General features: G+C 65.7%; 50 protein-coding genes. 27 read left to right on the forward strand and 23 right to left on the reverse strand.

What is annotated here, in order from left to right; genetic code table 11:
- Positions 1-49: 49 nt before the first annotated feature.
- The 4 genes from AB0H61_RS26050 to AB0H61_RS26065 form a co-directional block, all read right to left on the reverse strand.
- The gene (locus AB0H61_RS26050; RefSeq protein WP_357309282.1) at positions 50-1,600 is read right to left on the reverse strand and encodes an aldehyde dehydrogenase family protein; all 1,551 of its coding nucleotides are present in this window, start codon (positions 1,598-1,600) and stop codon (positions 50-52) included.
- The gene (locus AB0H61_RS26055; RefSeq protein WP_357309285.1) at positions 1,597-2,679 is read right to left on the reverse strand and encodes an alpha-hydroxy acid oxidase; all 1,083 of its coding nucleotides are present in this window, start codon (positions 2,677-2,679) and stop codon (positions 1,597-1,599) included. Before AB0H61_RS26055 ends, AB0H61_RS26050 begins: the two co-directional genes overlap by 4 nt.
- Positions 2,676-3,845: a radical SAM protein gene (locus tag AB0H61_RS26060; protein WP_357309288.1), complete on the reverse strand. Its 1,170-nt coding sequence runs from the start codon at positions 3,843-3,845 to the stop codon at positions 2,676-2,678. The genes AB0H61_RS26055 and AB0H61_RS26060 overlap by 4 nt, the downstream gene beginning before the upstream one ends.
- A gap of 152 nt (positions 3,846-3,997) precedes the next feature.
- Complete coding sequence (locus tag AB0H61_RS26065) at positions 3,998-4,435, reverse strand: hypothetical protein (RefSeq protein WP_357309290.1); 438 nt, start codon at positions 4,433-4,435, stop codon at positions 3,998-4,000.
- Positions 4,436-4,649: 214 nt separating this feature from the next.
- Here AB0H61_RS26065 and AB0H61_RS26070 point away from each other — a divergent pair, with 214 nt between their 5' ends.
- Positions 4,650-5,405 carry a GntR family transcriptional regulator gene (locus tag AB0H61_RS26070; RefSeq protein WP_357309293.1) on the forward strand — a complete coding sequence of 252 codons (756 nt, stop codon included), beginning with the start codon at positions 4,650-4,652 and terminating at the stop codon, positions 5,403-5,405.
- Between the two features lie 11 nt (positions 5,406-5,416).
- On the forward strand, positions 5,417-6,115 hold the full coding sequence (pyrF, locus tag AB0H61_RS26075) for an orotidine-5'-phosphate decarboxylase (RefSeq protein WP_357309296.1): 699 nt from the start codon (positions 5,417-5,419) through the stop codon (positions 6,113-6,115).
- A 644-nt stretch (positions 6,116-6,759) separates the two neighbouring features.
- On the opposite strand, the gene AB0H61_RS26080 is transcribed toward pyrF, so the two are convergent.
- On the reverse strand, positions 6,760-7,962 hold the full coding sequence (locus tag AB0H61_RS26080) for an ATP-binding protein (protein ID WP_357309299.1): 1,203 nt from the start codon (positions 7,960-7,962) through the stop codon (positions 6,760-6,762).
- A 1,337-nt stretch (positions 7,963-9,299) separates the two neighbouring features.
- Between AB0H61_RS26080 and AB0H61_RS26085 the strand changes: the two genes are divergently transcribed.
- The 3 genes from AB0H61_RS26085 (at position 9,300) to AB0H61_RS26095 (ending at position 14,037) form a co-directional block, all read left to right on the forward strand.
- Positions 9,300-10,553: a hypothetical protein gene (locus AB0H61_RS26085; protein ID WP_357309302.1), complete on the forward strand. Its 1,254-nt coding sequence runs from the start codon at positions 9,300-9,302 to the stop codon at positions 10,551-10,553.
- Between the two features lie 720 nt (positions 10,554-11,273).
- Positions 11,274-12,341, forward strand: coding sequence for a hypothetical protein (locus AB0H61_RS26090; protein ID WP_357309304.1), 1,068 nt, complete (start codon positions 11,274-11,276; stop codon positions 12,339-12,341).
- Positions 12,342-13,242: 901 nt separating this feature from the next.
- Positions 13,243-14,037: a maleylpyruvate isomerase N-terminal domain-containing protein gene (locus AB0H61_RS26095; protein WP_357309306.1), complete on the forward strand. Its 795-nt coding sequence runs from the start codon at positions 13,243-13,245 to the stop codon at positions 14,035-14,037.
- 744 nt (positions 14,038-14,781) lie between these two features.
- Here the strand turns inward: AB0H61_RS26095 and AB0H61_RS26100 are convergent.
- The 7 genes from AB0H61_RS26100 to AB0H61_RS26130 form a co-directional block, all read right to left on the reverse strand.
- The gene (locus AB0H61_RS26100) at positions 14,782-15,174 is read right to left on the reverse strand and encodes a helix-turn-helix transcriptional regulator (protein ID WP_357309309.1); all 393 of its coding nucleotides are present in this window, start codon (positions 15,172-15,174) and stop codon (positions 14,782-14,784) included.
- 920 nt (positions 15,175-16,094) lie between these two features.
- Complete coding sequence (locus tag AB0H61_RS26105; RefSeq protein ID WP_357309310.1) at positions 16,095-16,604, reverse strand: hypothetical protein; 510 nt, start codon at positions 16,602-16,604, stop codon at positions 16,095-16,097.
- Positions 16,605-17,942: 1,338 nt separating this feature from the next.
- Positions 17,943-18,755: a hypothetical protein gene (locus tag AB0H61_RS26110; protein WP_357309313.1), complete on the reverse strand. Its 813-nt coding sequence runs from the start codon at positions 18,753-18,755 to the stop codon at positions 17,943-17,945.
- A gap of 2 nt (positions 18,756-18,757) precedes the next feature.
- Positions 18,758-19,891 (reverse strand): ParA family protein, encoded by a 1,134-nt coding sequence (locus AB0H61_RS26115; protein ID WP_357309315.1) that lies wholly within the window; start codon positions 19,889-19,891, stop codon positions 18,758-18,760.
- A 1,351-nt stretch (positions 19,892-21,242) separates the two neighbouring features.
- Positions 21,243-21,686, reverse strand: coding sequence for a hypothetical protein (locus tag AB0H61_RS26120; protein ID WP_357309318.1), 444 nt, complete (start codon positions 21,684-21,686; stop codon positions 21,243-21,245).
- Complete coding sequence (locus AB0H61_RS26125; RefSeq protein WP_357309320.1) at positions 21,659-21,946, reverse strand: hypothetical protein; 288 nt, start codon at positions 21,944-21,946, stop codon at positions 21,659-21,661. The genes AB0H61_RS26120 and AB0H61_RS26125 overlap by 28 nt, the downstream gene beginning before the upstream one ends.
- A complete protein-coding gene (locus tag AB0H61_RS26130; RefSeq protein WP_357309323.1) occupies positions 21,943-22,908 on the reverse strand; it encodes a DUF6602 domain-containing protein in 966 nt (321 codons plus the stop codon). The genes AB0H61_RS26125 and AB0H61_RS26130 overlap by 4 nt, the downstream gene beginning before the upstream one ends.
- A 416-nt stretch (positions 22,909-23,324) precedes the next feature.
- Between AB0H61_RS26130 and AB0H61_RS26135 the strand changes: the two genes are divergently transcribed.
- The 8 genes from AB0H61_RS26135 to AB0H61_RS26170 all read left to right on the forward strand — a co-directional run bounded on the left by AB0H61_RS26135 (position 23,325) and on the right by AB0H61_RS26170 (position 31,944).
- Positions 23,325-24,140: a hypothetical protein gene (locus tag AB0H61_RS26135; RefSeq protein WP_357309326.1), complete on the forward strand. Its 816-nt coding sequence runs from the start codon at positions 23,325-23,327 to the stop codon at positions 24,138-24,140.
- A 210-nt stretch (positions 24,141-24,350) separates the two neighbouring features.
- Positions 24,351-24,611 (forward strand): hypothetical protein, encoded by a 261-nt coding sequence (locus AB0H61_RS26140; RefSeq protein ID WP_357309329.1) that lies wholly within the window; start codon positions 24,351-24,353, stop codon positions 24,609-24,611.
- Between the two features lie 103 nt (positions 24,612-24,714).
- Positions 24,715-25,284 (forward strand): hypothetical protein, encoded by a 570-nt coding sequence (locus AB0H61_RS26145; RefSeq protein WP_357309331.1) that lies wholly within the window; start codon positions 24,715-24,717, stop codon positions 25,282-25,284.
- A 650-nt stretch (positions 25,285-25,934) separates the two neighbouring features.
- Positions 25,935-27,833 (forward strand): hypothetical protein, encoded by a 1,899-nt coding sequence (locus tag AB0H61_RS26150; protein WP_357309334.1) that lies wholly within the window; start codon positions 25,935-25,937, stop codon positions 27,831-27,833.
- Between the two features lie 774 nt (positions 27,834-28,607).
- Entirely contained in the window at positions 28,608-28,832 is a 225-nt protein-coding gene (locus AB0H61_RS26155) for a hypothetical protein (RefSeq protein ID WP_357309337.1), read from the forward strand.
- A gap of 489 nt (positions 28,833-29,321) precedes the next feature.
- Complete coding sequence (locus AB0H61_RS26160; RefSeq protein ID WP_357309339.1) at positions 29,322-29,576, forward strand: hypothetical protein; 255 nt, start codon at positions 29,322-29,324, stop codon at positions 29,574-29,576.
- Positions 29,573-30,868: a hypothetical protein gene (locus tag AB0H61_RS26165; RefSeq protein ID WP_357309342.1), complete on the forward strand. Its 1,296-nt coding sequence runs from the start codon at positions 29,573-29,575 to the stop codon at positions 30,866-30,868. Before AB0H61_RS26160 ends, AB0H61_RS26165 begins: the two co-directional genes overlap by 4 nt.
- Positions 30,865-31,944 carry a hypothetical protein gene (locus AB0H61_RS26170; protein WP_357309345.1) on the forward strand — a complete coding sequence of 360 codons (1,080 nt, stop codon included), beginning with the start codon at positions 30,865-30,867 and terminating at the stop codon, positions 31,942-31,944. The genes AB0H61_RS26165 and AB0H61_RS26170 overlap by 4 nt, the downstream gene beginning before the upstream one ends.
- A gap of 383 nt (positions 31,945-32,327) precedes the next feature.
- Here AB0H61_RS26170 and AB0H61_RS26175 read toward each other — a convergent pair whose 3' ends face one another.
- Positions 32,328-32,555, reverse strand: a complete 228-nt coding sequence (locus AB0H61_RS26175; protein ID WP_357309347.1) for a hypothetical protein — start codon at positions 32,553-32,555, stop codon at positions 32,328-32,330.
- 79 nt (positions 32,556-32,634) lie between these two features.
- On the opposite strand from AB0H61_RS26175, the gene AB0H61_RS26180 reads away from it, so the two are divergent.
- Positions 32,635-32,901, forward strand: coding sequence for a hypothetical protein (locus tag AB0H61_RS26180; protein WP_357309350.1), 267 nt, complete (start codon positions 32,635-32,637; stop codon positions 32,899-32,901).
- 68 nt (positions 32,902-32,969) lie between these two features.
- Here AB0H61_RS26180 and AB0H61_RS26185 read toward each other — a convergent pair whose 3' ends face one another.
- A complete protein-coding gene (locus tag AB0H61_RS26185; RefSeq protein WP_357309352.1) occupies positions 32,970-33,302 on the reverse strand; it encodes a helix-turn-helix transcriptional regulator in 333 nt (110 codons plus the stop codon).
- A 116-nt stretch (positions 33,303-33,418) separates the two neighbouring features.
- On the opposite strand from AB0H61_RS26185, the gene AB0H61_RS26190 reads away from it, so the two are divergent.
- The 5 genes from AB0H61_RS26190 (at position 33,419) to AB0H61_RS26210 (ending at position 39,165) form a co-directional block, all read left to right on the forward strand.
- Positions 33,419-34,636: a recombinase family protein gene (locus AB0H61_RS26190; protein ID WP_357309355.1), complete on the forward strand. Its 1,218-nt coding sequence runs from the start codon at positions 33,419-33,421 to the stop codon at positions 34,634-34,636.
- Positions 34,633-35,142: a hypothetical protein gene (locus AB0H61_RS26195; protein ID WP_357309357.1), complete on the forward strand. Its 510-nt coding sequence runs from the start codon at positions 34,633-34,635 to the stop codon at positions 35,140-35,142. Before AB0H61_RS26190 ends, AB0H61_RS26195 begins: the two co-directional genes overlap by 4 nt.
- Before the next feature lie 734 nt (positions 35,143-35,876).
- The gene (locus AB0H61_RS26200; protein ID WP_357309360.1) at positions 35,877-36,095 is read left to right on the forward strand and encodes a hypothetical protein; all 219 of its coding nucleotides are present in this window, start codon (positions 35,877-35,879) and stop codon (positions 36,093-36,095) included.
- 1,002 nt (positions 36,096-37,097) lie between these two features.
- Positions 37,098-37,280: a hypothetical protein gene (locus AB0H61_RS26205; RefSeq protein WP_357309362.1), complete on the forward strand. Its 183-nt coding sequence runs from the start codon at positions 37,098-37,100 to the stop codon at positions 37,278-37,280.
- 430 nt (positions 37,281-37,710) lie between these two features.
- The gene (locus AB0H61_RS26210; RefSeq protein ID WP_357309365.1) at positions 37,711-39,165 is read left to right on the forward strand and encodes a hypothetical protein; all 1,455 of its coding nucleotides are present in this window, start codon (positions 37,711-37,713) and stop codon (positions 39,163-39,165) included.
- A 287-nt stretch (positions 39,166-39,452) separates the two neighbouring features.
- On the opposite strand, the gene AB0H61_RS26215 is transcribed toward AB0H61_RS26210, so the two are convergent.
- On the reverse strand, positions 39,453-40,010 hold the full coding sequence (locus AB0H61_RS26215; protein WP_357309368.1) for an ATP-binding protein: 558 nt from the start codon (positions 40,008-40,010) through the stop codon (positions 39,453-39,455).
- Positions 40,011-40,282: 272 nt separating this feature from the next.
- Here AB0H61_RS26215 and AB0H61_RS26220 point away from each other — a divergent pair, with 272 nt between their 5' ends.
- The 3 genes from AB0H61_RS26220 to AB0H61_RS26230 are packed head-to-tail and all read left to right on the forward strand — an operon-like array spanning position 40,283 to position 42,511.
- A complete protein-coding gene (locus AB0H61_RS26220) occupies positions 40,283-40,426 on the forward strand; it encodes a hypothetical protein (protein WP_357309370.1) in 144 nt (47 codons plus the stop codon).
- Positions 40,423-41,592: a hypothetical protein gene (locus AB0H61_RS26225; protein ID WP_357309373.1), complete on the forward strand. Its 1,170-nt coding sequence runs from the start codon at positions 40,423-40,425 to the stop codon at positions 41,590-41,592. The genes AB0H61_RS26220 and AB0H61_RS26225 overlap by 4 nt, the downstream gene beginning before the upstream one ends.
- Entirely contained in the window at positions 41,585-42,511 is a 927-nt protein-coding gene (locus AB0H61_RS26230; RefSeq protein WP_357309375.1) for a site-specific integrase, read from the forward strand. Before AB0H61_RS26225 ends, AB0H61_RS26230 begins: the two co-directional genes overlap by 8 nt.
- Before the next feature lie 55 nt (positions 42,512-42,566).
- Here AB0H61_RS26230 and AB0H61_RS26235 read toward each other — a convergent pair whose 3' ends face one another.
- Positions 42,567-43,067, reverse strand: a complete 501-nt coding sequence (locus AB0H61_RS26235) for a hypothetical protein (RefSeq protein ID WP_357309378.1) — start codon at positions 43,065-43,067, stop codon at positions 42,567-42,569.
- Between the two features lie 50 nt (positions 43,068-43,117).
- Here AB0H61_RS26235 and AB0H61_RS26240 point away from each other — a divergent pair, with 50 nt between their 5' ends.
- Positions 43,118-43,357, forward strand: coding sequence for a hypothetical protein (locus AB0H61_RS26240; RefSeq protein WP_357309380.1), 240 nt, complete (start codon positions 43,118-43,120; stop codon positions 43,355-43,357).
- A gap of 154 nt (positions 43,358-43,511) precedes the next feature.
- Here AB0H61_RS26240 and AB0H61_RS26245 read toward each other — a convergent pair whose 3' ends face one another.
- A complete protein-coding gene (locus tag AB0H61_RS26245) occupies positions 43,512-44,363 on the reverse strand; it encodes a DUF4253 domain-containing protein (RefSeq protein ID WP_357309383.1) in 852 nt (283 codons plus the stop codon).
- Between the two features lie 409 nt (positions 44,364-44,772).
- Entirely contained in the window at positions 44,773-45,330 is a 558-nt protein-coding gene (locus AB0H61_RS26250; RefSeq protein WP_357309386.1) for a hypothetical protein, read from the reverse strand.
- A gap of 630 nt (positions 45,331-45,960) precedes the next feature.
- On the opposite strand from AB0H61_RS26250, the gene AB0H61_RS26255 reads away from it, so the two are divergent.
- Positions 45,961-47,505, forward strand: coding sequence for a hypothetical protein (locus tag AB0H61_RS26255; RefSeq protein ID WP_357309389.1), 1,545 nt, complete (start codon positions 45,961-45,963; stop codon positions 47,503-47,505).
- Positions 47,506-47,841: 336 nt separating this feature from the next.
- On the opposite strand, the gene AB0H61_RS26260 is transcribed toward AB0H61_RS26255, so the two are convergent.
- Positions 47,842-48,480 carry a hypothetical protein gene (locus AB0H61_RS26260; protein ID WP_357309391.1) on the reverse strand — a complete coding sequence of 213 codons (639 nt, stop codon included), beginning with the start codon at positions 48,478-48,480 and terminating at the stop codon, positions 47,842-47,844.
- A gap of 763 nt (positions 48,481-49,243) precedes the next feature.
- On the opposite strand from AB0H61_RS26260, the gene AB0H61_RS26265 reads away from it, so the two are divergent.
- Positions 49,244-50,488, forward strand: coding sequence for a DUF1173 family protein (locus AB0H61_RS26265; RefSeq protein ID WP_357309394.1), 1,245 nt, complete (start codon positions 49,244-49,246; stop codon positions 50,486-50,488).
- A gap of 709 nt (positions 50,489-51,197) precedes the next feature.
- Positions 51,198-51,365, forward strand: a complete 168-nt coding sequence (locus tag AB0H61_RS26270; RefSeq protein ID WP_357309396.1) for a hypothetical protein — start codon at positions 51,198-51,200, stop codon at positions 51,363-51,365.
- Positions 51,366-51,667: 302 nt separating this feature from the next.
- On the opposite strand, the gene AB0H61_RS26275 is transcribed toward AB0H61_RS26270, so the two are convergent.
- From AB0H61_RS26275 to AB0H61_RS26285, 3 genes are all read right to left on the reverse strand, one after another.
- Complete coding sequence (locus AB0H61_RS26275) at positions 51,668-53,059, reverse strand: IS3 family transposase (protein ID WP_357309399.1); 1,392 nt, start codon at positions 53,057-53,059, stop codon at positions 51,668-51,670.
- Entirely contained in the window at positions 53,056-53,406 is a 351-nt protein-coding gene (locus AB0H61_RS26280; RefSeq protein WP_357309402.1) for a hypothetical protein, read from the reverse strand. Before AB0H61_RS26280 ends, AB0H61_RS26275 begins: the two co-directional genes overlap by 4 nt.
- A 353-nt stretch (positions 53,407-53,759) precedes the next feature.
- Positions 53,760-54,434, reverse strand: a complete 675-nt coding sequence (locus AB0H61_RS26285) for a hypothetical protein (RefSeq protein ID WP_357309405.1) — start codon at positions 54,432-54,434, stop codon at positions 53,760-53,762.
- Positions 54,435-54,929: 495 nt separating this feature from the next.
- Between AB0H61_RS26285 and AB0H61_RS26290 the strand changes: the two genes are divergently transcribed.
- Positions 54,930-56,429 carry a hypothetical protein gene (locus AB0H61_RS26290; protein WP_357309408.1) on the forward strand — a complete coding sequence of 500 codons (1,500 nt, stop codon included), beginning with the start codon at positions 54,930-54,932 and terminating at the stop codon, positions 56,427-56,429.
- Positions 56,430-56,607: 178 nt separating this feature from the next.
- On the opposite strand, the gene AB0H61_RS26295 is transcribed toward AB0H61_RS26290, so the two are convergent.
- A complete protein-coding gene (locus AB0H61_RS26295; RefSeq protein ID WP_357309411.1) occupies positions 56,608-57,489 on the reverse strand; it encodes an MBL fold metallo-hydrolase in 882 nt (293 codons plus the stop codon).
- Positions 57,490-57,671 lie beyond the last annotated feature (182 nt).

The following is a 57,671-nucleotide window of genomic DNA, read 5'->3' on the forward strand; positions in this document are numbered from 1 at the left end:
AGGGGGTTTTTTTCCGCGCGCGCCTCCGGTCTGGTGGCGGATGGGGGGGTCACCGTGCGCGCACGGTGACCCACGTCGTTTTCCAGCGACTGTATTTGTCCAGGACAGCAAGGCCTTTCGAGTGCCCGGACCCGCCGCGGCCGAGGTCGCCGACCGGCACGGTCAGGTCGTCGGCCTCGAAGTCGTTCACCCACACGGTGCCGACCTTGAGCCGTCCCGCCACGCTCAGCGCGGTGTCGAGGCTGGCGGTCCACACCGAGGCGGCGATGCCGGTGCCGAAACCCGCTGCCGCCGCAACGGCTTCGTCCGGGCCGCCGACGGCGATGAGTGAGCTGACCGGCCCGAACACTTCATCGACGACGATCGGCATGGTCGCGGTGACGGCGGTAAGCAGGGCCGGGGTGAGGTAGGCGCCGCCGCGGGTCGGTGGCGTGGTGAGCGGGCCGCCGCGCCGCAGAACTGCACCGTCGGCGCGGGCCCGGTCGATCGCGCTGACGACGGCGACGGCGGCTTCGGTGGTGATCATCGGGCCGACGTCGGTGTCCCAGTCGCGGGGGTCCCCGATCACCAGCCGGTCGAGGGCAGTCTCCAGTTCGGCGGTCAGGTCGTCCGCGATCGTGCGGTCGGCGAGGATGCGGGTGACGCCGGTGCACATTTGCCCGGCGTTGAATGTCATGCCCCACACCAGTTTCCGCGCCACCTGCTCGAGGTCGGGGGTGTCGGCGCACACGATGGCGGTCGACTTCCCGCCCAGTTCGCACCACACCTGAGCGCCTGTTCCGGCCGCGTACCGGCGGAACGCTCGCCCGGTCAGCGCGGACCCGATCACCATGATCACGTCGACGTCGGCGTGACGGCCCAGCGCGGCGCCGGTGCTGGGCCCGCCGGGCAGCACCGCCAGCGCCCCGCCCGGGACACCGGACTGGTGCGCGAGTTCGGCCGCGCGCAGCACCGCGTACGGGGCGTGCTCGGACGGTTTGACCAGCACCGCGTTGCCCAGCGACAACGCCGGTGCCACTTCGTATCCCAGCGCCGCGAGCGGGAAGTTCCACGGCGTGACCACCGCGACCACCCCAGCTGGCTCCCGGGCCACCACCGCCAGGGCGTGTGGGCCGGTGTCGGGATGGTGTCCGCCGTGTTTGCCGATCGCGGCGGCCGACCAGCGAATCGCCCGCACGCATCCAGCGATGTCGACTTCGACGCAGTCGCGGACCGGTTTGCCGGTTTCGGCGCAGATCAGCACGGCCAGCTCGTCGCAGTGGCGGTGCAGAAGGTCCGCCCACCGCTCGAGTGCTGCCGCGCGGTCGGCCGGGCGGGCACGGGCCCAGTCGCCGGTGCCAAATTCGGTGCGGGCCAGGCGGATCGCTTCGTGCGCTTCCTCGGCGGTCGTGGATGCGGCCGTGCCGAGCGGGTCACCGGTCGCGGGTGCCTGCACCACCATTTTCTCGGCGGGGTCGCGGCGTACCCCGCCGATCAGTGCGTCCCCGGACAGCTGCAGCCGCTCGGGGTGCGCGTGCCAGTGCTGGCCGGTGCGGTCGATCAGGACCGCGGCGTCGCTGTCGATGTGGTGGGCCAGGCCGGTCGGGTCGAGAGTTGTCATTGGCGTCTCCGCAACAGATCAGGGTTGATATCGGAAATGCGGGCGCAGCCAGCCAGCAGCATGGTGTTCACCAGTTCGGCGGTGAACAGGTCCAGCACCGCGTTCACACCGGCCCGCCCGTCGAGCGCCAAGCCCGTGGCGACCGGTCGGCCGATCAGCACCGCGTCCGCGCCCAGCGCCAGGGCCTTGAAGATGTCGCCGCCGGAACGGATTCCGCCGTCGATCGCCACCTGCACCTGCTGTCCGTCGACTGCTTCGAGGATCTCGGGTAGCTGGTCAAGTGTGGCGGGGACGCTGTCGAGTTGGCGGCCGCCGTGGTTGGACACCACGACAGCGCTCGCCCCGCAGTCCACCGCGTGCATCGCGTCGGACGCGCACAGCACCCCTTTCACCATCACTGGCACGGTGAGCCGGGCGGCAACGTCGCTCAATGTCCGCCAGGTCCACCACGACCCGGTCTCACCGACCAGCGCCGCCGCGAAACGGCCGTCCGGGTGATTGCCCGAGTAGTGAGCGGGATCGATGGAGACGCTGAGACGGCGCAGCCGCTCCCGCCACCCCAGGACCGGGCAGTCGATCGTCACGCACACCGCCCGATACCCGGCCGCGACGGCACGTTCGGCCAGGTCCACGAACTGCCTGACATCCCCGCTGGCGTGGGCCTGCATGATCATCGGGCCACCGGTCGCCGCTGCGGCCACGTCTTCCAGCGGCCACCCCGACGCTTCAGCGACCACCGCCGCCAGCCCGGAATCAGCCGCCGCGGCGGCGACGGCACACAGCCCGTCGTCGAACAGGAACCGGTCGCACCCGATCGGCGCGGTCAGTACCGGCGCCGACAGGCCGATCCCCAGGAAGGTCGTGCCAGTGTCGACGGTGGTGACCCCGGCCAGCTGCCGGGGCAGCAGCTGCCAGCGCCCGAACGCTTGACGGTTGTCGGCGAGAGTCATCTCATCGCCGCTGCCGGTGTCGATATACGCCCACACGTCCGGCCGCAGCTCGGATTCGGCGCGCCGCACCAGGTGCTCCAACGTGCGGATCTGACCCGCCGTCGTCGAGTCCGTGGCGGGCCCGGTCATTTCCGTGCTCCGCGCCGCGCGACCAGCGTCGTGCGTGCTGTCTCAACGATTTCGGCGCCGCCGATGTAGGTGCCTGGCTCGGCGGCGGGGCCGACGGCGGTGCCGACGAACAGCTCGCCCTGGTCCCACAGTCCGCGCACCAGGCCGGTCAGCCGGTCCCCAGGGGTGTGTCCGGCATACCAGGCGGAGAATGCACCCCAGTCGACCGGTCCGGTCTGCGCGCTCACCCACCGCGCCATGTCGTACACCGTCGGCAACTTCCACCGGTAGATGCCGCCTTCCAGCGGGCCGGTCGTCAGGTGCGGGAAGTTCTCCGCCACGAATGTCGCGCCACCCCTGGTCACTCCGTCGCGGAACGGCAGCAGCGTCGACAAGGCATCGGACAGGCCGCAGTTGACCGCGGCGTCCCGCTCGAAGTCCAGCTCACGCGGATACGCGGCCCGGAACAACTCGAGCGAGTCGATCGCGTCCGCCGCCCCCTCCATCACACCGTAAAACGTGTTCCACCACGCTTTTTGAGCGCCCAGGACCGCGTTGAACACGTGCCTGCCCGACAGCGACGCCAACTCGTACCCGAGCCGGTCCATCTCGGCTGGCGACTGCAGGCCGGGGATCACCGGCGCGACGTGGAAACTGACCGGGATTCCCGCCGCGGCCACCTGTTCGGCGGCCTTGAGCCGGTCGGCGGGGGCGGGAGCGCGGACCTCGAGGGTCCGCGCTAAGTCTTCGCGCAGGGTGATCACCGAGAAGCACACCTCGATCAGGCCCCGCTTGGCCAGCTCGGTGAGAACGTCGAGATCCCGGGTGACCATCGTTCCACGTGTCAGCAGGAACACCGGAATCTGCTGGGCGAGCGCCGCTTCCAGGATCCCGCGGGTACGAAGCTCGGTGGCCTCGATCGGCTGATACGGGTCGGTCGTGGTCCCGATGTCCAAGATGCCCATCGACGGGTCGGCCTCGGCCGACCCGGGGGACACCTTCACATGCCGACCGTAGTCGCCGGGCCCTTTGTACAGGCAATACGAACAGGTGAACGCACAGCCGCTGTATGCGTCGCTGAATACTCGCCAGTGGTGCGCGCGGATCGTCTCGATGGATGTCTGGAAGTCGAAAACCCGTGGGATCTGTCGGGGCCTGCGATTCGAGATCGGGATCAATGTGCTCATTAGAGTCACCTCCATTGGATGTGGCGGAACCAGAAAGAAGACGTGCGAGGGCGCGGCTCGACCGGAGCGGGGCCCGGGAGCCGTCGATGTTGGTGGTCAGGCTGTTTCGCGGGAGATTCGGTGGTCTCGCAGCCAGTGATGCGAGCGGCCCGTCACGACGGGGCCCGTTCACGGGGGTCGAATCGGCCAGAGATGAGGTCGCTGTACTCGAGCTCGAGCTCGGCCAGCGTTGTCCATGCCGCATGCATCTGCTCCGAGCCAGCGCCGAACGCTGCCAGGTAGCGCATCGCACGTTCGGCGGCGGCGGCGATCCGGTCGATCAGCAGGCCGATCGAGCGTGCGACCGTAGCCGATGGCTCTGCAGCACAAGCCAACTCGGTGATCTGCCTTATTGCCTCGCCCCGGCGGCAGTCGCACACGGTGGCCGTGTCGGGGAATTCTTCTCGCGCGCGGTGCAGGCGGACGAGTTCTCGCGCCCAGCTACAGATCGGATCCGGATCGCCTTTGTCGCTGCATACAGCGATCAGCAGGAGGTCGCGTGAAGGCAGACCGGAGAAGCGATCCGTCGAGATCGGCGGTGTCTGCATCATGCTCTCCTCCACCTCCGGTGGCTGCGCTCGGCGCTGCAGAGAAGCCGTGAGGCAAGCACGCGAATCGCCGGTCACGATGTGCCCGGCCGAGATGCTGCACGGCCTTCCAGTACGCCCACGGTACCTATCCACCTAGTGGTTGTCCACCAGGTGGACAACCACTAGGTGGCGAGGGGTTTGCCGATGACCACCAGCGCTCCGGTACCGTCAGAGCATGCCCAAACAGCCCGAATACCTCTCGATCGCCGAGACGCTGAGAGCTGAAGTGCTCGCTGGCAACTACGACACCGAGTCGCTTCCCAGCAACTCCGACATCGCCAGCCGCTTCGACGTCAACTTGAAGACTGCGGGGCGGGCAGTGCAGCACCTGGTCGCCGAAGGATTGGTGATCGCCCGGCCCGGCATGCGGGCCGTTCCCATGCCGCCAGAATTGCGGGGAACCAGGTGGCCGATGAACGGCCGCTACGCACGAGCGCGCGCCGCGCAGGGGCTGGTCTTCGGAGGCGATGTGAGCGGATCAGTGCGCAAGGACACCGTCGCGCGTGAATGGACCATCCCACCGGTCGTCATCGCTCATCTGCTCGAGCTCGAGGACGGCGCTCGCGTTTTCCACCGTCGCAGCCGCACATACGTCGATGAATGTCCTACCGAAGAAACCTCGATGTTCTTCCCGGAATCCATCGTCGCCGCTGCTCCCCGACTAGAGACCGACGAACGTATCCAGGTCGTCGCGTACGTCGAAGCATCCGGACACGTCGTGACCCGCACCGCCAACGAAATTCGAGCGCGGCACGCAACCGACACAGAACAGCAGGTGTTCGGAATCGAAGCGGACGACATCGTCTTCGAACACATTCACGGCACCTACGGCGCCGACGGCGAAGCACTGGAAGCCGTCATCAACGTGAGGCCAGCGCGCGACACCGTCATCACGTTCGACACATACGAAGCACCACTCGGAAACGACTAGGAGGATCCTCGATGCACTCAACAACCAAAGCCAGGGACCGGCTCGCCATCGCACTCGACACCAGCGACCTGGGCACTGCCCTGGCCCTCGCCAAAGCGGTGCAACCCCACATCGGCGTGGCGAAAGTCGGGCTCCAGCTGTTCAGCGCCGCCGGTCACGACGCGGTGCGAGCCATCCAGGATCTCGGCATGGACGTCTTCCTCGATGTCAAACTGCATGACATCCCGAACACCGTCTACGGCGCCAGCACGGTTCTCGGGTCACTGGGCGTCCAGTACCTGACCGTCCACGCGGCCGGCGGAAAGGCCATGCTGCAGGCGGCGGTGAAAGGACTCGAGGAAGGCGCGGATGCGGCAGGCATGCCAACGCCCACCGTCCTCGCAGTCACAGTACTGACCAGCGCACCCGACGCCACTCCCGCACTGCTCAACGAACGCCTGGCCGACGCCGTCACAGCCAACTGCGGCGGCATCGTATGCGCCGCAACCGATCTCCCCGTCATCAGGAACACAGCTCCCGACATCCTCACCGTCGTTCCCGGCATCCGCCCCACCGGAAGCCCCGTACACGACCAACAGCGGATCGCAACGCCTGCCGAGGCCATTCACGCAGGTGCGAACATCCTCGTCATAGGCCGGGCCGTCGCCACAGCCGAAGACCCCGCCGCAGCCGCAGAAGCTATCGCGGCAGAGGTCGCACACGTCATTTGATCGACCGCACGCGCTACGGACCTGGAGTGTGTACCTACTCCAGGTCAAATTGTGCTCGAGCTCGGAAGTGGCGGCGATGATCGCGGGGTTGCTGCGGCGCTGCACCGATGCGGAGCTCGAAGCCAACCACGACCGACACCCGCTGCGCGTCGGTCGTCGGGATCGCCTTCACCGAACTGCTCGGGTTCGGGTACTGGTGAGATCGCGTAATCAACTGTCGACTTAGCTATGCGCAGCGGTTCGTGGTGTCCAACCCGATAGAGGCTGCAGCCGCGGCCTGCGGCATACGGGATCCAGGCGGCGCCGACCTGGGCGGCGGCCCGGGTGGTTGCGTTGTGGTGTAGCTGAGAGCGTCGGTGATGACTGGGCGGCCACTTCGAGACGTGCTGATGGATCGCGCCTGACGCGACCGGGGACGGTGGGGACGCCAAGTGCTCTGACCTGGGCTCCGAGTGTTTCTGGGTGCATCGCCTGGCGCAGAGCCACGTGGGCTTCAAACCAGCGATCCAGTGCTGGAGAACAACGTCGCGTACACCCAGTAATCCGACCACGTATGCGGGGTGATGTATCGGCCGCCGGTCCCCAAGAGATCGATGACCGCCTCGATGTGGGGGACTGACAGGGGTTCGACAATCACGCCAGCGCTACTCGGCAAAGTACGACTCCCAGCGGGAATACACCCCGAGGCTGCGCAGCAAAGGCCCGACAAGCATTTTGACCGTGGCTCGCGGGTCGTTGACGAGGTCGAGCAGAGCGGCGTCAGCAGTGCGCTGGTATGAGGCTTCGGAGTATGGCTCGCGGTGCCTTCCGAAGCCGTCGGCGCCGAGGGTGTAAGACGTCGCGCCGCGAGTGCCGGTCAACATCAGCCCGAATCGCCAGCTGCCAGGGAACTGGTAGGCCTGAGCGATGCGGGCGGCAAGGCGCACGAGGAGGTCAGCACGTTCCACGATCAGCGTTTCGAAGATCGCGTTCGTGGAGAAGGTGTTTCCTTGTGACCCGGCAGGAGTCACCGCGCGTTCGGAGGCGAGGAACAAGGCACCATTTTCGCGGAACTGGAGCTCGGCTGCGCGCCCTGTGCCTTCCCACCGTTGGCCGTTGTGCATCCCGGTGGTTATCGCAACCGCGTGTGGTCTGCGTGCAAACCTGGGGGTGTTGCGAAAATTGGGATCCGCCACGGCGCCATAGGATTCGACGTCAACGACGAGTTGATGGATGTCGGTCGACCAGCCCGCCGATTCGGTGAGCGGGACCAGCATATCGTCCGGGGCTCCGAGAGGGTGGGCGAGGATCGCCAGGATCGAGTCGAGGCCATTGCGCGGCCCGAGGTCGTCAATGGCCTGCCCAACCTCGGGCAGGATGTCTTTCCGTGCAGCGAACTGGCGTTCATGCAGCCGCAGGACTTCAGTGTGGTCCAGAACGCGATTCTGCTTGTCGCCGCGCCCGTAGTAGCGGCCGCCAGCCATGTGCGGTGCGCGGGGCGAAGGCGGTACGTGCACAACGAGGTACCCCGTTCCGGGCGCTCCGGTTGCTGGGATCGCGGTGGTCCGGACCCGCACTCCCTCACGCACGGCGGTCGCTGCGATGCTCTCGATGCGCTCCGGGAGACCGGCGAGATCGACAGGCCAGAGGCTCGGCGGGGTGGTGTCCTCGTCGACGCCGATAACGATAGTTCCGCCATCGAGCGCGAATGCCGCTATATCGCAGGCGAACTTCTTGTTCGCCGATGGTCCGGCTTCGAGCTCGCGCTTGAGGTCGAGAATGTGGGTCTCTTCGAGTAGTCCGTCGATCGCAGCCTGTCGCAGGTCGTCTTCGGCGCGGGGATCCCACAGCGGGCCGACGGCATTCATCGCTGCAGCGTAGCTCTGTGGTAGTTGGCGCGGACGGATTGCCAAACCAGCCTGTCGATTACGCGGTCGGCGTCGGGGCTATGGGAGCGTCCCCACTGCCGAATGCTGCCGGGGCACCGCAGCGCAGCGTGGCTCGGACGGAATCGGCCGAGCCACGCGAACTCACTCGACGACCTGCTTGACTATGACGACCTTGCCGCCGAACCGCACTGGATCCACCAGGGCGACCGTGATCCGACCGTTCGGGACAGCGGCCATGTCGGCCCAAATTGTCGGCATGGACGCTGCGATTGCACCATCCTCGCTCCGCGGTGTCGGGGACCCCTCGGGTACGGATACGCTCACGATCGGCGCGAACAGTCCGATGCCCAGCAGCGACGGTATCGGACTGTTCGCCACCGCGACTGTCTCGCTGTGGTCGAGGCGCAACCCCGCGATCACGCCTGGCAGCGCTGGCACCGGCTCTGCCGCCGATGCGGACCCAGCCGCCGTCACCGCACCGATACCGGAGCCGATCAACACTAGAAACGCTGCTACAGCGCGAGCTCGCACAACAACTACCTCCGACCTTTCAAACTCGATTCGCGACTTTCGCGCATCAAAAACAGGCAGACCAACCACGTCGATCTTTCGTGTCGGCCCGCGTCCAGATTCCACCGAATCAGGTGCGCAAGGACAACGCCCGATTCCCGTGCAGGACAATGGCGTTCGCGTAAACCCCTCCGCCCCGGTCGATTTACCATCCCCACACGCGCCAGCAGAACCGCTGAATCATCAGCAAGCACGTTGGAAATGATTGGAACTGATTAGCAGTCTTCGGCAGCGGAAAGGCGGCGTCAACGCTGGCTCCGCACCCCATTTGTACGGATACCCGAATCCCGGTCACCCGAAATGGCTGACTGTTTCCGTGGATGCACCCTGTGCGGGTGCATGCAATCGGCACAACCCCAGCAGGGACGCCCCAGCTGGGTGATCCGAAGAATTCGCCCCACCGGAGTCACCGGCGCACAGTCGGCGGCGTCACCCGCGTGGGATGTCCGCATTGAGGGCTTGGCATCGTCGTCGGAGATGCCTCATTCGTGGAATGCTGTCGCGACGCTCGGCGCGAATTGCCGGATCCCAAACCAACCTTGCCGGCCCACGGCATGCCTGCCGAGCAGGTATTTATTCGCGTGCGTTGTCGGTGGCTGTCGATAAGCTGGCGACCGTACAAGACTGCTGGAAGTTCCAGTGGTGGAGTCGATCAGGGGCATCGCGAGCATGGGTTCGCGCGGGCAGCTCCGTCACCGACTCGACGTGCATGGGTTCATCCGCGACGGATGGAGAGGCAGCGAGTGATGAGTGATGAAATCGTGTTCCGCGACGATGACGCGAATCAGGTTGCGTGTGACGAGGGTACCGGTCATGCCCCGGACTACGCTTCGATGAGGCGGTCGGCGGTGGTTCGCGAGCTGGCGCAGCTCCCTGCACGGACGCGGCTTCTGATCGGTCCTGGACCGATGACGCTACGGGTGCTGGACGCTCTGGTCGCGGCTGCCTACGTTGTGACCGATCCGACCGATCCACGCCCTGTGGGTGAGCGTTTCGACTGGTTCGAGCAGGCCGTGGGCGACGACATGGAGACCGCGGCGGCGCTCGAAGAGTTCGCCACTTGGATGAATTCGGTGCTCGAAGACCAGATCCACCGCTGGACAAGGCAATTCAAGACAGAAACGTGGAAGAAGGTCATGCGCCGATTGGTTGGTGCGAAGGCTTACGACAAACTTGCCGCAGCGATCCTGGAGGACGCAACGGTGGTGGGTGAGCTTCTGCTGTGGGTGTCGGCGTGGGTGCGGCCCTACGCGGTGGCGCTGGATGACTGCGTAGCCCTGCTGACTCCCGCCCAGCTCAAGGAGCTCGGCAAAACGGGCCTGACCGGGCCTACAGCCGCCTTACGTGCGGTGCTGACGATCGACGCTGCTCTGCACAAAGCGATCGATCTTCGCTTCGACTTCGACGCCATGGAGTTGCAGGCCACCGAGACTGGTGATGGCATCGACCTGTCGCGGCTGATCGAGGAGTTTCGACCGCTCGTCACCGGCCCGACCCGTGCATCGTTAGAGGAGTTGAGTTCGGCGATGGGCCGGAAGCTGAAAGGCGCGCGGTTCGCGCTCGACAGCTCCGAAGATGGTGTATCGCAGGCGGCGCATTCCCTGGTTGAGCTGATCGACCGCTTGCTGAGAACCGCGTTCCCGGAGGCCGATGTGCTGGAGTGGTTGGCCGCTACCAACCGGAGCGGCAACGACTATCTGATCACTCGGGGCCCGTCGGCCGGAAAGCCCACCAAACGGGCTCAGGCACTGTGCGTCGCGTACGGCGCGCAAGTCGTCGCCGCGTCACCGTTCCATGAGGCGGCGGCCGCGGGGCTGATCGTTGTTCGTACAAATGCCCAGAAGCTCAAGCACGCCGATACCGAGGATCCCACGGAGGCGGTCTTGCTGCGGCAGTTGATCAGCAGTGTCGAGGGATTCCTAATGCTTGCGATTCGCCTGGGATGGTCGGGATTGGACGCGCAGAAGGTCGCTGAGATCCGGGCGCGATTCGCTGCTTGAGCCGGCGCGGCGCCCTGAGCGGTGGCCATGATCCTGATCCTTTCAGCCGTCAGGCGACCGCAGCCCATGCTCAGGCCACTGGCCCCGATGACCTCGGCCTCGATCTGCAGATTTGCGTTGGGCCAGCGGCGGCCGCGCGGCGGGATCGCGATCCTGAAGGCGCAGTTCGACCTGGACTAGTTCACGACGTCATCACCGAGCACACCTATCAAGCGATCGCACACCAGGTGGCACCGCGCTGATCGACAGGAACGATGCGATCGTGATCCCGTGACCGGCAAGCAACTGTGCCATCGCCGCGCGCTGACGCGCCCACCGGCAGGGGATTCGCCCTCGCCGGTCGACGCGCGTGCGGTAGCGCGCGGCCCGCGAACCCGTAACCGGGGTCAGGATTTGCGAATGTGCCCACGAAATGCGAGGAGAGCCGAGATGCCCAGTCCCACAGTTACTGTGCGCTGGACTCGAGGTCCTGATGTGGCAGGGCGGGATGGATCGGCGCCAGCCGAGGCGGCCGTCGTCCCGAGATGGTGTTGGTGATCGACACGACGGACGATGAGGTTCAGCGTCACTTCTTCGATGCCGAGCTGTTCGAAATGCTGCGCCAAACCGCCTTCGCCGGGCCAGGTTGTCGTTGCCACCGTTGTGGGACCAGGCGCCCACCTGCACCCGGGAACCACTGTGTATCTTCTTCGGCAGATCGTCCGGGGAAGGGTAGGGGTCATGGGGTTCTTCGGTGATGGTTTGCGAGCGCGGGCGACGCCGATGCTGGGAGCGGTCGCATGCGGTGTCATGCTGGTGGCCAGCTGCTCCCCGGTCGAAGGCAGCAGTGCTGCAGCATCATTCGCGGACGCGGCCACGATCGACCCGTGCGGGCTAATCACCGCCGAACACCTCGCCGCCAACACTGCCGAGGACATCAACGTCGCATTCGGCGCCACCAGGTTGCACGGCTGCCACTACTACCTGTCGCCGGCCAGCGGCCGCGAGGCAGGCATCCGCGTCGACGTGCACATCGACCCCGATGCCGCCGCGGCGAAACCGTCTGGCCCCACGGTTATCACCGAACAGAACGGTCCTTTGCAACGCAGCGGGGGTTGGGACGCCGAGGAACACGAATGGGTCGAGGTTATCCACGACCAAGCCGGGGTCGGAGTCACAATCCACGCCGCTGGCAGCGACCGCGGATTCGACTACACCACCGGCGTCCTGGCCCAAGGACTCGATATCGCCACCGTCGGTAAACGAGCGGCCAGCGCCGTCATCCTGGCCCTCCTGGACGGCAAAGTGCCGCGGGTGGCCTACCCGGCAGATTCGCTCGGGTCGGTCGATCTGTGTTCGAAGGTGCCGGCCGAAGACATCACCGCCGCGCTGGGTCGCAGCGATGGTATGGACCACAACAGCCTTGGAATACGATGCGAGTGGACAGCCGGGACCGGCGCCAGTCAGGCGGTCCTGGCTGTCGATGTCGAGGTGATTAATGAGTTCGCACTACGTGCCAGCGGCGGCGCCTACGGGCGTCCCAACAGCACCGTGGCCGGGCGGCCAACCTCGGTGATGCATTCCTCCATCAGCGAAACCGGCGCTGCGGTGTGCTCGCACTCGACCACCGGCAAGACCTGGGACCAGTGGCCCGGCGAAACCAACCGCTCCACCGCCAAGCCCTACCGTCCGGTCGAACTGCTGAAAGTCTATGTCCGCCGCCCCGGCGCTCCCGAAGTCGACACCGACCAGGTCTGCGCCGCCGGACAACGCATCGCCGAGAAACTCTGGCCACTCATTCAGCCCTAGTAAGTTCCCGCAGGAGTCGGCTCAGGTCACCGACATACCGTTCAACCGGCCGTAGAGCCCGCCGGAAGCCGTCGACGAATTCTCGCGACGGAGCCGTTACCAGCAGTGCCTGCGATAACTGTCTCGGATCAGGTGGCGACCCGGCGTGTCTAGGCATGTCGTACAAGGTCGCTCTGCGATATCCCGTAGCGAAGGTGGGAGCCCACCGTCGAGGCTGGGCAGCCGAAGCGGGTGGCTCGCGGGTCAGCACAAGCGAACGCTCTACCCGGGCAACTGGGGAGAGAGGTCTCGAAGCCATTCCAATGCCTTTGCTGGAATGTCCGCGGGCTGGGCTCCGTTCACCGCGACGACGCTCAACAGCAGGAGCTCGTTGAGGAACAGCTGGCCGCGGATCACTTGAATCGGGTCGAGTGCATCGGGACCTGTGAGTCTCTGATCGATGTATTTGAGTGCCGCTGTGCGCTACTCGTCGTCGGTGTCTGCCGAGACCCACAGCGTCAGGAATTCGATGGCGAAGCGCGTCGCTTGTGTGGGGTCTGGGCTCCGTTCGGTCAGGGTGCGACGTTAGCGCCGCCAACTGACAGGCTCCACCGTTTCCCCAGCCCAGGGAAATTTGCAGGTCAGCATGTGCGAGGCTGCGCGAAAGGATGAGCGGTTCATGTCAGCGAATCCGGACCGGCGCATGGCGGTTACACCGAGCCGACTTCGCGCACCCGCCGCCGAACCGATACGCATACCGGAACTGCTCTCGCACAAGATAATTCACCCTCCCACGGAATGAATGCCGCATCCGGAACGATGGGGCCGATGTCGGTACCGTCGGCAACTGAAATCGTGGATAGGGCGTCGATACCGGTCGTGGGCCGGTTCGAGCCTGCGACCGGGTCTACGATTGGCGAACATGGCCTCGCGATCGCCGAATACCGAGACATCGAGCTGGCTGAAGCATGAGGAGTACATCCGCGCCCTGCGGGAGCAGGCGGCCAGGTTCTCAGAAGTACTGCGCCGGAGTCCATCTGATGCCCCTGTGCCGAGCTGCCCTGGCTGGACCGCGCTGGACTTGGTGCGCCACGTCGTGCAGGTGTATGCCCACAAGGCGGCTGTGCTGCGCGCTGCGGGTGAGGCGGTGGCGGGCGGTGATGTCGAAGCTGCGGCACAGGTGGCGTTTCCCTTGGCGTTGGAACGACACGATGCGGTGGTCACTGATCTGGCCGCGCTGCTGGCCGAGCTCGACCCGCGATCCCTAGCGTGGACGTGGATGGAGGGCGCGGGCGAGTCCACGGTCGGTGCATGGGCACGCCGGATGGCCCACGAGGCGATGGTGCATCGAATCGATGCCGAACTCACCGCCGGTGGACAGGTGAGCCGGGTCGATGATGCGCTCGCGATCGACGGGATAAACGAGGTGCTGACCTGGATGGCGGGCGACCCCGATATCGTCGTGTCGAACGAGGCTGCAGCGGGCGCGCCGGGTACCGTCCTGCTGGATTACGGCAGCGGAAGTTGGCTTGTCGAACTCGGTCCCGGCACGCATCTGGTGACTGCGGCGGAATCGAATCGGGTGGCCGATGTGCGGATCAGCGCCTCGCCGATGGCACTGGATCTGCTGCTGTGGGGGCGGCCCTCACCGGTGAGCTGGCCCGAGGCCGCCGTGGTAGATCGGCTACGGGCCCGTATCGCGAAATCTTTGGCGTGATCCCGGATTCACACTTCCTGTGCCAAAACCGGTCGAAGAACCGGGAATCAGCCAGCGCCTCGAGCATGCGCTGCACCGACACCGGCGTTCGGCTCAGGCTCTGGTCGTCGGGGATCTGCACGGTCGGGTCGGTCCTCGCGGCAGCTTCCCACCACGCGGTGAGCAGATCCTGCTCCAGGCCGGGCGCAACATCGTCGGCGTCGTACCACGGCTCCGGCGCGGACAACACCTGTCCGCGTGGACGGAACAGGTCGCCGTAGAACCCAGTCGCGACCTCGCCATAGGTGAGCCGGTCCGCACCTGCCAGCACCAGGCCGCTGTTTAGCGCGGGTAGCCACGCGTCGAGCATGACCTCGTTGCCGGAGACCTGCTGCCCGATCCCATGCACACATACCACCGCCGCCATCACGTACCCCCGGTCTCCCGCCGCAGATCTCCCCTGCGAAAGCGAACGTCGTTAGCCTGCGCCGCCCCGGACTTGGCAGGTCAACTTCACAGGCACAACGGAATCTAACCCCAACGGTGCTCGGCGAGATCGATTGCAGGCCAGGCGATCACGATCGACAAGGGGCCCGGCGGCAGGGGAGTCAGATAGAACGACGCTGTCGTGCGGGTGTTGGTACTGCTTGCCGATCCCATGCTCAACACAGGTGCATCGGCTGGGTCATCCCAGGCATGTCCCACGGTGGGCCGACCACCACACATCAGCACAGCGCCCACCGCCGCGAGAATCCTGTTCGGGGTTTAGCCGGGTGAGGCCAGGCGCCTGAAGTCATCATCGCTGGCGGGGATTCCGATCGCCTGTTCCCACACGCGGGCGCTACTGTGGGTTGGCATGTCTCCACGCTCGATGCGGTCGACCGCGGCCTGATAGAGCGCGTTGAAGGTGGTCCCGTAATGGCTGGCAATCGCTTCCAGCTCAGCCATCGACACACTCGGAGCAACGCCGCCCTCTTCGATTCCGCAGTACCGGACGACGCTGATCCTCAACGTGTCGGCGATCTGGCTCGGCCGCTTGCCTGCGGCGATCCGCAGGAGTGCGACCTCGACACCGACCGCCACGGACAAGGCTGCGTTGCGCGCTGCGCGTTCGCGCTGAGCCTGCTTGCGCGCCTGTCTGTTCTGCCAGAACCCCATCGCACACCCGCCAATCGCTGGACTACAACGTCAGTTTGCCACGCGATAGCGCCGCCCCGTTGTGGGTTGCCCGATCCCACACGCCGACATGGCAGTGCTGGTTACGACGGCATAGCACCGACTACTGGCAGCGTTTGGCGGCTCTCACCCAGCTGAGCCGCGCTGCCTGCGATGCGACGTCGGCGGCCGCTTTCCGGTCGCCGAATTCCTCGTACAGCCGTGCTGCCTGTGCCAACACGGCTTCAGACGAACGTCTAAGGCGAATCGACCACCGTTCGACACTTGCGGACCTTTTCGGGCGGCATCCGCTCCGAGTATGGTTGCGGCAACCACAGGCCAGGGATCCCGGTGTCCCAACCGAACCGAGCACCGAGCGGAACGTGAGTTCTCGTGGGGCACACAACTACTTTCGCCGACCCTTTTCCGCGCCGATAATGATCGTTATGACATATTGCCAGCCCAGAAAGCTTGCACCGCTACAGCTTCCTGATCCCCGGATGATCGACCAGCAGCCGTCGACCCGGATACGGCGATCCAGGTCGACGGCTGCCAGGTACTTCGTGATCTGACCCTGGAAAAGTCGGTCACGGGAGCAACAAACCTCTGGTCATACGGTGGGGCTACTGCCGGAACTCTCCGGCCTTGTAGTGCTGCATGTAGTGCGGCGAGCAGTAGCCGCGAGCTCGGTGCGGGTTGCCGCACTCAGGTTCGGAGCAACCGCGGCGCCCGTAGCTGCGATATGCGGGGTCGAGACATTGCCGGTTGTACCAGGCGTCATAGTGCTTGCGGCACATTCCACGTGCCCGGACTGGCTCCGTGCAGCCGGGTGAAAGGCAACCATCCGCCCCGCCCTCACCACGCTCGGGCCACACGAACGGCTCGACCCGCTGAACCATCTCCTCGAGGCTGGCCATCGCCCGCTAGTCCCACATGCGGCGTTCGACGGCGGCGGCATGCTCGGCGGCGAGCTGCGCGACGAGCTCGGCGTGCTCGCGGTCGAACGCAGCCAACTCGGCGCGAGCCTTCTCGATCCGCGCCTCGTTAGTGTCATCGTCGCAGAACGGGTCACCCCAGTCTCCCTCGTCCATCCGTCGACTGTGCGCATCCGACCACTCCTGTTCAGCGCACCGGACGCGGTGAACGAGAATTGCGCGGTCGGCGCGGAGGTCACGAGGCCACCGCGCCTGTGCTTCGTCCCATGCCGCCTGAATCTGCGCGGCTTCCTCAGCGGTGAGCAGCACTCGGCCGATCGCGGCGACGAAGTCCTCCGGGACACCAGGGCGTCGATAGAACACGTGGTGCGGACCCGCATGAGTGCCGTATGCCTTGCCGTCGACGTGCACCGTGGTGCAGCCGGGGGTGACGGTCACAACGGCGGTGCGGCCGTCGGAAAGGGTTTTCGTCAGCGTGACAACAGAATCGGTAGTCACCGAGGATTCCTTTACCTGCCGGAAGGGACGACGAGCGAGCGCAGGTATGTGCCTGCGCAAATCACGTTGCCGTTGAAATCCTCGCGCCGAGTGAGCGCGCTGCCGATCCCGCCGGAAGCGGGTCGCTCAGACAGTAGCACGATCGAGTATCCGGCGCGGTCGCACTGGAGTCGTCAGACGAGGCACCGGCTGCTAGAACGAAACCCACCTTGACTTCATCTGTGACAGTGCACCACATACTCAGCTCACTGTGACGGCCTCAATCTCGACGAGACAGCGGTGTCCTCAGCTTCGACTGCGCCGCGCAACGCGTGCTCGATCTCGCTGTCCTCTGCCCCGCCAGAACACCAGGCAGCTGCGGATGGGCTGCGTGATCTGGTAGGCAGTGCTCGGCAACCTCGCCTGCCGCACTTCCTCTGCCACAGAGAGCAATTCGACGTCACCGTCGACACCAGCGGCCGCCAGATCCTCGGCGAATGTGCGGCGGTACCTATGCGAGACCGGCAGCCGCTCTAGGGCGCCGATATCCACCGCCGGATATCTCAGTGATAGTGGCCGTTTCAGTCGATCGTAGGCTTCGTTCACCGAATCCCTCCTGGGTCCGGCCGGCATCGCCATCATGGTTGCACCTGCGGGATACCGCGGCTGCTGTCCGCTCCGAATCATCCACCCCGACTGAACCTCTCACCTGCATCGTGTCCCGGATACCCCAACCGGCAGCCTACGCAGCTGTTCGGGATCCCGCGAAAGGATCCCGGCCGAGGCAACCCCGGCTCCCGAAATGTCTGCTGCCCGCGCCGGGTGGTGCGGCGAATCCATCCGGCACCCGGCTGGCGGGCGCGGAACTCGCCGCGCGCACGGCAGGTTGTTCGAAAATGCGTCGGCCATCATGGTTGCGTGGCAGCGTCATCCGGGGCCGCCAGCCCTTTGTTGAGGTTGATCTGATGCGCACGCTCCCGAATCTCACTGTCGTCGCGTGGGTAGAGCGCTTGGAGCGCGAGCTTCGGTGTGCGGTGCCGACCGTGGCAGGGCTCAGTTGAGAAAGTTCCGGTATGAGCCGGGCGTGACTCCTCCGCTTCACCCCTCCCCTCCCCCTCCCCGGCACTTGATACGTCACTGTGACGTACGACAGTCGAAATCCCCCGGTTCGACTGGCGACTGCACACACCTGGCAATGCCTCAGCGCCGACATCGCGTCGCCGAGGGGCGCTGCGGCCGCCGACATCCGTTTGGCTGGAGCAGGTGTTCGGCGGCCGGGGCCCGAGAGCTACAGCTTGGGCTGACTACTGGAGATCACCCGTAGTTGCTCAGCAAGCATCCATCCCGTTGACAATGCCATCACGCTTCGTCTAGATCGACCTCCGAGGGGTTGTATGAAGCATCCAGTCGGTCGAGCGAATCGAGAAGCCGGATCAGAGCAGCGGTTTGAAGGTGTCCGGTCTTTCCGTAGCCGTGTTTGCGGCGCAGATCGCGTGAGATTCCCTTGAAACGGGTGGCCGTGGTCTTGCGGAGTCGGCCTGTGGTGCCTTTGGTATCAGGGGTGTGCAGCCCAAGGGTGTTCAGATAGGCATCGACCCACTCGACCGCTGTCTTCACGTCCTCGGGCACGAGAGACAACGCCGCCTCCATGTAATGGGTTTCGGCGAAATCCGCGCCGAACCTTTCTGCGTCGATCGCGCGGCGATCGGCGAGGCGCGCTTTCACGTCCTCTGAGATGCGTATAGGTGCACTGCCCCACTCTCCGGAGTACCGTCTTGCGGAGGTGAAGGCTTCCTCAAGCGCTGCCCTGACCTTCTGGTCATCCCGTAGACGTTGTGCCTCGGCACGGAGCGGCTTTTTGGGCTGTGCGGATTTTTCGGTCCGCGTCTGGTTGGTTGTCGAGCTCGTTCGCTTTGCTTCGGCGGCAGGTTCGGGGTCGGGCTGTGGGCCGAGGTCGGGGTCGGGGTCGACTGCGGCGCCCTCGCCAGCTGGACTGTTGGTCGCGCTCAGTGTGGTAACTGTCGCCAGCCTGCCTCCAGGTTCCGGGGTAGGGCTGGGCTCACGTTCGTTTTTGCTGGTCTGGTTCTGGGCGCTTTCGGCCTCGCTTTGCGTCTTGGTCTGGGAAGCGGTGCCGTAGCTGCCCTTGATGGTCGGCTTACGTTCCAAAGGCATTGCTACTGAGCCTCCTTATCAGCAACCTCTTTGTCGACAATCGCACCCGTAGCCCACGGGGAAAGCTCCGGCCACGCCTTCCGCCAAAGCCTTTCGAGTTCATCCGCGTCGGGGTGCCCGATCTTGCGGAGGATCTTGAGGACGATGGCCTCGGCGATTTGGCACAGTTCCGTCGCCGCTACGCGCTGTTTGCTGTCGGCCAGGAAGGCTGAGACCGGTGCGCGGTATCCCTGGGAGTTGGGTACCAGGGTTCGAGATGAGATCCGCGGTTCCCAGATCTCCACGTTGACGGTCGGATCGCCCGCAGCTTGTGCATTGCGCAGTTCGGTCATCTCCGCGCGTGTGACGATGCCTTGAGGATTGTATGAAGTGAATACGAGTCCGAGGTCTTGAAGCTTTGGGCTTCCCCAGTTGTCGCGGACATCATGAGCAAACTCCAGGGTGTCCGCGATCGCTTTCATTCCGAATGGCTCTGCCGTTGTCAGTAGTACAAATCGTCTCTGGGCCAAAAGGATTGCCCGTGCCAGATCCGCGCCACCGGGCAGCATGTCTGTGAACGTCAGATCCCAGCGGCGGCGTGGAATCACACCGCCTGGAGATAGTGGCTTGTTCAGCGCACGATCGAGACGGCGAACATCAGCAAGGTTCCACCCCTTGCTGATGTTCTCCAGAGCCTTGTATGCCGGGATAATCGCGAGTGTGCCGATCTTTCCACGCACTAGCGGTCCACCACGCACAAAGTCGGCCTCAGAGTTGTGTCCCCAGCCGAAGAGTTGGAAGCCCTCGTCGACAACACCATCTTGATTGGCTTCCAGGATCTCTACCAGGGTATCTCTGTCTGGAATCTCTTCGGTCTGTCCTCCGAGCTTTAGGTTGCCCGTTGGGACCATGTTGACCTCGTTGTCCAGAGCTACAGAGAGGTTGCCCTGCGGGTCTCCATCGATACCGAGAACGTTCAGACCGAAGCGCACAGCGGCATCGGCGAGCATGGCTGTGAGTGACGACTTACCGACTCCGCCTTTCTTACCAAGAATCGCCACAGAGTTGTCCGGATCTTCGATTCCTTCTCTGATCCATGCGGACGGAGACAGGCTCTCCAGAAGGACCGCACGGTCCTCCTCTTCGACTTGTGTCATCCCCCAAGTCCTTTCGTCATGTCATGCGAACGATGGTGATCGTACTTCAGCTCAATCGACTCCTCATGTCGACACGCTGAAGAGCGCATTGAGCAGCTACAGAGTCCGCGTTGATCGCTGGACACCAAAGCCTTTGGATTGGTCTTGTTGATCAGAGCGGAAGATGAGGCTTCCTTACGAATCTCATCGGCGATCTCCAGATAGGTGTTAGAAGTACTGTTAGTCTGTTATAACGCGAGCTCAGAAGCTGTTTCAGTTCGGACTCCACGCCACGATCGGCTCGATTGCTGGGCACTAGAGAGGGGAGCTTTCACGGGGGCAAGCCAAACAGCTGCCCCAGCAACTCGGGCCAGTGACATGAAGATCGGGACGAGCGACAGCAGAGAACGTCGATCCCGCGCCGAGCCGCCCCGTAAGCAGGAACCTACCCGTCAGGGCCTTCCGGCGTTTCGGGAGTCGAAATCGGGGGACGAAAATCCAGCTGCCGACCGCTATTTCGAGGGCCTCGTTCGGCGATTCGTCACTGTGACGCATCTCCCGAAGGGTGCTTGTAGCAACCGGGGGGTTGAGCGTGCAGCGTGGCGACTAGACCATTCTTATCTAATAGGCCGAAAGTTACTCAAACCATGAGGATTTCAACCAAACTGCACCTTCTGCGATCCCGTCTGGCCCCCGGCACCGGCAAGTTGGATCGCCGTGTTGTACACCCGCCAGCTCGTGCTCCCGGCGCGCGCGAGGACGCAGACCACTTTTGGTTGCGAGATCAGATGGGCACCTCCGACAGATTCCGAACCAAAGAGACATCCGACGGGATGGGCGGGGGCCACTCACGGGACGTCTGAAGGTTCCCGAGGATGGCGACCTCGTTCGGCGCCGGGGCATGCATCTCTGGCGATATGGCGGGCGGCGGCAAAGTCAGATGCGTAAAGCCATTCTCGATGTTCCGACGTCGTGGGGCCGCGTCATTGAAAGTAGCGGTGATAGCCGGACCACCTGACCGCTATCGGACATGTGTTCTGAACTGAACGACAACACCGACGGAATCGTCTTCCGGATCCCGCGAGCTTGTAGCTAGCCCCATGAAGGACCCGGCCGCACAGCTTTGCTCGTGCGGCCGGTCCTCGAGTCGGCCGCACAGTATGGTCATGGACTGCCTCTGGCAGCTACCGGCGCCACACGTTGACGCGTTCACGGATCAGCAGCGCAGCGCCATCGGGTCCCTCAGGTAACCAACAGTCGACGAGTTCCAGCAGTTCCTGACCGGCCAAGCGGCTACCGCGCAGGTCAACCTCTTCGGAGTCGGCGTCGGCCACGCATTCAACAACGGTCAGTGACGTGTCATCTGACCTGGTCAGGGCTGTGGGGCGTGGTTGGTGAAGTAGCTGTCGGTGTCGCTGCCGAGGGCGAGTTCCCATGCGCGGGCCGCGCGTTCGCTGCCGGTAGGCAGGTCGCCGCGGGCGATGCGGTCGAGCGCGGCCTGGTGGATGGCGGTGATGGTGGTGTGATGCAGGGCGGCAATGGCTCCGAGGTCGGCGACGGTGACGCAGGTGTCGTGCTTGCTGGCGTTCTCGATGTCGCAGTAGCGGCCGCCGGGGATGCCGAGTTGGTCGGCGATGGTCGTGCGGTCGAGTCCTGCGTTGATGCGCAGCAGTGCGATCTCCATGCCGAGCGCGGTGGCCAGTGTGGGCGAGGTGGGAGCGGCTCGAGAGGATGCCGCGGCCATCGCGCCCCGGTCGTCGAGCTCATCGGTGGCACGTCTGCCTGGGGTCAAGTCGAGGTCGCGCGGTCGGTCCACGGCGAGACCGACTCCGGACCGCCACCCTCGACGTTGTCGGCGTGAACGAACAGAGCCAGGTGGGCCGGGTCGTCGGTGGCCCGGTAGTCGGTGTCGACAAAGCACCCGGCGCCGCCGCGCTGCACCATCACCAGTGCCTCCCGGCGGCACCGGTGCGGCGGTGCCGTCGCCGCCGGTGGACACATTCGCGGTGGGCCGCCCCGGGCGCGGATCAGCCAATTCTGTTCAGCCACGCCATCGGCGTCGCTGCCGAGGTTCACCAGTACATCTTGTACAGAACGAGTCCGCGCTCGAATGCCGCGCGATCCTCCGGCCCGAGGAACAGATCGGGTGAGAAGAGGCGATTACGCGCCGAGGTCGAGGACAGGCTGTAGACGGAGGTGTCCGTGACACGGAACCCGTCGGCGAGGGCGGACAGGGAATCGTCGTAGTAGCTCAGCTTTTGATATAGCAGTCCGATCAGCACTGCCACCGGCGGCAGCGCAAGGCCGCTGGCGTCCTTAATCGATTCGTCATGACCTACGTTCAAGAACGAGTACTGAATGTGGCCGCCGGGCGGCGAAACACTCGGCGGCAGTATGGCCGCTACCTGCGGTGACACGATCTGCACCATCTTGGACCAGCAGTTGAGATCGGCCACGCACAGCAGGTCCAGGGCCTCCCGTGGCTCCATACTGTGTTCGGCGTCGAGCTCTGCCAATGCCGATGTGGTGGTCGCAATCGGCTTCGAGGCCGCCGATTTCCACGAATGAGTGTGCGCAAGCACGCCGTACAGGAAAGGCGTCAGGAGTCTGCTGTGGAGATTCCTCGCCCGCAGCGTCGCGGCTCGGCGCACCTTCGCCGCTTCCCTGACCGCTTCGGCCAGCCCGCTCCGGTCGAGCGTCAATTTCGAGCTGAACGCGGCGACCACACCGGACAGCAGCACTTCGTGCCGATCGCGCAGCGCGGCGGGGTAGGCAGGGTGGAAGATTACGATGTCGGTCTCCCCGGAAATGTCTGAGCCGTCCTCGGCCTCGTGTTCCAGGAGAATGTATTTGCGGTACCCGATCTCGTACTGCGGCGGGAGCCACGCGCGCAGGAACCGACCCCAGATCTCTTCACCATGATGTCCTGACCTCTGCACTCCGCTGGATTCGGCGGCGGCCGCGTGAGCGTCGCCGAAATCACGCTGCATCTGGTCGGCGATATCTTTGAGCCATTTGTGGTGACGGTGGGTAGCCATTCATGTCCTATTGGCAGTCGGAGTGTGCATGCTCGCGGCGGACCGCACCGACAACGCTAGCCAGGCATACCGACCTCTTCCGGCCGAGCTCGTCCCGGTAGGCACGGCGCTGAACACGACTTCGGATACCGACAGTAGTTGACATATCCACCTCCGTCGCACGGTTCCGGAACCCCTGTCAGGTTGGTGTCCGATAAGGGAAATTAACGGACCCAGAACCGGAAACACCCTGGTAGCGCACAGTTTTCGCGCTAGCCTGACCCGTCGTCGGGGGGAAATGTGGCGGTGAACGGGCCTACACTCGCCAGAATCCGCATCTCAGCGATCCCAAGGGGGAACACCGTGACCGACGACGACCACCAGCCCGCAAGTGCGGGCGGCGTGCCGACACTCGTCACAGTGTGGGTTTGGTCGGCATGACCCGCCCCACCGGAGCGGACGTCGCAGCGGAGCCGACCGACGATCGCGCTCTGCGAGTACTCGTACCCGACCATCCCGATCTGGCCGGGCAACTCGGCTGTGCCATCGATTTCGCCGACGCCCTGCGCCACGCCAACGACCCCGACCCCGACCCCGATGGCGACGATACCGAGCCGTGGCGGCTGCCCGCCCAGCTCGTCGACCCGGCGCTACAGACCGCGCTGGAAGTTCTCGTGCACCGTGACTGGCACTTCGATGTCGGCCGCGACAGCGACGACCGGCGGACCGAGATCGGTGTCACCCACGCCGGTGTCGAGCACATCGGGCTCTACACCGCGACTGCGACCCGCACCCAGCTGTCACTGCTGTCCGCCGCGCTGGAACAATTCGTCACTGCCGAGACCATCCCGCTGTCCCAGCGCACGCCGGACCAGCGCGAGATCGCCGAGTTCGCCGCGGCGTGGCGTGATGCCGAGGAAGCCGGTGGCGATGCCGCGCTGTCGGCGTGGCAGACCACCGTGCGGATCTTGACCCTGGCGATCATCGCCATCCCGGGCAGCTGGGGTGATCGCCCGGCGCGGCTGTACAACGCCGAGGGCATCCTGGTGCCCACCCCGCCCGCCGAGGAGTCCACGCCCGCCGCCGACACCCTCACGGTGCTGGACCGCATCGACGCCGCCAGCGGCGGATCCGTCGACCTGGACGACACCGGGTGGCGGGCATGGCGGCGACTCACCGCCGAATGGCACGCCGCGATCTACGGGGCCCGGTCCAGCGACCACAGCGCGGTGCTGTCCTCCTTTGCCTACTGACCCTGTTCCCACAGCCACCACCCCCACGGATGGCCCATGACCACCAGCACCGCCGACCTGCTGGCTCGACGCCGGAGCCACGCTGGCCGACAACGATTTCCACGCCGCCGCCCGTCTCATTCGATCTGCTCCGCTCGCACCGGATCGATTCAGCGCGGCAGATGGAGCGAGACGGGACGGTGGCAGTGGATGTGGGCATAGAGTGGCGGCATGTGGGACTGCGAGGCGTACGGCGCGGAAGGCACCGAAATCGGTGCACTGTGCTTCTTCGCCGATCGCGGTGAGCGCGTGTGCGGCAGTCAGGCCGAGTGCCAGCGCGCCATGGCCGCCGAGCGCGGACGAATCTTCGTGCGCATCAACGAGAAGGCGGTCGACGGCGACCAGGCCGCGATCTATCTGGCAGACAAGTTCGCCCGCCCGGATCAACTGCTCGGTGGCGGCGGCGAGGTCGAAGACAACGACCCCGCCTAGCTGCTGCGGGGCCAGCTCGCCGAGGACGTAGTTCACCTTCTCCGGGGTGTAGCCGGACGTTCTCCAAACGGCCCCGGCCTCGGGATTCGGGCCAGGCCTGTCGGTGGCCGACGCGACAATCGAGGAAAACCGTAGGGGGCGAATGCCTGTGGCGCGCGATGGACACACATCCGACGACACCGCCGACGGCGAAGAGAATCCGTACACGGAACACCTGTGGCCGCGGCCACCGCATCCGCTTCTGCGGAAGCTCGACCCCCGGCGCATCCGGCAGCGGCGCCAGACGCGCCGCGCGGTCCGCTACAAGCACTACGGGCCACCGATCGATGGGGGCCAAGCCACCGACTTCCGCTCAATCACCTTCTGGCACCGGCACCAGCCCGGCGGCCCGGTTGGCAAGCTCAACTACCTGATCTGCCACCAGTGCCGAATCGGCTTCATCGGCGACATCCACGAGCAGAAAAACTTGTGGGGCCAAGGCATCGCCACCCGCGCCCTTGCCCACCTCCGTGACCAGCTCCCCGGCTACACGTGGCAGACCAGCCGCCACAAACCCACCGCGAAATCATTCTGGCTGCTGGTCGCCGAACGCACCGGCAAGGACTACGCCGACACCACACCCGACCGCACATGCGAGCACCTCGCACGGTTCTGGCGCGGCGGCCCGACCTGAACCGCGTGGCGAACGCCGCCGGTCAGCTACTGCCATCCTGATTGCGAGGCGCACCTAGCATCACACACACTCTTGTGGAACGTCGTTGAAAAGGACAGTATTTCAGCGAATAGGGCAGTGGAAAGTTCAGCGGGCGTCCAGGATCAGTTCAGCAGCGCAAGACGTAAGTGCCACATTTGAGGGCTGCCGGTCGGACTGCACGAGCCTTCGCTGATCCTGCATCTGAGCGCCTGCACGCTGCGACTGATCCTGCATCCACTCACCGAGGCAGCGGTCCGATCGGCGGCAGCCTGGATCGAGCGGCACACCGCGCACGCCGCGCACCGACTCGCCACGGCGGTGAACCGAGTGAGGCAGTGGATGCGCAATCGCCTGCGCCGCAACCGATGACCTCCCGCACATGGCTGGTCAGAGGTTGCTCGTCCAGGAAGATGGTTTCGCACTCGTGGACGCCGGTGGCCGAAGCGGTCCGTCACGGTGAGAGGCGACACGAGAATGAGTGCGCCGAGCTGGGAACACGACCTCGGCGGGTCCGCCAGAAAGCAGTATTCGAGCTGCGGTTTCCGGGTGATGACGAGTTCGTCGCGGCAGCGCAAAGGTTCGACCCGATTGCCGGTGGCCGCGCCCGCGTCTGCGAGATGATCACCGACATGGCCGCTGACAAGGTCGAGGATCCGTGGGTCAAACGGCTCCGTGACGCCGCGGAGGCGGGCGAGCGTCTCGACCTGGCCGCAGATCTTCCTCAGGAATCGCCCGACCGGAACCCGGCCCACGCCCAGAGCTGGGGAACGGACCGACAACTACCCGCCGCCGCGCTCCGGGCCGTTCTCCTCGATCGCACCCTGTCCGTCGACCCCCGCGGGCTACGGATCAACGGCGCACGGATCACCGGGCCGGTAGATCTCGAAAACGTGCAGTTCGAGCACCCCCTTCACCTCACGGAATCCCACATCGCACACGACATCGACCTGTCCGGCTCTAAGTTGAAAGAACTCAACCTCAGCAGGTCCCACATCACCTCACTCAACCTCACTAACGCGACCGTCATCGGTGACGTGTTCGCCCGCGACGGGTTTACCGCCGCCGGCACGATCCGGGCCGCCGTCGCGCGGATCGGCGGCATGTTCGACCTGAGCGGTGCCATCCTCATCAACCCCGGCGGGATCGCCCTCGACCTCGACGGCGCGACCGTCATCGGTGACCTGTTCGCCCGCGACAGGTTCGCCGCCACCGGCACGATCCGGGCCCCCTGCGCGCGGATCGGCGGCATGTTCGACCTGAGCGGTGCCATCCTCAACACCAACGGGATCGCCCTCGACCTCGGAGGCGCGACCGTCACCGGTGGCTTGGGTGCCCTCGACGGGTTCACCGCGACCGGCGCGATCGAGGCCCCTGGCGCGAGCTTCGCCGTGCTCGTGCTGAGCGGCGCCACCCTCATCAACCCCGGCGGGATCGCCCTGCTCCTCGACGGCGCGACCGTCATCGGTGACCTGTTCGCCCGCGACAGGTTCGCCGCCACCGGCACGATCCGGGCCCGCGCGAGCATCGGCGGCCAGCTCGACCTGAGTGGAGCGATCCTCACCAACACCAACCCCGACGGGTTCGCGCTCGACCTCGACGGCGCGACCGTCACCGGTGACCTGTTCGCCCGCGACGGGTTTACCGCCACCGGCGCGATCCGGGCCCTCTCCGCGACCGTGGGCGGCCAACTCGACCTGAGCGGCGCCACCCTCGCCAACCCCGGCGGGATCGCCCTCAACCTCGAAGGCGCGACCGTCGCGGGACTGCGGCTGACGCCGACCAAGGTCGACGGAAAAATCGCTCTGACCCGCGCCACGATCACCGACCTGCGGACCCCGGACAACTCTCTTCCCCCCGGGCAACTGATCGCCATCGGATGGCAGGTCACCGACATGCATGGGCAGATCCGAACCAATCGCGCCGCCGCGACAGCCTGGCTGAAAACCACCCCATCCGAGTTCGGGTTCACTGTCCAGCCCTGGCACACCCTGGCCGCGGTCTACGACCGCAACGGCCAACCCGCCGACGCCCGCCGACTCAGATTCACTGCCGCCAACCAGGTCACCAAGCAGGCACCGCGGTACTCCAAGCCGCTGCGCTGGACGTACCTGGCGGTCGCCGGACACGGCTACTACCCGCTGCTCGCGGCGTTGTGGCTGGTCGCCGCCCTCATTCTTGGGACGGTGCTCGTCAGCTCCAACCGCGCCGATTTCGTCCCGACCGACCCGGCCGCCGCACACGCGGCCGCAACAGCCCACGCACACAACAACCCCGGCGATCCGCCCCCCTCACCGATCACCGCCAACGTGTCCTGCCGCCTGTACCCCGACTACCCCTGCTTCAACCGGGTGAACTACACCCTGACCAACGTCGTCCCCGCCGCCCTCGGCAACCAAAAGACGGACTGGACAACGAAATCGCAGGCCTCACTCGTCCTCAGCTGGGGCCTGCCGATCCTGCGGATCCTGTCCTGGGTCTTCACCGCCATCCTCCTCGCCGGCGTCACCGGCCTACTCCGGAAGACCTGACACTTGCCCGCGCGCTCGTGTCGCTGGTCGGCGGCATCGGATTCGACGTCGACCCAGACCGTCGCGTCCACCCCGCCATCGGCACCGTCACCGGGATGCCCCGCGCAACCTCTGGCGCCTGGTCGAAACCCCAACATCCCCTGACCAGACACGGCCGGACCGACGAAAAGGCACTTCAATGCCCACGCTGGTTCTGCGTCAGCTTCGGTGGCATCCGGCGCTACCGATTCACTGTCCTGTTCAGTGACATGTTTCGATCCGGAGTGACGAGGGCAAACCGTTCAGTGTCCAGCTCACGGGCGTGAGCTACTGAACTGTTCGATGGCGTTCGACAACTCGCACCGATTAATGGTCCCCAGTTTGCGAGATCAACTGGTCGTTTCCGACAGATCAGATGAGAACTCGTCACGCGTACGACAGATCGCTTGCGAATCCGACAGATCAGATGAGAACTGACAATTTCAGTGGGAACTCGCACTCAGCACCAAGTCGATTTCCGGCGTTTCCTGTCGTGCCTACATAGTCACTTCGTGGTTGTGTGTCCGGGCTTCCGATAATGGCACTTATCGGAACCCCAACCATCATTGACCCAGTTCAGCGCATATCTTTTCCCCTGGTTTCGCGGCGTTTCGTTGTGGCTTCCGAGGTTAGGGCCGGTAAGCTCGGCGATCGTGAGGAACACCGGCTCCGCGGCGACCCAGCCGGTGGCTTCCCGCAGGCGCGCGGAACCGCGGCACTTCACCGACGACAGAGGAACAGGCGGGGTGGACGGGCATGGACGATGGTGCGGTCGAGGCATTCTCGGCGGCGACCTGGTGGGCGAGGCAGTTCGCCGTCGGCGAGGACATCACCCGCGACACCGGCAGCGAACCGCTGGATCGGTTCTACAAGGCCGCGACCTTGCCCCTGGATCCTCCGTCCGCTCACCAGGTCGACGCGTTCCGCAGCCGGCTCTGGCGCGACGTGCTCGCCCTGATCGGATCCCCGGAATATCGGTGACACCGGCCCTACGTTCGAACGAGTTCGCGGTGGAACGGATTCCGTCGCATCGGAACCGACTATTACCCGGACGAGATCCTCGCCCGCGCCCTGCGCGCGGCGCGGTTCGAGGCCGTCGACGGACTGATCCGTCTGCCACCCAAGAGCTGGATGTGGATCGACCCGGGTCGAGTCACCGTCCAGGTCGGTCGCGAGAGCGCGATCGAGAGCATTCCGCTGCTGGAGATCGATTCCGATGCACAGTCGACCGGGCACACAGGACCGAGCTGGGCCATCGCGCCGCGGCCGGATCGCGCCGGTGCCAGGAGACGGCACCCCGCGACGGGACCCGCGAGGTCGGGACATGACATCCCCGCAGGTCGACAGGCTCGGCAAGCGTCCTGCGTTGTCGAGCGAGGATCCCGACAGCTGTGCCGCGACAAACGATCGTTGGGCTATGCGACTGCGGCCCGGATACTTCACCAGACCCCCGAACTGAGACGAGAACCGATGGCTGACACCGAAACCCAGATCGAGACGCTGGCCCGGCTGGCGTTCCAGACCGCGGGTTCGCTGCGCTTGACGGCCGAGCTGATGACGACGCTGGGCTGGCAGCCCGACGGGCACAGCCCCGCAGATGTGCGGGAGATGGCCGACGCGCTGACCGGGATGGCGATGCGGGGAGCGATGCACGCGGGCAACAACGGTCTGCTCACCGAGTTCACCGGCCGCGAGTGGCGCGAGCTGGACGGCGAGGGTCTGTGAATCAGCCAGCAGCGCAGGATGTCTCGCGGCCACGACTATCCCGTGATGATCGAGCGCGGATCCGGCGCCGCCGCAACAGCGCGCAGACCGACGCCGGAATCCGGCTCACTGCGACCGGCACCGAGCTGCGCGCAGTCGAACCCGCGGACGTGCCGGATCTGCCCGAGTCCGCGCGGGCCGCGACCGCGCACCGTCGTGCGCACGCCAAGGCCGACAACACTCGCCGTAGCTACGCCAGCGCGTGGCGGCGCTTCGAAAAGTGGTGCGACACAATGGGTGTGCCCGCCTTGCCAGCGCACCCGGAAGTGGTGGCGGCGTACCTGGCTATTGCCGACGACGTGCGCACCGAGGACGGCGATCACGCCTACGCCATGGCCACGCTCGAGTTGTGGAACGCCGCGATCGGGCACGCGCACAGCGTGGCCGGATTCGCGCATCCCGGTCAGACGGTGATGGTCACCGAGGTGCTCAGTGGCAGCCGCCGACTGCGCGCGGAGGAGGGCGAAGAGACCGGCCAAGCACCTCCGCTCCTGTTGACCGACCTCCGGCGCATCACGGCCGCGATCGCCGAGCACGCGAGCGCAGCCGGGGACTGGAAGGCCGAGGTGTACGCGCGCCGCGACATCGCGTTGCTGGTTCTCGGGTACGCGGGGGGCTTTCGGCGCAGCGAGGTCACCGGACTGTGGGTCGCCGATGTCACCAAAGCCAATGACCCGGAAGACAATTGGCTGCAGGTGCGGCTGCGCAGCACCAAGACCTCGCCGACCGCACCCGCCTCGGTCGTACTCGCCCGCGGTACCTCCTCGCCGCTGAACTGCCCGTGGTGTGCGTTCTTGCGGTGGCTCACGGTCCTGGCCGCCTACGACAGCGCCGCTGCGGCCGCTGCTCCGGACCAACGCGAAGACTACGGAGCGGTGGCGCTGCGGCGGCGGCTGGGCCGCCAGGGTCCACTCATCGAGCACATTTGTCGGCAGCCGTGGCCGGATCTGAAGGCGCGCAGGGTTCCATTGTTCCGGCCCCTCGATCACGGGCTGCCACGCGATCTCACCGCGCTCTCAGGGCGCTCGCTGTCGGACATCATCACCAAGCGGGCACGGCAAGCCGGGTACCCCGAACCGGACGCGGCGAGGTTCAGCGGGCACTCGTTGCGCGCGGGACTGGACACCGACCTGCTCGAGCGGGGTGCGTCGCCCTACGACGTCGGCAAACACACCAGGCAAACCGAACGCACCGTGCGCCGCTACGACCGCAACGACCGCTGGACCAACAACCCCACGGCGGGGCTGCTGTGATCGTCGCGCCCCCCGAGGGTTTGCCTGACCGCTACCTGGGGGGTTGGCGACACTGGGCACGCTGGTGTGCGGTCACCGACAACCCCGCCCTGCCGACCGGGCCGCACGATCCGACAGACCCGCTCGTGGTCTACCGATACCTCAGCGAGCACTGCGGTGATGCGCCCGCGACGGCGCGCGGGCGCATCACGGCGATCAACCATGCACACGTGATCATGAAACACTCGCCACCGGGCCGGCACGAGGTGATCCGGCAGGCGCTGAGCCGTCGCCGCGCCGAGAGACTGGCGCGGCTGGCGACCGTGGTGGATCGGCGGCTGCCCGGTATCCCGAGCTTGGGGTGGCCACACGGGTTGTTCGGCCGCCGTGACGCCGCACTGCTGGTGCTCGCTGCCGCCGGGTTGTCCGCGCCCCGCATCTCGGCCCTCACCCGCGGCGACGTCACAGAAGCGAAAGATGTTGTCCTGGTGGGTGATCCACCGATATGCATCGAGGCCGCCCGCGACCCGTACCGGTGCCCTGCCGCCGCACTACGGCGCTGGCTGACCACCCACGAGCTGGTGGCGCAACCGTATGGGCGTGGCCTGCTCGAACATCACCTCCAAACTCGCACCCTTGCTGACCCCGAGGTCGGCACTGTCCGGCCGGACGTACCGTTGTTCACCAGCTTCGATCGGTTCGGGTGGACACCGCTGCCGGATGTCGACCCCGTGACCGGCAGACGGCCAGTTCTCCAGCCGTTGTCCGCGGAGTCGGTGACAGCGATCGTGCGCGCCCACGTGTCCGGCCGGGCGGCGCCGCATCGGCACCGGCGTGCCATCGCATCGACCGACGAACCCAAGGCCGCATCGCCGATGGCCGAGATCATTCTCGATCCCGACTACCACGAAGCCGGGGTCACCGCCCGCCAGCGCGGCACCGCAGGGCTCGGCGCCGAGATCGACGATCTACTGGCCGATTTCGACGCCGGTGCCGCCGAGCTCAATGCCCGGATCGCCGCGCTGGTCGAGCTGGCTACTGGATCCAGCGATCCCTCCTCGTCGCTGACCCCGGCACCGAGTGGCGTAACGGATTGACTCGCGGACAAACCGAGATCTACCGCTGAAATGTGCGGTTCAGATACCCACCTCGGACACCGACTATAAACGTCACTGTGACGCATGAAGATTCGATATCCGTGCACGGATCAGCGCACCGTGTAGGCCACCCTTGCGCTCGTCCTACACCAACCACTACCCCGGGCCGGGCCGATCAAAATGTTGTCGGTGCTGGAGTTTCACTCTAATAACACCACCCACCGGCCGGTGCTCGACGCCCTCGCGCTGATCGGCACGTACGCCGGGGCGAATCTGCGCTGCTCTAGCATCAGCTTCCGTACGAGTTGGACGACCTCGCCCGCGCCGAAACCCGCCAGCTCTGCCCGACAGATGGCCTCTCCAGCAACAGTTTCAGCGCGTCTTCAGCGGCGAGGATGTTGCTCGCTCCGCTGAATCAGCCCGCTAAACGTGACTTTCTCGTCCCTGCCAGTCTCACGGGCCTCTTTGGTGGCGCAGCGGAGCAGCGCGGCCGCCGCGATGTCGCGTGCGAGGCCCGGTAGGTGAGTGTGCTGCGAGTTGGTGTCGTGGATATTGCGGTCGCGGCCGAGGGTGCATACGGCGCGCTGCTCGAACGGTTGCAGCAGTTGCACCCGTTGCAGGACAGCCGATTCGATCGATGGCGAGCGGCACCGGGCGGCGGAGGCGGGTGGTTACGCCTGGTCGCTGCGCGTGACGCCGTGCTGGTGGGGTTTCCTGGCGGGCCGACCGGCCGAGGGACACATCGCGCTGGTCGGGAGCACCGAGTCGCGGACAGGCATCGGCTCCCTGCTCCTCAGCCGCTTCGCCGAGCACGCCGCTACGGCCGGGGCGACCGAGTTGACGGTGGTGCTCGATAGCCGTCGCGCAGGTGGTTGGGAGCGTCGACGGTTCTTCGAGGCAACCGAGTTCACGCCAGTACGTTCCAGCGCGGTTCATTTCGCCAAGCCGCTGCCGTAGTCGAATGTCCCTGCCGCCGAAGATTCTAGGTGGCAGCTGTGCGTAGCGCCTAGGGTCAGACTGCCGCACTACTCACCAGGGCGGCGAAGGGTGAGATAGGCCCCCTGGGGATAGATCGGCTCCTCGGCGGCTGCCTCCAGTCGAGCCAGCGTTGCCAGATCGGGGTAGAGCTCGCCACGCACGATCCTGCCGACCGCGTTCGGCGCGATTCCGGCCGCCAGCGACAGCGCGCGATGGGAGAGCTTCCGCGTCGCGCACAGGGTGTCCAGCGTGCGGGCCAGGGCGAGGCTGTAGTGCACGGGGACAGGCGCGTCCGGCCGCGGTACGGCGGCGTGTGGCCACTCGCCGTCTGTGTAGGCCCGTGGAGCCTTGTCGCCGCGCACGCTGCCCTTCCGCCTCATGTCGCCGTCCTGGTCAACCCACATGATCGCCGGTCCTCCTCGAGCCCGTCTAAGCGCCACCAATGTGATACATACATGTACTATCAATTCTCTTCAGCTGACTCAGGAAGGGCGCCATGACCTTTCAGTTCGGGCCGCCTATCGACCTCACCGACCTGCCGAACTTCACGCAGACCGACTTGCGCCCCCGGCGCCCGGTATTCGTGGGTCGCGTCTCCACCAAGGACAATCAGAATCCCTGCTCATCGCTGCCACGGCAGGCGGTGCTGGCCTCCGAAAGGCTGGAGCCCGGAGAGGAATTCATCGCGCATTTCTGGGATGTCGAGTCCGGGATGCTTCCCCCGGAGCTACGCGGCCTGGGCCCGCAGGAGGTGTATGAGGCGATCGGGGTGCCGCTTCCTCGCGACGGTGGGCTCCAGGATCTTCTCGACCGCGCCGAGCAGATGGGCGTCACCCATGTGCTCGCCGAGCGCTCGGACCGCGTGGCGCGCGCGATGCTGACCAGCCTGACTGTCGAGCACGAGCTCGGCATGGTCGGGGTGGAGGTGGTCTACGCCAACGAACCTACTGGCGGCACCGAATCAGGACGGCTACGCACCCGCCGTTACAGCCAGGTCGACGCCGAGGTCTTTCGGACGACGTTGATGGAGATGTCGATGGGCGGACAGATTCAGCACGCCATCGGCGGCTGGAATCACGGATACGCGCCTTACCCGTACATCGCGGTGATCGATGAGACCGCTCCCGCGCCGGCGCGGGGGCGGTTCGGTGTCGTACGGCCCAAGCGCAAACTTGCTCCCCATCCCGATTCGCGCCGGTTCGAAGCAGCTCGGGAACTGTGCCGCCTGCGCCGGGAAGAGCATCTGAGATCGGGCGAGATCCTCGCTGTCCTGGCCGCCGACCCTGATCGGTATCCGATCGAGGGCCGCTGGACGCACACCCGGATCGAGGGCCTGGCCGCGAACCCGAAACTGACTGGCCACCAGGTGTACAACCGGAGGGCAACCCGCACCGGTCGTCCTGGAGTTTCTCGGCAGAACCCGGTGTCGAAATGGGTGTGGTCGCCGGAAATCGTGCACGAGCCGGTGATCAGCGTGCGGGAATGGAAACAGGCCCAGGAGGTCACCGCGGCACTGCGCGCGGGACGGCGAGAGGGCGATGCGCTGGTGCGCATCCGCGTCGCGGCAGGTCAGCGTGGGCTTGCCGTGACCGCGGTCAGCACCGGTGAAACGCATGCGACCTACCTGATCGGCGGGCGGAAGGTGGTCTTGCCCAGCCCCGTCCCGGACGCGGTCGCCCAGCAGGTCATCGCCGACCTGGAGGACGCGCAGTGAGCGCCGGTATCGAGTGCCGGGCTTACCGTCGCGGCCAAACGTGGGTGGCGCACGTGCCCGAGCACGGGGTCTACGGGCACGGGAGGACGCTGAAGGCGGTGCGCGCCAGCATCATCGACGGGCTCGCGCACATCGGCGTGACAACACAGGTCACTGTGGTCGCGGAGACTCCGGAGCTGGACAACTTGCGCTCCATTGAGCACGCCTACACGACGGCCTTGCTCGCGGCGGTGACTTCCCTCGCACTGTGCTCGACAACGCTGGGGGATATCGCCCTGGCAACGGGAGCACCGGCCAAACGCGTGAAAGCGCTCCTCGCCGAACTTCGGGTTCTTCCCGCCGATGTCGATCCCGCGTCAACCCCTGGCTGGGCGTACCCCAACGACGCAGACGAACCCAGCAGATCTTTCATCTCGTCGGCGCCTTCATCGCGGACCGCACCCCAGCAAAACCAGGCTATTCAGACTCAGCAGCGAGCCAACGAAGTCGGCACAACGACCGGGTGAGATGCCCCAAGCCGCCACGAGCCCGACTGATTGCCACCGCAACACGACTGTTCCGCGGCGCGCAGGCTTCTTCCCCTCGGACACGAACGCGACGGTACAGAACTCGCCCCCGCCACACTGCACCTATGCGAATTGGCTCGGTGCTGATCGCTCTCACGTAGCCCGCATTGGTACTTGTTGCGGCGCAACATATCTGACGCTTCGTGAATATGGCCGGTCTGAATTCTGCACGTCCGCCACTGTTCGTGCCGGATCCAGAGCTCTGGTCGCGCCCGTCCGGCGATCGAATTCTCGGCAGAGGCCATCGAGGTGCACCAGGTCGCTGAGGAATTCGTCGAGCAGCATGCCGCAGATCGGTGGTGCTTGTGCCTGAATGCGGTAGCAGTGTGAGGGCGGCAGGAAAGCCCTGCTCTTGGACTGTTTCGTCGACTTCTGCGCTGGTACAGGGGGACTGGGACAGGGTGCATCAGGCCCAGGCTCCCCGAGGGTGCGGTGCTCTCCGGGGAGCTGCGTTTCGCATCACCCCGAGCACCCGTAAGCTGTGCGCCGTTCAAGCCACCGCGCGGAGCCGAGCCGGAAATGTTTGCCGCATACAGGCCCGGCCCGCGAGGTGGTATCTCCCGACGAGTTTGGAATTTCATGAGGAGACGGTCCGTGAATGTACACGGTTACATTGGCGAAGGTCACCCCCGTGCCGGCGGCCGGTGTTCGCCCGCAGGCACAGGTGGCTTGTGGTGGGGCTTTGCGTCGATGTCGTTGCCGCACCGGCTATCGAGTTGACCATCGTGGCGACCCCGGCGTGGGACGTCGTGCACGCTGGCGCTCAGTGGTCCGCGCCGGTTATCGCCGGATGGCTGCTGACTGATCTGGGTTGGCGGGCGCTCAAGGCCGCACGTGAGTGGTTCGACAACACCGACGGAATCGTTTTCCGGATACCGCGAGCTCGTAGCTAGCCATGAAGGACCTGGCCGCACAGCTTTTCTCTGTGCGGCCGGTCCTCGAGTCGGCCGCACAGTATGGTCATGGACTGCCTCTGGCAGCTACCGGCGCCATACGTTGACGCGTTCACGGATCAGCAGCGGAGCGCCATCGGGTCCCTCAGGCAACCAACAGTCGACGAGTTCCTGATCCCTCCAACCGCTCTCACCCTGCCCGTTTCGGCCTGGACCTGGGCAATCCTTCACGTCATCAGCGCCGAATCCTCCACGGAAGCGACATCGGCCCGGCCGATCGGATTGTGATCGGGCTGGGCCTTCTTCAGTGCGGGTGAAGGTAAGCGTGGGTTGGTTATTGCGGCCGTGCGCGATCTGCGGGAGCTCCGGTCTCCAGCGACAGAGGATGAACTCGCCGACTTCGAGACCGACGTGCTGGCCGGGTTCGTACTGGCGCATGCCATCGGCCGGACTGGTGGACAGCACGATCCACAACGACACCAACCACCTCGAGCCGATCAGGAGCGGTTCGGGCGTCCGCTGGGAGATGCAGCCCCGCCGACGCCGACGTGTCGGCAAGGTGCTGCGGGATGCGCGGCCGTCGCCCCAGACCGGCCGGGCCGCAGTGTTGACGGTGTCCTTCCGGTACCTGAAGCGTCGGCACAAGGTCGAGTTGCACAACCTCACCGGGCTGCGTTGCAGAGTGCCCACTCGACGAGATCAACCGGCCGCGCGCCTCTATCGATGCGCTTCGCCGACGGCCGGACGAAGGCGGAAGCGGGTGCGGTGTTTCTGCGTTGACGCCTGCGGGAGCCTAGCGAGAACTCGACAGCAATATCGCCGCGAGGGCGCGCGGGTGGACGGGCCCAGGACGTCGAGGCCACCGAGCAAAGCTGCCAGGTAGAGCTGCAACGGCATCCCGAAGTTGCCTTGCAGCGCTTCGCAGCGACAGCCCTGATTGACGCGCCGCGCACCACCCGCGGTGACCTCATTCCTGTCGACCGCGCGGGCTAGGCTGCACATATGTTCGAGGTTGGTCAGTTGGTGCGGTTGGGTGCGCGTGGGGTGCCGGTTTTCCGGGTTGTCGAGGTCGCGGTGGATGGCGACCCGGATTGGGTGAGCGTGGTCCCGACCGCGGAGACTGCCCTGAACAACTGGCCGCAAAGGTATCGGGCGTTGCTTCTCGTGCCCGCGGATTCCGACTAGGTCACCCCCCCTTTTCGATCGGCCCCGAACAACTGGCCTTGGAGATCAACACCGCGGAACCGGCGTCTCGACCACCACAGTTAGGCAAAGGGTGGCCTGCACGTTCAGCCGTGGTGGTCGGGCGGTGTTGGTCGGGATAGCTACCCCGTAACGTGGAGTCCGGCGCCGTTGAGATGTCCCGGGTGCCAGTCTGAATCGCGTGTCAGGTCTGGGGTCTGGGCCGGCTCGCTACAAGATGACTACCCTCGATGCCTTGGCCAACCCCTGAAAACCGATCTCGACCGCAACTCGCATCCTTGACCAGATCGACGCCGTCTGGGTTGCGGACTGGTAGGACCGGCATTCAGGTAGTGGCTGTTCACGGGAGCTCCGTGATGGCCTACAGATCGGGCGGATGACATTGCGGCTGCGCGTGTCACGATGTCAGACCATGAAGATCGATCTTCCGTCGCAGTTGTACGGCGGGGACCCCGCTGGCCTCATGGAGCACCTCGGTTTGCGCGTCGACCGGCGCCCATCGGAATCTGCTCCTGTTTGGGAGGTCTCGGCAAAACCAGCCGATCTCGTCAAGGCCAGCACCTTGCGCGGACCAGCTCTCTCACGCAGCAGATTCGACGTCTCCAGCACACCCACGCCGGGAGTTCCTGGGGGAATGCCGACCAACTTGTCGGACAGATTCAACCAGCTCGCTCAAGAGCTTGACGCAAATCCCACTCTCCCCTCCCGGCTCGACCGAATCATCCAGATGCTGGTCGTGGTACCCGATGACCAAGTCCCAGCAACGATCAAGTGGGGGAGCGACATGCTTGCTTCGCTCCAACTGACGCACGACGACGGATCGACCGAACCGTTGTTCCCGAGACACTCGGTCCACGACATTCGGATCGCCGATATCGCCTACCGCTGGTCGAAACTCCCGCAGGTCTTCCTCCGGCTCAAGCACAACACTGTGGACGAGATCATCGAAAGCTCGAAGGCGGATCCAGACAAGATTGCGTTTCAATCGTCAGGCGCACTCCTGGAGGGAACGATTTTCGGTGGACTCTACTTCGCACCGCTTCTCGGCAACCTCTCCCCAACCATGTGGGGATTCGGCGCACCTCGCCTTGGACAAATCATCGTCTACACGTTCGGCCGGCAGATCGGCGGTCGCAGATCGGGCGCCAGCCGCGACCCTCTCGACTCCTTGCAGGAGCTGACCTACTACAACACCTCCCAAGGCTTCGACGCGGATTCTCTAGACGACACCACTCTGCACAAAGCCGCATATTCCGAGGCAATCGACTGGTGGGCCGGAAGGGTCAACAGCACGATGCTGGACATCTTCAGCCCCACCACCTACGTCGACGGGAATGGTTTCTACGCACCTGAGGCACACCAGCGGTGGATGCTGAACCTCGAGCAGCTCCTGTCTCGCATCAGCGCTATCGCTCGTCATCCTCGCGATAGGACCGCGCAGCTGATGCTCATGTTCCCCGCGATGGACATCCTCGGCGACAGCTTCACCGGCAGTAACGGAATCGGTCAACTCATGACCCCCAATCGAATCCAGAAGCGGATCACGGCGATCGAGCAGCGGGTACCCGCTCGCATCAGACCACTGATCATGGCAGCGGCCTACCGGGCGCTGACTGCCGCAACCCAAGTCGCCGACGAGTTCTTCATCCCCGGCCCAAATCCCGATGCGACCACTGAATCGCGACTCCAGCAACTGTGGAATGCGCGTCGCAACACCACTCACGGTTTCAACAACAACGCTGAGATCCTCGCCGAGCACAGTGGGCGGTTGCCAGCCGACATCGTCCTGGTGCCGATGGTGTATCTGCTCGACATCCTGACCGACAGGCAGCGCCTTCTCGAACGGATACGACGCACATGTCAGTGAGGGTGCGGCGGCCGTTGGCTGGGTTCGACACCAGCGTCTTTGCAGATGACTGTCTCACGCCTCTGCTGTCGATCGGTTTTGCACCAAGTACGCGAGGTCGCGAATCGCGACGGTCTGCGCATGGCAGGTCGAGGATGTGGCGTCACTACGCCTGTTGTCGCGCTCGGTGTCTGGCGGAGGGATCTGCCTAACCGGTGAGGCGGGCATGATGAGACAGTCTCGGCGCTGCCATACTCGGACAGCAGCAGGTGACCAATCACCTCAGGGCGGTGGTCGGGCCGCGGCAGTCAGATGACGTGGTGGATGGCGAATTGGGCGATAGTGTCCAGGTCGGGGCTGTAGCCGTTGCTGGTGTCGACGGTCAGACTGGGTACATCCAGGTTCACCGGTACGAAGGTGTGCTCACCGCGGGCGATCGCTGTGATCAGCCCGCTGTCGTCGTGCGCCCGCCGGTGCGGGTCGGCACCGGCGCGGTGCACGATGCGGTCGCGCAGCACTGCGGCCGGTGCCGTGCAGTGGATGATGCGGATGTCGGCGATCTCGGTCAGCGGCAGCAGGTTCGGCCGCCAGAGGCGATCTTGGAAAGCAGCCTCCGCGACGCAGGTGACCCCGGCACGGACGAGGAGTTCGAGGGTGCCGAAGAATGCGTTCAGCGCTGGGATGTTCAGTGCGTCGTGCTCGTCCCCGGATCGGTCGTCGTCGGCGGCGGTGATGACCATGCCTTGCTTGATCTCGTCGCGGATCACGACCGGGGTACCGAGCCGCTGGCCCAGAGCACGGGCCAGGGCCGTCTTGCCGGCGCCAGGAGGCCCGGAAATCACGATCAGGCAGGCATTATGGGGCATGCCTGATTCTGGCATCCCGCTCACGCCTAGCCGGTCCGGGTCGGGCGGTCCTTGCGCAGCTGGTAGGCGATGAATCCGGGTTCCCTTCTGAGGGTGGCGTATTCGGCGGTCCGGACTGGCGGAGGCGCGTATTCATCTGTCGCGAGTTCGTGGTGACCAGCCGGACGGTGACCGCAATGGAGAATCTTCGACGTGGCGCGACATCCGTACCGCGCCGGGGTGACTCGGTAAATTATCTGCGGTAGAGGCTGGCAGAACGAGGGAGACCCCTGATGGCGATCGATGTGGCGAAGCTGGGCGAGATCGAGGCCATGCTCGGCGAGGACATCCTCACCGACGAAGCCCTGGCCACTCGGCTGCACGAGGCCGGGCTGCCCGAACTCGCCCGCGTGGTCGGACAACGCGCGCGGCGATGACCGCGACGAGCAAGGCCGCGGCCGTGTGGGCGGGCCTGAATCCGCGCCAGCGGCTCTACCTTTCGACGATCCTGGACTTCGACCAGGCGGCCGAGGCCGACATCCGCCGCCGGTCGGCGAACTGGGAGAAGACCCCGCCGGCATCGGAATGGCGGCAGATCCTCTACGACATCAAGCTCCCCAAGGCGATCGCTGGCTACTCCTCGGTGCAGTCGAAGCTGCGCGAAGCCGAACAGCACGACCCCGGCTCCGGATCGACGCTGGCGGCACTGGAGCGCCGCAGCCTGGTGGAGGTCACCCACGATCACATCTACGTGCCGTTGCTGGACATGATGGTCCCCCGGATTCGGGTGCGGCTGAGCACCTTCGGGCGCGCGACCGCCCGCCACGGTGCCGGTGTCGCTGCGCCGGTCTCGGTGCCGCGCGGGCTGTTGTCGCGGGTGTCGTTCAACGCTCTGGCTGCCCTGTACGCCGCGGGTGAGGACGGGCTGGTCCTGCACGCGAAGGGCACGCCGAGCTGGGAGACCCTCGTACGTTTGCGCAACCGTGCCTACGATCCCTGGATCGAGGAGTTCACCACCCGCAGCGGTGAATACGGATTGCGGGAGAGCCGGGTCCGGGCCACCGCGAACGGGCGGCGGCACTACGAGATCCACGCCGCGTGCTACCGCGGGCTCTACCCCGACATCGACGTACCCGACCGGACTGCCGCCGCACACGTCACCCATGGCGGGCTGGCCGATCACCGGATCCGCACACCGAAACACCTGCTCGCCGAGGCTGATGTCCGGATCCTGTCCGAGCTGGTGGCGTTGACCGGCAAGGGAAGCTGCTGGTTGCAGCGGATGCTGCTGCGCGAGATCAGCCGCGACAAGCCGGTGCCCGACAGCATCGCCACGATGCGGCCGGGCCTGCTGCGCAACCAGGTCAAAGACCTCGCCCGCACCGACACACCGATCCAGCACCTGAGCGGGTGGCCCGCCGGTGCGCTGGCCGAGATGATCGAGCTGACCGACCCCGCCATCACCGAACGATGGCCCGCCTCGATGCTGGTACTCACCGAACTCGGCGGGCAGCACTTCGCCCGCCACCGCGAGGAATACCGGCAGCTCTACCCCGATCTGCACCTCGCGCCGAGTCCGGCGACCGCGGATCGTGATGGCTGAGCCGGGCACGGTCCGCTCGATCCGGGCCAGCGTGCGACTCGGCGACGCGCGCGATATCTACGTGCGCACGATCGTCTCGCCCAACACTCGCCGCGGGTACGGGATCGCGCTGGAGGCGCTGGTCGAGGCGTTCGGCGCCGATTCGGATGTGGGACTGCTGGATCCGGACCGGGTCGATGGCTGGTTCCGGTTCCGATGGGGCGGCGCGTCGGCGCAGACGTTCAACGTCCGGCTCGCGGCGCTGCGCGCGGCCTGCACCTACTGGGCCGAGCAGGGCTGGCTGGTCGGTGACCCGGTTCAACGGTTGCGGCCGCGGACGGTGCCGGCGGACCGGTCCCGGGCGATCACCCGGGCCGAAGTGGGCGCGATCCTCGGTCTCGATGTCGGTCTGCGGGAGCGGGTGCTGTGGACGATGCTCTACGAAACCGCCGCTCGCGCAGAGGAACTACTCGAACTCGACGTTCCGGATCTCGACACCGCGAACCGGTGCCCCCAGGTGCGGCGCAAGGGCGGCATCGTCGATATCGTTGCGTGGCAGAGCAGCACCGCCCGGCTGCTGCCGCGAATGCTCGCCGGGCGCCGAGCCGGACCGTTGTTCCTGACCGACCGGAAAGCGAAACCGCATGTGGCGGTGGCTGATACCGATCCGGGCAGCGGGCGGGCCCGGTTGTCGTATCGGCGGGCGGCCGAGCTGTTCGAAGACAGCACCGGCGAGTTCACCGGGGGCCCGTTCACGCTGCACCAGTTGCGGCACTCCCGGTTGACCCACGCGGCCGAGGACGGGGCGTCCACGCCGATGTTGATGACGTTGTCCGGGCACACCTCGATGCGGTCGCTGGCGAAGTACGCGCGACCGGGCAAGGACGCGCTGCTGGCCTGGCAGGCCAGCACCGACCCGGCGGCACGCCGTCGTCGCTGAATCCGCCAGTGCCAGAGCCGAACTCGTCACCGCCAGGGCCTCACCGGAGCAGCCGCTATGCGGCGGCTCCGGTGAGGTGCAGCGCTGCGCGCGCCCAGCTGGCGCGGCCGGAGGCGATCATGTCCATCGCGGCCTCGAACGTGGGTCGACAAGACCCGGTGATGACGACTATGCCCTGTCGCTGGAGGTGTTGCCGGGTGGCCAGGCGGTGCCATTCGGCGTTGGCGTCGAGGCCGCCGTCGTAGAGGCTGCCCAGGGTGGCCGGGCCGGTGACGGTCACCGTCGCGGCGGCCTGGTCGATGTGTACCTGCCACGGTGCGGTCGGTGCCAACTCGAGGTCCAGGTCGGGCATCGGACGGCCACCGTGCGCGCGCACCAGGCGTTCGAACTCGTCACCGCTGGTGAGTTTCCCGTCGTCGTCTACGTGGGCGACGGTGTAGCGCGGCAGTACGACCAGCAGCGCCTCCTCGCCGACGATCCAGCCCAGCAGATTGGTCTCGTGCATTTCCGCCGGTGTCGAATCACCCTCACGGAACGTGAAATCGGGGATGGTCATCGCGACAGGGTAGGCGGCATCGAAGTGGTACCGGCGTCCCGCGGTACAGGATGGGCTCATTCGTCGTCGGGGGCGTCGGGATCGCGCAGCGGCCGATGCGTTCCGCCGAAACACCGGCAGGCGATACCCGCACCGTGCTCGATCGGCTCGACGCGGGCGACGGTCAGGCGGTCGATCTCGACGACATGGCATGGCCGGCCTGGCGGCGACTGTGTGCCGAATGGCACGCCGCCATATACGGAGCACGATCCAACGACCCGAGTACCGTGTTGACCTCCTTCGCCTACTGACCGCGGCCCCACCCGAATCGGGATCCGCCGATCGGCACAACCGGACCCGCCTCCGGACCGTTCGACCGCGCGTCGAGACGGCGGCGAAAGCGGTCTTTCAGGATCGTGGTTGGTTCGCGGTTGCCACTGGGTGTGCTTGGGCGGTGTGAATTACCTAGTCCCACCAGAGCTGCCACATCGGTTCGAGCATCGCTTTGGCCAGGCGGTCCAAGCTGAGGTGGCACTGGTTCACGGCATCGGGGCAGTAGAGGTACGCCTCGAGGGCGATCGAGAGCGCCGTGTCCCTGTCGTCGACCGGCTGCAGGTGGCGTAGCCACATCATGTCCGATTCCAGGGCGATTAGCTCCGACCCCCACAGCTGCTGCCAACGGCGTAAGACGCTGGCGTGTTCGCGCCAGCCGATACCGGCGTTGCATGCCCCGTCCCATCCCAGCAGCCCCGGTACGAGCCACGGATACGGCGTCGGTACCAGCAGCATCTGGTAGAAGGTTTTACCGATCGTTTCCCAGATGTCGGTCCAGTCGAAGCTGTGGAAATTCTGCCGTGCCGCAGCGAACACGGGATCGGACCAGTCTTCGTCGGTGCGGAAGCTCGGATCCCCGTCCTCGACCGAATGCGGCTGCTCGACTGCGTATTCCGCGTCGAGCCAGTCCTGCCCGTCCTGGATGCTGTCGGCGTTGACGTCGGCGAGGGTAGTGATTCTGAAGTCGAGGTCGGTGTCGGTCGGGCACGAGTTCCAGGTCTCGGGGGTGATGAACAGCGGCCACAGACCTGTTTGGTCGTAGCGGTCACGGTACTGCTGCCACAGCCCCGCCGCCTCGTACCCAGGCTCGCACAACGTGATCCACACGTGCGCGCCGTCGAGCACGGACTTGCGCACGGGAAGAAACTGCGCAAGGCCGGGATTGGCGATCAGTTCGCCGGGATTATCGCCCTGCCACACTGGAGCCGGCCGGACCGCTTTACCCGGATCGGGTCGAAACGGCGGACATTCGAAATCCCACAACGTGCACACCTTCCTGCACCTTGAGGCTCTGAGGATTCCCGCAGGTCGGATCCCGTCGAATCTGTAACGGTTGCCGTGTACACGGCAATGTCAAGCTGTCGGAACAAGTGGGGCCGGGGTACCGGGACCCACGCGCTCACCGACCTCCGCAAGCAGCCACCCGGCTACACCTGGCGGACCAGCCTGCACCTGCCCAGCGCGAAAGCGTCTGGCTGCTGCTCACCGAGCACACCGGCGAGTGCCACACCGACACCGACCGCACGTGCCATATAGACCCTTTCTGGACCGGTGGAGCGACATGGGCCGACACCGGCGACGATCCACCGGAATGGGCCCGCGACCTGGGGTGAGGGCTTTCCGAACGTGATCGAGCGACCGGCCGCGATAGTTGTTCGCTGGCGGAAGTGCGTCAGCTGGTGGTGCGCTGCTTTTTCAGGTACAGCTCGGTGAGCGGGCGCAGCATGGCGAGTTCTTCCTCGAGTTCCTTGTTACGGGCGATCAGGTCGATATCGGCGTCGCTGACGAGATCGCGCAGCCGCGCGATCTCGCGGTCCTTCTCGTCCAGCGCTGCCAACAGTGGTGCGGTGGCCTCGGCCCGGATGGCATCGACGTCGTCGTTGGGCTCGGGAACATCCGGTTCGGTGAGGGTCGGCGCGGCGGGGCTGGTGTCGTCGACGGGCTCGGTGGTGGCGACCTGGACGGCGTCGGCCTTGTGGCGGCCGCTGGCGGGCTTGCGGGCAGGTTTGGTGCGTTTGGCCGATGGTGTGATCAGCCCTGCGGTTTCACCCCAGTTGCGGACGGTCGATGTCGACGGCCCGCCACCGTCGAGGTTGGCGAACTGCGCGGCGGTCGCGGACACTGCCGCATTCGTCGTCTCGGCGTTCGCGAGTCGCTGTTGCAACGCTTCGAGAACGGAGTCTTTGACCTGCTGGTCGTATCTGCGGGCGGCAACACCATTGGTGGACATGTGGTCGACCTCTCCTGGAGCGGGACAGCTGACAACGGCACTACCCGGGTAAATGTAGAGCTCCCAGCGAAGTGCCCGGGGCTGGGTGGTCGAAAATCAGTAGCGACATCGCTTCACGAATTGTCAGCGGGCACTGGGGCATTACGGTGACAGCGAGCACGACGGGCGCGGGAGGGCCTGCGCTCGCGACACCAACTACGAGAACCTCGAAGACCTGATCGACGACATCCTGGACTTCGCCGAGCGCTTCAGCAAAGACATCGACATCACCATCAAATGGACCATCGGAGGCGAGGCCCGCCGAACAGCACCGTCGAAGAAGTCATCGACGCACTCGGGATCATCCTCCCGGACCGCCCCGACCCCACTTGACCGACGTGACCGAGACCTTCCTCGACGAGCTGCGCCACGAAAGGTGCTGACGCCTGCTGACAGGGCATCGTCGATGTTCGGGCGCTGGCATATCGAGCTGTCCCGATATTGTCGGATCGGCTATCTATCCTGGTAGACAGCCGAATACGTGATGTGTTCCAGATCACAAAGATTGTTTGTCGTTTTCGTCTCCTGGCCTGCCTGAGGAATGAGGGCTGCTCGAAATTGCCCGATCCGTACGAAACGTGGGGACACCAAGTGAACGACAACGACGAGAACCAGTCGACCGATGCCGAAACTGACGGAGCCGAGCAGGAGATGCTGGCCGAACCTGCGCTGGATCGTGTGGACGCGATGCGTCGGCGTATCGGCCGGGCCCAGCCTGCGGCCGGGATCGTTGCGGACGCACACCAAAACCTCGAACGCGCCGTGGCGCCGGTGACGGCGCTGGCGAAGAACGCGCAGAGTTTCCTTCCGCCTATGCCGGAAGACCTTGTCCGGTCTATGGATCTGCCGGGTTTCGAGATTCCGGGGATGGCGGAGGCGAATTCGAAGCTGCTGGAGGCGATCACCGGATCGGTGTCCACCGCGGCGTTGTTCGCGTCCGTGGTGGACACGACGCCGTTCTTCTCGCCGATCGACACGACGGCGTTCTTCCCGTCCATGGACACCACGCAGTTCTTCCAGCCGATGAATACCACGGAGTGGTTCGGCGACGCGATGGACGCGATGGTGCGCGACATCGTCTCCGCGCCGCTGATGAGTGCGGCCTACGCCGACGTCGCCGGATCGGTGCTCACCCTCAAGTTCTTCGCGCCCGTGGCCGACGTGATCTCGACGCAGTCCTTCGCCGCCACGGCGGAGATCGGCGGATGGATCCGGTCTATGGATCTGCCGGGTTTCGAGATTCCGGGGATGGCGGAGGCGAATTCGAAGCTGCTGGAGGCGATCACCGGATCAGTGTCCACCGCGGCGTTGTTCGCGTCCGTGGTGGACACGAAGGCGTTCTTCCCACCCATGGACACGACGGCGTTCTTGCAGCCGGTGGACACTACGGAGTGGTTCGGCGACGCGATGGATGCGATGGTGCGCGGCATCGTCGCCGAGCCGGTGATGAGCGCGGCCTACGGCAACGTCGCCGCGATGGACGGCAACGGCGTGATGGACGGCTTGCAGACGGTTTTCTCGGATCTGCTCGGTCGGTGGACGGGGCTCGATGACTTCGGCTACTTGTTGGCTGGTCGGGGAAGGAGCGCGGCGTTGCGAGCTCGTGCGGCCGCCCTGCGGAACGACCATGAGGTGGTCACCGAGTTCGCAAGGAGGTGGCTGGGGCTGAAGAGGGTCACTAGGCGGGTGCTGGTGGCAGTGATTGCCGCGTTGTTCGATCCGAGTTGGGAACACGTTGAGCCGGATCTCGCCATTCCGACCCTCAAACGGATCCGCCGCGTTGAAGCGCGTCTCAACTCCGACCTGCTCGGGTCGAAGGCGAAGGGCGATCTGCGGATGCACTCGCTGGATGTGACTGGTGGCGAGTTTCCGGTCGCACTCGAGCCGCTGTGGAAGCCGCGTCCGGAGCGGGTCCTGTACCGGGTGGAAGGATTCGACCCGCGCGTCGAGCGTGTCCTGGCGCAGTTGACCGAAGGTGAGCGCGAGATCGCGGTGGCCTACGCCATGGGCGGTAGATCGTTCACCTGGGCCCAGGCCGCCGTCGAATGCGGACAGGACCCGAGGAGGGGCCAGTCGGTCCGTCGCAAACTCGGTCGGCTCGGAGATCGGTTCGTCCAGCGGTATGCGCCAGTCTGATTGCCGGGGAGCCCTGGCCTACCCTCGGTCCGCTGCGTTGGTGGGCCTTGATGGCGCGCGGCGATCGTCTTGGTGATCGTCGGGCAACGCCAGCGGTGCTTTGTTGGTGGCCGCGTCGGGATTCATCGTCGCGGGCGTTCGCGCGTACCGGCACCGTCGCTAACCAACAATGGCCGTGGTGATCAGTAGCAGAACGTACGCGCACAACGCGATCGCCACACCCAACCGATCAGCCGGACCACGGCGGCCGGATCCAGCGCATCCCACTGCCCTGCCCTCTCGGCACCTAGGCCAGGTCGGCTTCGGTGCGGGCAGGGGGCGGTGCGGGCCTGTTCTCTATGCGGTGCCGAACAGCATCCACGACAGGTCGGGGTGGTGCACGATCTGTTGCCATTCGCGGGTCGGGCTGGGAGCGTGGCCGAGGACGTCGAGGCCCTCGAGGCCAGCGGTCAGGTAACGCTGCGTCGTTTCCTCGATGACGAAGAAGTTGCCCTGCATGCTGCGGCAGTGTGGGCAGAGCACGGCCATCGTGTCGGCTTGGAGGGTTTGGCTGAAGACCGATTCGATCGTGGCGGTGATGTCTCGGCGGCCGATCCGGTCGAGCATTCGCGCGGCCAAGGCCATCCCGCGGCCCGGCTCGTCGTGGGTGGTCATCAGTCGGTGTGCGGCAAGGCCAGGCCGATGCGGATAGAGCCCGGACACGCACACCACCTCGGCGGCGCAGTGCCAGCAGCGGCGGGTGAATCCTAGAACGAGAACGGTAATCCATTGTGCCGCACCAGGTGTGACATACCGGATCTCCGCGTGCCGGTCGTGATCGATGTTCACGCAGGTCAGGCACAACACGATCTGCCCGTGCACGGGGTCGTCACGGACGACGCCGCCGTCGGCCAGCACCAGTACCGAACACCGCGCGCATTCGGTGGCGAACCGATTCCGGAAAGCGAACTGCCCCAATACCGTTTGGTCGACCATCCCGGTGATCCCTCCCATGTGCGTGCTCAAACCAGCCCACATAAGTGTGCACCGGTTGTGCGACACCTTCCCGGACAACGCATACCGCGTCGAATCCCCGCGTGCAGGCACACCTATCGCCGCGGGTTGTTGGCCGATGGCAGGACCGCGGCACGCACGGCGTCGGGACCAAGGGTGAACCCCAAGACCATCACCGTGATCAATTCGGCGGCGCCGGGGTGATCCGCGGGATTTCGGCGTCGGGATCGTCTCTGATCGCCATGCAGTTCACGCACCGCAACAGTGGCCCGTGGGTGCGGTCCGCGCACACGACTCCACTGTCGGCACGAACCAGCACCGAGCACTCCCCGCATTCGGTGGCATAGCGGTCGCGCGGCGCGAACTGCCCTGCGACCACCTACCTCGGTCATGGCCGTGCCCCGTGCGCTCTGCAACACGGCACCAGCACCAGCGCTCATCCGTTCCGCCGGTCGACCGTCCGTTCGTCGGCAACACGACCTCCTGAAACCGGACGTCCTACACGAAACCAGTTGCCGCTCAAAGATACTGGACAGAGTCGAGTTCCCGGGCGAACCAGGCCGCGCCCTGCTGATCCTGGACTGGACTCCTTCGATCACGTCGAGGCAGTTCCAATCGAACGACTGCGGCCTGGCAGCAAGCTCCAGCCGGACCGGTAGGGCGTGCGTGCACGGCCGCTGGTGTCGGTGGCCGGCGCTACGGTGGAGGGTTGGCTTCTAGGTCCGGCCCGTGGAGTAGGAGGGGCATGGATAACACTGATCAGGTGCGCTTGGCGGGACGCCGCTACCGGCTGGCGGACCTGCGCGCCGACCCGGAGGCATACCGGGACGCGTTCACCCGCGCCCGCAGTGAGGATCAGCATGCGGTGTGTCTGTGTCATCCGGCTGGTCGCAAGCTGGTGATCCGCCGTACCCAGTCCGGGCGCCACTTTCTTGCCCGCTGGCCGGGAGAGGCCCATCTTCATGCGACTGCGTGTCCGTTCTATGAGAGTGCTGCTGAGCACTCCGGGCGAAGTGCCTACGCCCACAGCGCAATTCGCGAGACCGAGGACGGTGTCTCGATCCGCGTCGATGTGGCGCTTCGCCTGGCCGTCGCGGCCGCGGCAGCGAGCACCACTCCGGAGGCGAGTGAGCGGGAGGCGCGACCGGGCCGCAGATCGGCGACCCTTCTCGGGCTTGTGCACTGGTTGTGGGAGGTCGGTCGGCTCAATTCCTGGCAGCCATCCCAGCCACGGCGAATGTGGCGCGACTGCCACGCGGCGCTGAGCGATCGGATCGCAGAGACCACCGTGAACCGGCAGCCGCTCTCAGAAGTCTTATACGTGGTCCCCCCGTTTCGACCCGAGACTGCCGATGCCGCGGCCGCCCGTTTTGAGCAGTTCCTCGCCGGTCTGGGACCCCAGGGGGAGACCGCGCATCGGGGTTTGGTGCTCGGGGAGATCCGCGCGGTCGGTCACACCGGTCGAGGCAACATCCGCTACGACCTCTGTCATCATCGAAGACTGTTGGTCGCCTCGCAGCGGCTGCACGAGACGGTGCGTGCCAGGTTCGCCAACGCCTATTCCGAGGCCGCGAGAAAAGCTGGAGGGCGCCGGATCGGTGTGTTCGCCATCGAACGCAGTCCGGGCGGGCATGCTGCCATCATCGACATGGCGGTCATGCTGACCAGCCCGACCTTCGTCCCGGCAGATTCGAGCCACGAGTTGACCATGACCGCTGCTCTTGTGGCGGGTGGGGTCGCGTTCGAGAAGCCGTTACGCTACGACGCGACGGAGTTGGTGTTGCCGGACTTCGTGCTCACTGATGCCCCGGTTACAACGGTGGTCGAGGTCTGGGGTCGCGAAGATCCGGAGTACCTGGCGCGCAAGGCAGCCAAGCAGGCCCACTACCGAGACCGCGGTACCGCGGTCATCGAATGGTCTGTCGGCGAACCACTTCCGGATCTTCGTCGACTCGGCCGCTGGTCCAGCCCGGCGCCGCATCGGTCGTGACCACGAAACACCTCCACGAGTGCGGTTCCCGCAGGCCCCGGAATCGGCGAACGAACACGCCACCACACCTAACCGTGCGCTGAACGAGTTGCGTAACCAGCGGGTACCCGGTCGATGACGCCGACGCGGCGCGGCTCTCGCCGTTCGTGCGCAAGCACATCGGCCTGGACGGGGCACTACGCAGCTTCCACCTGGCCCGCCCCGTCACAGAGCTCTAGTTCGGCCACCTGTCGGCCAGGACCCGCCCGACAACCCGCAACAGGTGATTCACCCTGGCCGACACCGGAGTTCCGACGAACCGAAGCGCAGCGCAACGAGTGGCGCACGCTGCCAAGGCGAGCGCGTGGACCGCGACTCGACGCCGGCCTCACCCAGCAGGAAGTCGTTGACGCCGCTGTATCCCACGCAGCACCATCGCGCGCACCTGTTGGACAGTTCCGGCTCCCGGCGCGGTGATCACAACGGGCCGCTGGTGGAGCCCGGTAAGGGATGGATCCCACCACGTGACAGCGATTGCGGGGCTCGGGCGTCACCCACCGCTGTGCGGTCCCCGGTGGATCCCTGGGGCGGCGCCGAGCGTAGAACAGCGCTACCTCTTCGGCAGCAGGTTTGCCGAACTGTTACCCGGACGCGTCCGATTTGCCGAATTCTGGTGTCAGATACACGACTTCCTATTTGCGGCGAATGCGCTTGGGGAACGATGTGGCGCATGGATTCGACGAACGCCGCCGCGCGGTTGCTCGCGGAGGTCCTGGCCGCGGGATTCACTGTAGATGGGTTCATCCGCGCGCTGCGCGCCGACCCGAACGCCGACACCGCAGTCCTCCCGCCGCTGTCGCAGCTATGGCGGATCCCGCCACCCGGACACAGCTACTGATCACCGCGGCCGCACTCGCGCACCGAGCAGTGGCCGATCGAACGTTACTGGTAGAGCCGCAGACTGCCCGCCCGAAACGGGCGAGCGACGTTTCGAACTCGTGCGGATCGGCTCAAGTTCGGTGAAGACCCCGCGACGTTGCACTGTCTGCCGCGCCGCGCTGCCGCGCGATGCGAACCCGCGGCGCCGCTACTGCTCGAACGCCTGCTGCGCTCGGGCGTGTCGAGCACGCAAGAAGTTTGGCGACCGCCGCCGCGCAGCGCTTGGTCGAGTGCACGGAGCACGGTCGAGTTGATATACGCCTACAGGACCCGGGCTAGCGAGATACACAATCCGGCCAATTCGGCCGTTGTCCTGGCGTCGATCTCGTTGCCGAGTCCGATGGCGCCGAGACGGCCGGCGGCAGCGGTGAGGATCCGATCCGGCGCACGAAATGCCAACCAGGCGAGTGTGTTGGCGTTGGATTCGGGGGTGGCAATCATGTGCGCCAGCTGGTCCAGTGTTGCCGCGGATCGAGGATCGCGCAGTGTGCAGCGCAACCACTCGGCCAGTGGTTGCGCCAGGGCCCAGGTCCGTAGATACGGGTCACGGTTGTTGTTGCTGAACCCGATCAGCTCGACGTCGGAGGTGAAGGGCTGGTCGTGTCGGGCGATGACGCCCAGGGCGGCGGCTTCGCGTGCGCCGCGACCAGGTGCTTTCAATGGGCCGCTGGCCTGGGCTTGTTCCCGTGTCTGTCCCACCTGTTGGGTCACCGCGCGTCGCAGGAAGTGGTCATCCCAGCTGTGCAGTGCATAGGCGGTTGGGCTGATGTGGCAGCCGTAGGGCAGGGCGTGCAGGCTTGCCAGGCAGCCTGGGCACAGGGGTTGTCCCTGGTGTCCTGGTGGGGTGGTGTTGTGATGGTGGATGGGCGCGCCCAACGGGATGTCGACCTTGCCGTACCAGCCGCAAGCGTCCAACCCACACAGCGAACACGGCACCCCGATAGAGCCGGTCGGATAGGTGCGCCACCTCTGGATTCGTTGACGGCGTTGTGCCGGTGGGATTTTGGTGCGGCCGGCGTGGTTCATCGGTGAATTCGGCCACAGCAGATACGACGCCGCCAGCCAGAACGATCCTGGCGCTTTGGTGTCTTGCATATCGGCGGTGTCTGCGACATCCGTGGACATCACCGCGACCGCGGTGTCGACCTCCGCTGGCGTCAACGACTCGGGACCCCGGCCCGGATCATCGACGCCAGCGAGCACCATCAGTGCCCAGGCGCCGACCCGCTGCAATGGGTTCGAGGTCAATCTCACCGGTCCGTGTTGCGTTGGCCCGGTACCCGGTCCGCGATAGTGTTGAGCGCGTAACCCGCGCTCGCGCAGGATATTCGCCACCGTCGCTTCGCTGACTGGAACGCCGTCGCGGGCGAGTTCGATCGCGACACGTCGGGCCCCGAACTCGCCGCGCTGCGTGTGGAAGGTCGCGATGACGCGTTCGGTCAATTCCTCACGGGGCAGCGGCAGCCGGGCGGCGCGCAGACCGTGTTTGCGCATGGCCAAGCGCACCGCCTGCTTGTTGGTGGGCAGTCCTCGGCTGGTCAGTACTTCAGCGATTCGCGCCGCGCCCGCGCGGCCGCCGAATTCATCGAAGACCTCGGCCACGCGTTGGGTGAGCATCTCCTGACGTGCCAGGATCTGCGCTCGTGTCGTCACGGGACGGCCTGCCGCAGGTCGGTCAGGAACTGAGTCCACGTCCGCCGTGCCACGACAGTCTCCGGGATAACGGTCGGCTCGTCATCGAAGCCGGTGTCAACCTGGTAGCCGTCGAATACAATGACCGCACCGTCGCTGTCACCGACCGGTCCGACGCGCTCGCGCAGATAGGAAACCAGCTGCTCGGGATCGGCGAAGCAGGAGTAGCCGCGTACGCAGTCCTGCCACCCCGTCCCCTCACACAACATGCAATCGACCACGACCTGACCGGTGCCGCCGCATGTCCCGCAGTCCGCGACCTCCGAGTCGGGCAGTCCGCGGCAGTCACGGAAGTCGAACTGCGGCACGCCGTCACACTCGCAACGAGTCTGCGATCCGTCCGGTGACCGCGCCCGACCCCACAACGCCGACCACGCATGGGAAGCTGAGAACTCAGGGCAATCGGCCCAATGAAACCGCCAGAAACGGTCCGACATCCATGGTCTCCTTCAGCGTCGGTTCTGCTGGCGCGGCACATCCGCGGCGTTCTGAACCAACCCTCGAAGGGACAATGAGCCGTGCGCCCGGCACGGACGCACGTGGTAGAAAATACTACGCGGTGACGAGGGGCACCGACCGAACAGGACGGGGTGCAGCCGGGGTTCTCGGTTATAGCGCTGCGCCGAGCCCCACAGCGTCTCCTGCAACGATGATGTGCAACCTAGTAGCCGATTACGTGGGCGAACCAGCCGCCCGGCTCCAACCGCGGCAGCTCGACTTCGGGTTCGGGCTGCGGGTCGGCTTCGAACTCCAGCGGCCACAGCACTACCACGCGACCGGCTGCGGCACGCAACGCGTCGGAGTCGAGTTCGACGCGATGCTCTGCGATGTCGTAGGCGGGCCAGGCCACGATGATCGACAACCGTCCCGGCGGCGGCAGCGGTGTCAGATACAGGTGCGTGGTGCCGTGCACATCGCTGCTGCTGCCGGCCCCGGAGCTCAACACAGGTACGTCCTCGGGGGCGTCCCATTCCGGTTGCCGCAGGGTGGTCGCGGTGCGGCCGTCGTCGAACTCGATGCCGATGAGGATCTGATCTTTGTTTCCGCCTTGATATCCGCGACCGAACACATCCAGGACGGAACGACCCGCTCGGCGGCGTCGCAGATGGACCTCGATCGTCAGTTCGATGCCCGCGCTGAACACGCGCGCACCGGTCAAGGTTGCGGCGATATCGTCGGTGCGAGCGAGGATTCGGTCGACCGCCACCGTGGCGGGGATCTCGTTGGACGGTCTCGTCCGAGACCGATAGACCTCGGCTTGGGTCCGCTGGGATTGTCCTGAACTCAGATCGCCCATCAGTTGTCCCTTTCGGCTGTGCGGCAATGTCTTTGACACATGTCGCTCCTGAGCGAGCGTAGTGACCGGCTCCATCCGGCGGTAGCCGCCGAGCCATGCGGGCATCGGGAATGTCACCGTGGCAGCAGGGGATGATGTGCCGGTGCACATGCGGAGCGCTGTGTCCGGCTGCTGTGGATTCGGCGCGCGGCGGTCAACGTCGCTGCCGAAACCTGTCCGCAGCGGACATGCCAGTGGTGCGCAGTCACAGCAACGGCGCGAGCTCGGCGCGGCCGCACGGCAATACGCGCTGAGTCTCGGCCGCACGATACCGCTCCGCAGTCCCGTGTCCGCGGCATTGCTGCCGAGTATCGCCGCACCATGGCCCGGATGAGGACAGCTTCGCTCCGGCCCGGCACCGCATCGTGGTGCGACAGTCACCGACGGTGGGACCGGTACATCCTGGTGGCTGGCGCGCCGAATCCGGTCACGTTGTTCTCCGGCGGGTTCGCGTGAGTGTCCGGAATTGATTGGCGCCGGTGCGGCAGGATCGGAATGATCGAGCGGATGTATGACCGGCGAGTGCCTTACCGCGAGTTCGCTCAGCAAGTGCGGCGGTTCCATCGGGATCTGCTGTTGGACATGGTGGGCCAGCAGAGCGCGCGGATTCAGTCCGACTGGGTGAACGGGGTCCACCAGCGCCCCGGTGATCCGGTTCGACAGTTCACGCTGGCCGCGATCGCGCGCACCGCGTTGGCCGAAGCGATGGTCTTTCGGGCCGAGGAACCGGTGCCCTACGGTGCGTTGGAGAAGTTGTGTGCCTTGGCGATCGAGGTCGATCAACCCGATGTCCCCGGTGAGGGTGTGCTATTCAGCCCCGCGATGCGGCGGTTGATGACGCGCATGTCCTACCAGCAGCACTTCTACTACTATGGCGACCTCGAAGACATCGTCCGCACGTTGAGTCTGCTCGTCGAACACGACCCGACGGTGCGCGGGCTACCGACCTCGGGCGACTGGGAGGCCGTGCTGGGCGTGTCGCTGCCGGTGTACATGACGATCGTGTTCGCGGTGTTCGTGGGTGCGAGCGTGCGCGGTGGCCGTTTCACCGATGCGGATATTGCCGAGTACGCGCACGCGGGCGCGTTCGGCGGCGCCGACGCCGCCACAGCGCGCATGGTCATCGATGCCCACCTGGCCGCCGACCTGGCCACGGTGCAGACGATCGCGAAGAACGACGAGAACCGCGGCGGGGTCGCAGGCAGGGAGCTGTGGCTGTCGAATCCGCTGCTGTCCACCCCGCTGATTACCGATGGCACCAGGTATCGGCTGCCGATCAGCCCATATCTGCTCCACAAGATCACGCCGCTGGGCCTGTTCTTCACAGGCTCCACCCACTTCGGCGACGACTTCCCACGCGCGCTGGGCGACTCGTTCGAAAAACACCTGGGACCGCACCTGAAGTTGCTGGAACCTTATGGTGCGCAGGTCTATCCGGAAATCACCTACGGCCGCGACAACAAACGCACTGTCGACTACATCGTGGTGTTCGACGCGTTCGTGCTACTGGTTGAGGCCAAAGGACTGCGTTCGACCGAGAGCGCCCGCATCGGCGACGACACCGGCCTGGAAATCCTGGCCGGGCGAGTCCAGCGCGCCCGCGATCAGATCGACCGCACTGCGGGCCTGATTGCCGAGAAGATCCCAGAACTTGCCCGCATCCCCGCGGACCGGCCGGTGCGCGGGCTCGTGGTCACCTTGGAACCGATCCACCTCATCGACACTTTCCTGTTCACTGATCTGCTCAGCGCCGGCAGCGTCGAGTCGGCCACTGCCAGCGCCCACGACCTCGAGCAGATCATCCCGACGGTGATCACACTGCCCAACGTCGGTGAACGGCTGCTGCAGGCACTGACATTCCACGACCCGACCCCGGCCTCACTCGACCGTGCTGTGAAAGATCTTCCGCGGCAACGCAATCCCCTCGCCGCTGCGGTGTGGGATCGGTGGTCGGTCGTCAAGGGCAAGTCCGACCCCGCACCCGAGGCCGACTGAGTCAGAAGAAGATCTTCACGAATGCCGCCGCCGCGCACCGCGGCGCCGGGGCTTGTCGGAGGTTCGCGACTGGCTGGCGTTCGACTGGGCCGAGATCGATGATCCGTTGACCGATGAGGCGGCCGATGCCGGAGACGTGATCCGCACCAAGGCGGAGGTCTACGAAAGCCATCTCGCTCTACAGCTGCGGATCCCAGAACGCAGCGCCGCTCCTGATCTTGACGCGGCCGAATGGGCTGTTTGGGAAATGGCCGCCGAATCCGAGGGTGTCGGGGCGCGCGAGTTCGTTGATGAGCCATCGGCGGGTTTCGGTGGACTGTGCTGGGTCGTAGTCGACGACCGCTGCGAGGTCAGGGTGTCCGATTTGGATGGGCGAGTGCATAGCATCACCGAACGCAATCAACCTGCGCCCGCCGGAGCTGATGACATACCCGACATGTCCGATTGAGTGACCCGGCAGCGCGACAACCCGCACGCCCGGGAAGATCTCATCGCCGTCCCCGACAGCGCTGACCTGGGAGGCGAACGCGTCCAGGATCAAGGGCAACGTTCCGCGTTCTTCAGCTAGGTCGGGGCGGGCCCACTCATCGGCCGAAACCACCACCGTCGCATTGGCGAACGGCAGCCGCGACGCTCCTGGCGCTAGCTGCCAGAGTCCGCCGACATGATCGCCATCTAAGTGTGTGAGAGCCACGACTTCGATGTCACTGGCTTCGACATCCAATTTGGCGAGGCTATCGAACATCGCTCCGCCCTGCAGCGTTCCGAAGGGAGTCGGGAATTCCCGTAGCCCGAAGGGCCGCCCGAATCCGGCGTCGATCAGCATCGCACGGCCTTCGCTCTGGACGAGCAAACTCCTGACGGGGGCGATCAAGTCTTCGTCGTCGTTGAGGTACTCGGCGTGCTCAGCCCAGAACTCATCGGTGGTGCCCGGAAACCACTTGCGCGCATTCAGCGGAGTGAACCCGTCAGGAATGTAGCTGACCGTGACCCGGCCGAGGTGCAACGTTCTGATAGGTGCCGGTTCGATGAGGCGTTGATCAGAGCTGGTGTCGGTCATGGTGTCCTCTCAGGTGCGCGCGCAACGCCCTGTCGGCCGGAACCGTCGTCCGCGGCGACTGGGAGCGCAATGGTTTTCCTCGCGAGGGGATCAAGCAGCCTCCGCGGTATGCCGACCGAAATCGCCTGGGCTTCCCTCCATTCCAGAGTCTGGGAACCAGGCGATTGCGGGCAATCGCTGAG

Source organism: Nocardia sp. NPDC050710 (assembly GCF_040654375.1).
GTDB lineage: Bacteria > Actinomycetota > Actinomycetes > Mycobacteriales > Mycobacteriaceae > Nocardia.

What these genes read in the sequence shown, in the direction of transcription:
- AB0H61_RS26070 (WP_357309293.1), top strand. Translation starts at nt 4,650, where the DNA reads ATGCCCAAACAGCCCGAATACCTCTCGATCGCCGAGACGCTGAGAGCT.
- AB0H61_RS26115 (WP_357309315.1), bottom strand. Translation starts at nt 19,891, where the DNA reads ATGACACAAGTCGAAGAGGAGGACCGTGCGGTCCTTCTGGAGAGCCTG.
- AB0H61_RS26080 (WP_357309299.1), bottom strand. Translation starts at nt 7,962, where the DNA reads ATGAATGCCGTCGGCCCGCTGTGGGATCCCCGCGCCGAAGACGACCTG.
- AB0H61_RS26250 (WP_357309386.1), bottom strand. Translation starts at nt 45,330, where the DNA reads ATGTCCACCAATGGTGTTGCCGCCCGCAGATACGACCAGCAGGTCAAA.
- AB0H61_RS26095 (WP_357309306.1), top strand. Translation starts at nt 13,243, where the DNA reads ATGGCCTCGCGATCGCCGAATACCGAGACATCGAGCTGGCTGAAGCAT.
- AB0H61_RS26215 (WP_357309368.1), bottom strand. Translation starts at nt 40,010, where the DNA reads ATGCCCCATAATGCCTGCCTGATCGTGATTTCCGGGCCTCCTGGCGCC.
- AB0H61_RS26130 (WP_357309323.1), bottom strand. Translation starts at nt 22,908, where the DNA reads ATGGCTACCCACCGTCACCACAAATGGCTCAAAGATATCGCCGACCAG.
- AB0H61_RS26090 (WP_357309304.1), top strand. Translation starts at nt 11,274, where the DNA reads ATGGGGTTCTTCGGTGATGGTTTGCGAGCGCGGGCGACGCCGATGCTG.
- AB0H61_RS26160 (WP_357309339.1), top strand. Translation starts at nt 29,322, where the DNA reads ATGGCTGACACCGAAACCCAGATCGAGACGCTGGCCCGGCTGGCGTTC.
- AB0H61_RS26290 (WP_357309408.1), top strand. Translation starts at nt 54,930, where the DNA reads ATGATCGAGCGGATGTATGACCGGCGAGTGCCTTACCGCGAGTTCGCT.
- AB0H61_RS26140 (WP_357309329.1), top strand. Translation starts at nt 24,351, where the DNA reads ATGTGGGACTGCGAGGCGTACGGCGCGGAAGGCACCGAAATCGGTGCA.
- AB0H61_RS26110 (WP_357309313.1), bottom strand. Translation starts at nt 18,755, where the DNA reads ATGCCTTTGGAACGTAAGCCGACCATCAAGGGCAGCTACGGCACCGCT.
- AB0H61_RS26050 (WP_357309282.1), bottom strand. Translation starts at nt 1,600, where the DNA reads ATGACAACTCTCGACCCGACCGGCCTGGCCCACCACATCGACAGCGAC.
- AB0H61_RS26210 (WP_357309365.1), top strand. Translation starts at nt 37,711, where the DNA reads ATGAAGATCGATCTTCCGTCGCAGTTGTACGGCGGGGACCCCGCTGGC.
- AB0H61_RS26225 (WP_357309373.1), top strand. Translation starts at nt 40,423, where the DNA reads ATGACCGCGACGAGCAAGGCCGCGGCCGTGTGGGCGGGCCTGAATCCG.
- AB0H61_RS26240 (WP_357309380.1), top strand. Translation starts at nt 43,118, where the DNA reads ATGGGCTCATTCGTCGTCGGGGGCGTCGGGATCGCGCAGCGGCCGATG.
- AB0H61_RS26055 (WP_357309285.1), bottom strand. Translation starts at nt 2,679, where the DNA reads ATGACCGGGCCCGCCACGGACTCGACGACGGCGGGTCAGATCCGCACG.
- AB0H61_RS26205 (WP_357309362.1), top strand. Translation starts at nt 37,098, where the DNA reads ATGTTCGAGGTTGGTCAGTTGGTGCGGTTGGGTGCGCGTGGGGTGCCG.
- AB0H61_RS26155 (WP_357309337.1), top strand. Translation starts at nt 28,608, where the DNA reads ATGGACGATGGTGCGGTCGAGGCATTCTCGGCGGCGACCTGGTGGGCG.
- AB0H61_RS26230 (WP_357309375.1), top strand. Translation starts at nt 41,585, where the DNA reads ATGGCTGAGCCGGGCACGGTCCGCTCGATCCGGGCCAGCGTGCGACTC.
- AB0H61_RS26265 (WP_357309394.1), top strand. Translation starts at nt 49,244, where the DNA reads ATGGATAACACTGATCAGGTGCGCTTGGCGGGACGCCGCTACCGGCTG.
- AB0H61_RS26260 (WP_357309391.1), bottom strand. Translation starts at nt 48,480, where the DNA reads ATGGTCGACCAAACGGTATTGGGGCAGTTCGCTTTCCGGAATCGGTTC.
- AB0H61_RS26065 (WP_357309290.1), bottom strand. Translation starts at nt 4,435, where the DNA reads ATGATGCAGACACCGCCGATCTCGACGGATCGCTTCTCCGGTCTGCCT.
- AB0H61_RS26185 (WP_357309352.1), bottom strand. Translation starts at nt 33,302, where the DNA reads ATGAGGCGGAAGGGCAGCGTGCGCGGCGACAAGGCTCCACGGGCCTAC.
- AB0H61_RS26135 (WP_357309326.1), top strand. Translation starts at nt 23,325, where the DNA reads ATGACCCGCCCCACCGGAGCGGACGTCGCAGCGGAGCCGACCGACGAT.
- AB0H61_RS26295 (WP_357309411.1), bottom strand. Translation starts at nt 57,489, where the DNA reads ATGACCGACACCAGCTCTGATCAACGCCTCATCGAACCGGCACCTATC.
- AB0H61_RS26085 (WP_357309302.1), top strand. Translation starts at nt 9,300, where the DNA reads ATGAGTGATGAAATCGTGTTCCGCGACGATGACGCGAATCAGGTTGCG.
- AB0H61_RS26220 (WP_357309370.1), top strand. Translation starts at nt 40,283, where the DNA reads ATGGCGATCGATGTGGCGAAGCTGGGCGAGATCGAGGCCATGCTCGGC.
- AB0H61_RS26190 (WP_357309355.1), top strand. Translation starts at nt 33,419, where the DNA reads ATGACCTTTCAGTTCGGGCCGCCTATCGACCTCACCGACCTGCCGAAC.
- pyrF (WP_357309296.1), top strand. Translation starts at nt 5,417, where the DNA reads ATGCACTCAACAACCAAAGCCAGGGACCGGCTCGCCATCGCACTCGAC.
- AB0H61_RS26060 (WP_357309288.1), bottom strand. Translation starts at nt 3,845, where the DNA reads ATGAGCACATTGATCCCGATCTCGAATCGCAGGCCCCGACAGATCCCA.
- AB0H61_RS26270 (WP_357309396.1), top strand. Translation starts at nt 51,198, where the DNA reads ATGGATTCGACGAACGCCGCCGCGCGGTTGCTCGCGGAGGTCCTGGCC.
- AB0H61_RS26100 (WP_357309309.1), bottom strand. Translation starts at nt 15,174, where the DNA reads ATGGGGTTCTGGCAGAACAGACAGGCGCGCAAGCAGGCTCAGCGCGAA.
- AB0H61_RS26235 (WP_357309378.1), bottom strand. Translation starts at nt 43,067, where the DNA reads ATGACCATCCCCGATTTCACGTTCCGTGAGGGTGATTCGACACCGGCG.
- AB0H61_RS26150 (WP_357309334.1), top strand. Translation starts at nt 25,935, where the DNA reads ATGGCCGCTGACAAGGTCGAGGATCCGTGGGTCAAACGGCTCCGTGAC.